At 74.6% G+C, this 57,671-nt stretch carries 46 protein-coding genes (2 of these 46 only partly in view); 20 read left to right on the top strand and 26 right to left on the bottom strand.

Features of this window, described 5'->3' with window-relative positions:
• The 7 genes from OG335_RS39200 to OG335_RS39170 form a co-directional block, all read left to right on the top strand.
• Positions 1 to 36, top strand: the end of a protein-coding gene (locus OG335_RS39200) for a glycosyltransferase family 4 protein (RefSeq protein WP_405009085.1). Its footprint begins 1,317 nt before the window's first position; 36 of the gene's 1,353 nt are visible here — the last part of the coding sequence; its start codon lies beyond the left edge, outside the window; the stop codon is at positions 34 to 36.
• On the top strand, positions 30 to 2,081 hold the full coding sequence (locus OG335_RS39195) for a dehydrogenase E1 component subunit alpha/beta (RefSeq protein ID WP_405009086.1): 2,052 nt from the start codon (positions 30 to 32) through the stop codon (positions 2,079 to 2,081). The genes OG335_RS39200 and OG335_RS39195 overlap by 7 nt, the downstream gene beginning before the upstream one ends.
• Positions 2,078 to 3,406: a 2-oxo acid dehydrogenase subunit E2 gene (locus tag OG335_RS39190; protein WP_405009087.1), complete on the top strand. Its 1,329-nt coding sequence runs from the start codon at positions 2,078 to 2,080 to the stop codon at positions 3,404 to 3,406. The genes OG335_RS39195 and OG335_RS39190 overlap by 4 nt, the downstream gene beginning before the upstream one ends.
• Positions 3,403 to 5,301, top strand: coding sequence for a condensation domain-containing protein (locus OG335_RS39185; protein ID WP_405009088.1), 1,899 nt, complete (start codon positions 3,403 to 3,405; stop codon positions 5,299 to 5,301). The genes OG335_RS39190 and OG335_RS39185 overlap by 4 nt, the downstream gene beginning before the upstream one ends.
• A complete protein-coding gene (locus tag OG335_RS39180; protein ID WP_405009089.1) occupies positions 5,294 to 8,644 on the top strand; it encodes an amino acid adenylation domain-containing protein in 3,351 nt (1,116 codons plus the stop codon). Before OG335_RS39185 ends, OG335_RS39180 begins: the two co-directional genes overlap by 8 nt.
• On the top strand, positions 8,641 to 14,295 hold the full coding sequence (locus OG335_RS39175; protein ID WP_405009090.1) for an amino acid adenylation domain-containing protein: 5,655 nt from the start codon (positions 8,641 to 8,643) through the stop codon (positions 14,293 to 14,295). The genes OG335_RS39180 and OG335_RS39175 overlap by 4 nt, the downstream gene beginning before the upstream one ends.
• Positions 14,296 to 14,451: 156 nt before the next feature.
• Complete coding sequence (locus OG335_RS39170) at positions 14,452 to 15,354, top strand: aminoglycoside phosphotransferase family protein (protein WP_405009091.1); 903 nt, start codon at positions 14,452 to 14,454, stop codon at positions 15,352 to 15,354.
• Between the two features lie 24 nt (positions 15,355 to 15,378).
• On the opposite strand, the gene fdhD is transcribed toward OG335_RS39170, so the two are convergent.
• The 8 genes from fdhD to OG335_RS39130 form a co-directional block, all read right to left on the bottom strand.
• Positions 15,379 to 16,203: a formate dehydrogenase accessory sulfurtransferase FdhD gene (gene fdhD, locus OG335_RS39165; RefSeq protein WP_405009092.1), complete on the bottom strand. Its 825-nt coding sequence runs from the start codon at positions 16,201 to 16,203 to the stop codon at positions 15,379 to 15,381.
• A gap of 48 nt (positions 16,204 to 16,251) precedes the next feature.
• Complete coding sequence (locus OG335_RS39160; protein ID WP_405009093.1) at positions 16,252 to 18,546, bottom strand: FdhF/YdeP family oxidoreductase; 2,295 nt, start codon at positions 18,544 to 18,546, stop codon at positions 16,252 to 16,254.
• A gap of 386 nt (positions 18,547 to 18,932) precedes the next feature.
• Positions 18,933 to 19,772 (bottom strand): siderophore-interacting protein, encoded by an 840-nt coding sequence (locus tag OG335_RS39155; protein ID WP_405009094.1) that lies wholly within the window; start codon positions 19,770 to 19,772, stop codon positions 18,933 to 18,935.
• 207 nt (positions 19,773 to 19,979) lie between these two features.
• Positions 19,980 to 21,065 (bottom strand): Ldh family oxidoreductase, encoded by a 1,086-nt coding sequence (locus OG335_RS39150; protein WP_405009095.1) that lies wholly within the window; start codon positions 21,063 to 21,065, stop codon positions 19,980 to 19,982.
• 20 nt (positions 21,066 to 21,085) lie between these two features.
• Positions 21,086 to 22,795 carry a thiamine pyrophosphate-dependent enzyme gene (locus OG335_RS39145; RefSeq protein ID WP_405009096.1) on the bottom strand — a complete coding sequence of 570 codons (1,710 nt, stop codon included), beginning with the start codon at positions 22,793 to 22,795 and terminating at the stop codon, positions 21,086 to 21,088.
• Positions 22,796 to 22,808: 13 nt separating this feature from the next.
• The gene (locus OG335_RS39140) at positions 22,809 to 23,669 is read right to left on the bottom strand and encodes an amidohydrolase family protein (protein WP_405009097.1); all 861 of its coding nucleotides are present in this window, start codon (positions 23,667 to 23,669) and stop codon (positions 22,809 to 22,811) included.
• A 131-nt stretch (positions 23,670 to 23,800) separates the two neighbouring features.
• Complete coding sequence (gene lhgO, locus OG335_RS39135; RefSeq protein WP_405009098.1) at positions 23,801 to 25,009, bottom strand: L-2-hydroxyglutarate oxidase; 1,209 nt, start codon at positions 25,007 to 25,009, stop codon at positions 23,801 to 23,803.
• A gap of 45 nt (positions 25,010 to 25,054) precedes the next feature.
• Positions 25,055 to 26,503, bottom strand: coding sequence for an aldehyde dehydrogenase family protein (locus OG335_RS39130; RefSeq protein WP_405009099.1), 1,449 nt, complete (start codon positions 26,501 to 26,503; stop codon positions 25,055 to 25,057).
• 176 nt (positions 26,504 to 26,679) lie between these two features.
• Here OG335_RS39130 and OG335_RS39125 point away from each other — a divergent pair, with 176 nt between their 5' ends.
• Positions 26,680 to 26,967, top strand: a complete 288-nt coding sequence (locus OG335_RS39125) for a putative quinol monooxygenase (protein WP_405009100.1) — start codon at positions 26,680 to 26,682, stop codon at positions 26,965 to 26,967.
• A gap of 60 nt (positions 26,968 to 27,027) precedes the next feature.
• Here OG335_RS39125 and OG335_RS39120 read toward each other — a convergent pair whose 3' ends face one another.
• The 12 genes from OG335_RS39120 to OG335_RS39065 all read right to left on the bottom strand — a co-directional run bounded on the left by OG335_RS39120 (position 27,028) and on the right by OG335_RS39065 (position 38,466).
• Entirely contained in the window at positions 27,028 to 28,071 is a 1,044-nt protein-coding gene (locus tag OG335_RS39120) for a methionine synthase II (cobalamin-independent)-like protein (RefSeq protein ID WP_405009101.1), read from the bottom strand.
• On the bottom strand, positions 28,064 to 28,537 hold the full coding sequence (locus OG335_RS39115) for a heme-binding protein (protein WP_405009102.1): 474 nt from the start codon (positions 28,535 to 28,537) through the stop codon (positions 28,064 to 28,066). Before OG335_RS39115 ends, OG335_RS39120 begins: the two co-directional genes overlap by 8 nt.
• A complete protein-coding gene (locus OG335_RS39110) occupies positions 28,534 to 29,322 on the bottom strand; it encodes an alpha/beta fold hydrolase (protein ID WP_405009103.1) in 789 nt (262 codons plus the stop codon). Before OG335_RS39110 ends, OG335_RS39115 begins: the two co-directional genes overlap by 4 nt.
• Positions 29,323 to 29,351: 29 nt before the next feature.
• A complete protein-coding gene (locus OG335_RS39105; RefSeq protein WP_405009104.1) occupies positions 29,352 to 29,723 on the bottom strand; it encodes a VOC family protein in 372 nt (123 codons plus the stop codon).
• A gap of 33 nt (positions 29,724 to 29,756) precedes the next feature.
• On the bottom strand, positions 29,757 to 30,566 hold the full coding sequence (locus OG335_RS39100; protein WP_405009105.1) for a fumarylacetoacetate hydrolase family protein: 810 nt from the start codon (positions 30,564 to 30,566) through the stop codon (positions 29,757 to 29,759).
• A 4-nt stretch (positions 30,567 to 30,570) separates the two neighbouring features.
• Positions 30,571 to 32,019 (bottom strand): NAD-dependent succinate-semialdehyde dehydrogenase, encoded by a 1,449-nt coding sequence (locus OG335_RS39095; protein WP_405009106.1) that lies wholly within the window; start codon positions 32,017 to 32,019, stop codon positions 30,571 to 30,573.
• Between the two features lie 36 nt (positions 32,020 to 32,055).
• Entirely contained in the window at positions 32,056 to 32,979 is a 924-nt protein-coding gene (locus tag OG335_RS39090) for a VOC family protein (RefSeq protein ID WP_405009107.1), read from the bottom strand.
• Positions 32,980 to 33,212: 233 nt separating this feature from the next.
• Complete coding sequence (locus tag OG335_RS39085) at positions 33,213 to 34,124, bottom strand: LysR substrate-binding domain-containing protein (RefSeq protein ID WP_405009108.1); 912 nt, start codon at positions 34,122 to 34,124, stop codon at positions 33,213 to 33,215.
• Positions 34,125 to 34,345: 221 nt separating this feature from the next.
• Complete coding sequence (locus OG335_RS39080) at positions 34,346 to 35,299, bottom strand: sugar ABC transporter substrate-binding protein (protein WP_405009109.1); 954 nt, start codon at positions 35,297 to 35,299, stop codon at positions 34,346 to 34,348.
• A 34-nt stretch (positions 35,300 to 35,333) separates the two neighbouring features.
• Positions 35,334 to 36,341, bottom strand: a complete 1,008-nt coding sequence (locus OG335_RS39075) for an ABC transporter permease (protein ID WP_405009110.1) — start codon at positions 36,339 to 36,341, stop codon at positions 35,334 to 35,336.
• Positions 36,338 to 37,864, bottom strand: a complete 1,527-nt coding sequence (locus OG335_RS39070; RefSeq protein ID WP_405009111.1) for a sugar ABC transporter ATP-binding protein — start codon at positions 37,862 to 37,864, stop codon at positions 36,338 to 36,340. The genes OG335_RS39075 and OG335_RS39070 overlap by 4 nt, the downstream gene beginning before the upstream one ends.
• A 38-nt stretch (positions 37,865 to 37,902) precedes the next feature.
• On the bottom strand, positions 37,903 to 38,466 hold the full coding sequence (locus OG335_RS39065) for a carboxymuconolactone decarboxylase family protein (protein WP_405009112.1): 564 nt from the start codon (positions 38,464 to 38,466) through the stop codon (positions 37,903 to 37,905).
• A gap of 217 nt (positions 38,467 to 38,683) precedes the next feature.
• Here OG335_RS39065 and OG335_RS39060 point away from each other — a divergent pair, with 217 nt between their 5' ends.
• Positions 38,684 to 39,088, top strand: coding sequence for a cupin domain-containing protein (locus OG335_RS39060; protein ID WP_405009113.1), 405 nt, complete (start codon positions 38,684 to 38,686; stop codon positions 39,086 to 39,088).
• A 171-nt stretch (positions 39,089 to 39,259) separates the two neighbouring features.
• Here the strand turns inward: OG335_RS39060 and OG335_RS39055 are convergent, their stop codons facing one another.
• Both OG335_RS39055 and OG335_RS39050 read right to left on the bottom strand, forming a co-directional pair.
• Complete coding sequence (locus OG335_RS39055) at positions 39,260 to 39,697, bottom strand: SRPBCC family protein (protein ID WP_405009114.1); 438 nt, start codon at positions 39,695 to 39,697, stop codon at positions 39,260 to 39,262.
• Positions 39,698 to 39,789: 92 nt separating this feature from the next.
• A complete protein-coding gene (locus OG335_RS39050; protein ID WP_405009115.1) occupies positions 39,790 to 40,803 on the bottom strand; it encodes a class I SAM-dependent methyltransferase in 1,014 nt (337 codons plus the stop codon).
• A 586-nt stretch (positions 40,804 to 41,389) separates the two neighbouring features.
• On the opposite strand from OG335_RS39050, the gene OG335_RS39045 reads away from it, so the two are divergent.
• The 5 genes from OG335_RS39045 to OG335_RS39025 all read left to right on the top strand — a co-directional run bounded on the left by OG335_RS39045 (position 41,390) and on the right by OG335_RS39025 (position 45,835).
• Positions 41,390 to 42,928, top strand: coding sequence for a sensor histidine kinase (locus OG335_RS39045; protein WP_405015278.1), 1,539 nt, complete (start codon positions 41,390 to 41,392; stop codon positions 42,926 to 42,928).
• Positions 42,925 to 43,332, top strand: coding sequence for a roadblock/LC7 domain-containing protein (locus tag OG335_RS39040; protein WP_405009116.1), 408 nt, complete (start codon positions 42,925 to 42,927; stop codon positions 43,330 to 43,332). Before OG335_RS39045 ends, OG335_RS39040 begins: the two co-directional genes overlap by 4 nt.
• Positions 43,329 to 43,688: a DUF742 domain-containing protein gene (locus OG335_RS39035; RefSeq protein ID WP_405009117.1), complete on the top strand. Its 360-nt coding sequence runs from the start codon at positions 43,329 to 43,331 to the stop codon at positions 43,686 to 43,688. The genes OG335_RS39040 and OG335_RS39035 overlap by 4 nt, the downstream gene beginning before the upstream one ends.
• Entirely contained in the window at positions 43,669 to 44,286 is a 618-nt protein-coding gene (locus OG335_RS39030; RefSeq protein ID WP_405009118.1) for a GTP-binding protein, read from the top strand. Before OG335_RS39035 ends, OG335_RS39030 begins: the two co-directional genes overlap by 20 nt.
• A gap of 67 nt (positions 44,287 to 44,353) precedes the next feature.
• Positions 44,354 to 45,835 carry a cytochrome P450 gene (locus OG335_RS39025; protein ID WP_405009119.1) on the top strand — a complete coding sequence of 494 codons (1,482 nt, stop codon included), beginning with the start codon at positions 44,354 to 44,356 and terminating at the stop codon, positions 45,833 to 45,835.
• 148 nt (positions 45,836 to 45,983) lie between these two features.
• Here OG335_RS39025 and OG335_RS39020 read toward each other — a convergent pair whose 3' ends face one another.
• Positions 45,984 to 46,349: a PRC-barrel domain-containing protein gene (locus OG335_RS39020; protein WP_405009120.1), complete on the bottom strand. Its 366-nt coding sequence runs from the start codon at positions 46,347 to 46,349 to the stop codon at positions 45,984 to 45,986.
• Positions 46,350 to 46,559: 210 nt separating this feature from the next.
• Between OG335_RS39020 and OG335_RS39015 the strand changes: the two genes are divergently transcribed.
• From OG335_RS39015 to OG335_RS39000, 4 genes are all read left to right on the top strand, one after another.
• Positions 46,560 to 47,039 (top strand): DUF5709 domain-containing protein, encoded by a 480-nt coding sequence (locus tag OG335_RS39015; protein WP_405009121.1) that lies wholly within the window; start codon positions 46,560 to 46,562, stop codon positions 47,037 to 47,039.
• A 62-nt stretch (positions 47,040 to 47,101) separates the two neighbouring features.
• Positions 47,102 to 47,365: a UBP-type zinc finger domain-containing protein gene (locus OG335_RS39010; RefSeq protein ID WP_405009122.1), complete on the top strand. Its 264-nt coding sequence runs from the start codon at positions 47,102 to 47,104 to the stop codon at positions 47,363 to 47,365.
• Positions 47,366 to 47,512: 147 nt separating this feature from the next.
• On the top strand, positions 47,513 to 49,282 hold the full coding sequence (locus OG335_RS39005) for a cation:proton antiporter (protein ID WP_405009123.1): 1,770 nt from the start codon (positions 47,513 to 47,515) through the stop codon (positions 49,280 to 49,282).
• Between the two features lie 114 nt (positions 49,283 to 49,396).
• Positions 49,397 to 50,698, top strand: coding sequence for a DUF2254 domain-containing protein (locus OG335_RS39000; protein WP_405009124.1), 1,302 nt, complete (start codon positions 49,397 to 49,399; stop codon positions 50,696 to 50,698).
• A gap of 24 nt (positions 50,699 to 50,722) precedes the next feature.
• Here the strand turns inward: OG335_RS39000 and OG335_RS38995 are convergent, their stop codons facing one another.
• From OG335_RS38995 to OG335_RS38985, 3 genes are all read right to left on the bottom strand, one after another.
• The gene (locus tag OG335_RS38995) at positions 50,723 to 51,715 is read right to left on the bottom strand and encodes a helix-turn-helix domain-containing protein (protein WP_405009125.1); all 993 of its coding nucleotides are present in this window, start codon (positions 51,713 to 51,715) and stop codon (positions 50,723 to 50,725) included.
• An 88-nt stretch (positions 51,716 to 51,803) separates the two neighbouring features.
• On the bottom strand, positions 51,804 to 55,502 hold the full coding sequence (locus OG335_RS38990) for a S8 family serine peptidase (RefSeq protein WP_405009126.1): 3,699 nt from the start codon (positions 55,500 to 55,502) through the stop codon (positions 51,804 to 51,806).
• 287 nt (positions 55,503 to 55,789) lie between these two features.
• Entirely contained in the window at positions 55,790 to 56,380 is a 591-nt protein-coding gene (locus tag OG335_RS38985) for a gluconokinase (RefSeq protein ID WP_405009127.1), read from the bottom strand.
• Positions 56,381 to 56,644: 264 nt separating this feature from the next.
• Between OG335_RS38985 and OG335_RS38980 the strand changes: the two genes are divergently transcribed.
• Positions 56,645 to 57,475: an SDR family oxidoreductase gene (locus OG335_RS38980; RefSeq protein WP_405009128.1), complete on the top strand. Its 831-nt coding sequence runs from the start codon at positions 56,645 to 56,647 to the stop codon at positions 57,473 to 57,475.
• A gap of 67 nt (positions 57,476 to 57,542) precedes the next feature.
• Positions 57,543 to 57,671, top strand: partial view of a cytochrome ubiquinol oxidase subunit I gene (locus tag OG335_RS38975; RefSeq protein ID WP_405015279.1) — the start only. Its footprint extends 1,287 nt past the window's final position; only the first 129 of its 1,416 coding nucleotides appear in the window; the start codon lies at positions 57,543 to 57,545; the stop codon falls past the right edge of the window.

The raw sequence follows: 57,671 nt of genomic DNA, 5'->3' as shown, positions 1-57,671 counted from the left end.
CCCACCCAGCGCACCGAGGAGCCGACCCCGTGCTGAACCCCCTGGCCCGCCCCGGGCCCGCCCCCGCCGACGCGGCGCCGGACGGCCCGGCCGACGACGACCTGGCCACGCTGCTGCTGATCCGCCACGTCGAGCTCGCGCTGCTGCGCCTGTTCGGCGAGGGACGGGTCAGCGGCACCACCCACACCTGCCTCGGCCAGGAGTACGTGCCGGTGGCACTGGCCCCTCTGCTCCGCGCCGACGACATGGTGTTCAGCAACCACCGCGGCCACGGCCACTACCTCGCCCTGACGGGCGACGCCGACGGCCTGCTCGCCGAGGTGATGGGCCGCCAGGGCGCCGTCTGCGGCGGCGTCGGCGGCAGCCAGCACCTCTACACCGACGGCTTCCTCTCCACCGGCGTGCAGGGCGAGAGCCTGCCCGTCGCGGTCGGCGCGGCCCTGCGGCGCAGCCGGACGGGCGACGGCGCCCTCGCGCTCGCCTTCGTCGGTGACGGCACCTGGGGCGAGGGCGCAGTCTACGAGGCGCTGAACATGGCCGCGCTGTGGCACCTGCCGCTCGTCGTCGTGGTCGAGCACAACGGCATCGCGCAGTCGACGCCGACCCGGCTGCAGATGGCGGGCACCGTGCGGGCCCGCGCGGAGGCGTTCGGCGCGGCCCACCACCACTCGGCGGAGACCCGCCCCGGCGCGCTGCGCGCCGAGCTGCAGCCGCTGCTCGCGCGGGTACGGGCGGGCGGCGGCCCGCTGGTCGTCGAGCTGGACGTGCCGCGGCTCGGCCCGCACAGCAAGGGCGACGACACCCGCGGCGCCGAGGAGTTGGCGGCGCTGCACGACCGCGACTGGTACGCCGCCCGCGCGGGCGCGTCGCCCGGGCGGTTCGCCGCATGGGACGCGCGGCAGGCCGCGCTGGTCGACCGGCTGGTCGCCGAGGTGTCGGCGCGGCCCCCGTCCGACGGGCGGGCCCGCGCGAGCCGTACGGGCAGCGCGCCGGCGGTCGTCCCCGCGCCGGCGGTCGTCGACGCGGCGGCGGTCGTCGACGGCACGCCGCCGCGACGCGAGCGGGTCGCCGAGAACCTCAACCGGGCCCTGCACGGCCTGATGGAGTCCGACCCCTCCGTGCACCTGCTCGGCGAGGACGTGTCGGACCCGTACGGCGGCGCCTTCAAGGTCACCCGCGGCCTGTCGACCCGGTTCGGCGACCGGGTGCGGTCCACCCCGCTCAGCGAGGGCGCCATCACGGGCGTCGGCGCCGGTCTGGCGCTCGCCGGCGACCGGGCCGTGGTCGAGATGATGTTCGGCGACTTCGTCACCCTGGCCTTCGACCAGCTGGTCAACTTCGCCGCGAAGTCCGTCTCGATGTACGGCCGGAGAGTGCCCGTGCCGCTGCTGGTGCGCTGCCCGGTCGGGGGGCGCCGCGGCTACGGCCCCACGCACAGCCAGAGCCCGCAGAAGCACCTGCTGGGCGTGCCGGACCTCGACCTGTACGAGCTGAGCCCGTTCCACGACGCGGTGCCGCTGGTGCGGCACGCCCTCACCACGGGCACCCCGTCGGTGCTCTTCGAGGACAAGGTGCTCTACACCGAGCGGCGGTACGCCGACGGCGTCGTCGACGACGTGCTGGGCTACCGGCTCGACGGCGGCCCGCTGGGCACGGCGGTGGTCGGCCCGGCCGGCGTGGAGGAGGTCGACGCGGTGCTGATCGCGCCCGGCGGGCTCGCCCGCCGCGCGGTCGACGCCGCGCGCCTGCTCCTGCTGGAGGACGAGCTCTGCTGCCGCCTGCTGGTGCCCGTGCAGCTCCACCCGCTCGACGCCGACCGGCTCGCCGAGCTGTGCGCCGGCGCGGGCAGCGTCGTCGTGGTGGAGGACGGCACCCCCGGGGCCGGCTGGGGCACCGAGGTGGCGCACGCGCTGCACACGCGGCTCTGGTCGGAGCTGCGCGCCCCGGTGCGGGTGCTGAGCGCGGCGGACGCGGTCGTGCCGGCCGCACCGCACCTGGAGGACGAGGTGTTCCTGCAGGCCGAGGACATCCGGCGGGCGGTCCGCGCGTCGGTACAGCACGGAGAGGAACGGTCGCGGTGACGGAGTACCGGATGCCGAAGGTCAACAACAACGACGCGGCCTACACCCTGCTGGCCTGGCTGGTGCCGGACGGCGGGAAGGCGGCCGAGGGCGAGCCGCTGCTGGAGGTGGAGACGTCGAAGGCGATCGAGGAGCTGGCCGCCCCGGCCGACGGCCTGCTGGAGCAGCTGGGCCGGCCCGGGCAGGAGTACGCCCCGGGCGACCTGATCGCCCGGCTGCACGCGGACGCCGGGTCGCTGGAGGCCGCCCGGCGGCCGGTGCCGGCCGCGGCGGAGGCCGCCGTGGCAGAAGCCGCCGCACCGACGGCCGCGGCACCCGCGGACGCACCGGGCCGCAGTGAGGGCCCGGTGCTGACCGCGCCCGCCCGGGCGCTGCTCGCCGAGCTGGGCATCCCCGAGGCGGAGGCGCTCGCGCTCGGCGTGCCGCTGGTGCGGCGGGCCGAGGTGGAGCGGCTGGCGGCGGCCCGTACGGCGGCCGTGCCCGTGGGCACCGCACCCGGGGACACCGCACCCGGGGACACCGCACCCGTGGGCACCGCGCCCGGGGACACCGGCCTTCGGGCGGCAGACGTACGGGTCACCGCGCAGGCCCTGGACGCGCCGGCCGTACAGGCCGCGCAGGACCCGCCCGGCACCACGGTGACGCCGCTGCCGCGGATCCAGCGGGCGGTGGCCGCCACGGTCACCGCCGCCCACCGCGACATCCCCGCGGCGTTCACCGCCGTGGAGGTCGACGTGACGGAGGCCCTGGGCGCCGGACCCGCCCTCCGTGCGGCCGCCGGCACGCTCGTCGGGCTCCCCGAACTGACGCTCGCCGCGCTCGCCGCGCGACGCGGCACCGACCCGGCCTGCTTCGCCGCGCTGACGGCGGACGGCACGGCCACCCGGCTGGTACCCGGCGCGCACGTCGGGGTGACCTTCGACCTCGGCGGCGGACTGTTCGTGCCCGTGGTGCACGACGCCGACCGGGCCCCGCTCGGCGACCTGGCCCGCACGCTGATGCAGTACCGCATGGCGGCGCTGCGCGGTGCCTTCCGCGACCGGGAGCTGCAGGGCGCGAACATCACCCTGACCCTGCACACCGACCCCGGGGTGGCCTTCGCGCTGCCGGTGGTCTTCCCCGGGCAGGCGTGCGCCCTGTCCCTGGCGGCGCCCCGCACGGTCGTCCTGCCCGGACCCGACGGCGGGTTCCGGGCCCGCAGCCTCGTGCACCTCGGCGCCGCCTTCGACCACCGGCTGCTGAACGGCCGCCAGGTGGTGGCCCTGCTCACCGGCGTGAAGGACCTGTTGGAGGCGCCGCTGCGCCTCGCCGGGGAGGACGAGTGACCACGCCCCGCACCACCCCTCGCACCACGGACGTCCCGGACGGCCCGGACGCCGACGGCGCGCCCGGCACGGGCCCTGCGCGGCCGGACGACCGCCGCGGCCTCGCCCTGCGCCTGCTGGCGGCCCGGCGGCAGGCGGCCTCCGGCAGCCGCGGCATCCCCCGGGTGCCGCGCGGCGGCGGCCCGCTGATCTGCTCCGCGGAGCAGCGCCGGCTCTGGCTGGCCGACCGGATCGGCGGGCCGTCCGCCTCGCCGCCGGTCACCGCGGGCCTCGCGCTGGAGGGTGTGCTCGACCTCGACCGGCTGGCCGCGGCGCTGGCCGCCGTGGTCGACCGGCACCCCGTCCTGCGCACCCGCTACGCGGAGCACGACGGCGAGCCGGTGCAGTTGCTGCCCGAGCACCCGCTGACGCCCGACGAGGCCCGCACGCTGCTGGAGACGGTGGATCTGACGCCCGTCCCCGCGGAGGAGCGCGAGGCGCTCGCGCAGGCCGTCGCCGTGGAGGCGGGGAGCCACCGCTTCGACCTGGCGACCGGGCCGATGCTGCGGCTGACGGTGCTGCGGCTGGCACCCGACCGTCACCGGCTGCTGCTGGTCTGCCACCACATCGCGGCCGACGCCCGGTCGGCGGCCCTGCTGACGGGCCGACTGGCCGACGCCTACCGGGCGCTCGCCGCCACCGACACGGCCGCTCCCACCGACACGACCGACGCAACCGACGCGGCCGACGCGGCGGAGCCGGAAGGGCCGGACTACGCGGACTACGCGGTGTGGTCGCGGCACCGCCTGGACCAGGTGCTGCCCGAGCGGCTCGCCTACTGGCGGCACCGGCTGCAGGGTGCCGCGCCCGTACTCGAGCTCGGCCTGGCCGCCCCGCGGGAGGCCCGGGCGGCGACGGGGCGCAGCACGGCCTCGGTGACCGTGCGGCTGACCGCCGGGACGGTGGAGCGGCTGCGCGCGGTCGGGGCGGGCGCGCGGCTGACGGCGCACACCGTGCTGCTCGCCGGGTTCCTGGTGGTGGTGGCGCGCTGCGCGGACCGGCGGGACGTCACGGTGGGTGTGGTCTCGGGCGGCCGGCCGCACCGTGACCTCGACCCCGTGGTGGGCTGTTTCACCGATCTGCTGCCGCTGCGGGTCTCGCTCGCGGACGATCCGGCGTTCCGGGTGCTCGCGCTGCGCGTGCGGGACGCGCTCGCGGCGGGCCTGGCGCAGGCCGCGCCGTTCGACCGGATCGTGGCGGCCGCGGCCCCGCGCCGGGCGCCGGGCGTGCACCCGCTGTTCCAGGTGCTGTTCGTGGAAAGGGACGAGGGCACCGCGGTCGCCGGGGCGCCGGACACGGGCTGGGGCCCGGGGGTGGACGCGCACCCCTGGGGCCAGGAGGTCGACGGCACCGCCTACGACCTCACGCTGGCGGCGGGCGCCGGACCGGACGGCGCGGAGCTGGTGCTGACGTATCCGTGCGCGCGGTACACGCGGAAGTCCGTCACGGGCCTGGCCGAGGCGCTCGCCGAGCTGCTGGCGGAGCTGGCGGAGCGGCCGGACGCCCCGGTGAGCACGCTGCGGACGGCCGAGCCCTGGCGGGCGCCCGTGCGGGCCGCCGCGCCGACCGGCCGGGCGGCCGTCGCCACGACCGGCGCGGCAGCCGCACCGGCGGGCGGCGGCCCGGTCGGGGAGTTGCGAGCCCTCTGGTGCGAGGTCCTGGGCCGGGCCGGGGTCGGCGACCACGACGACCTCTTCGCCCTCGGCGGCGACTCGCTGGCCGTCGTGCGGATCGCCGCGCGCATCGAGGAGCGGTACGGCGTGGCCGTCCCGGCCTCGGCCTTCTTCGAATCCCCCACCCCTGCCGGATTCGGCGCGGTACTCGCCCGTCTCACCGAGGAGCACCAGCATGTCTGACCGCGAGTACCCGCTGACGCCGGGGCAGGAACGGATGTGGTTCCTGCAGCGCGTCGACCCGGACGACGTGTCGGAGAACCTCGTCACCGTGCGCCGTCTGACCGGCCCGCTCGATCCGGCGGCGTTCCAGCGGGCGGTGGACACCGTGGTCGGCCGGCACGAGCCGCTGCGCGCCTCGTTCGCCGAGGTCGACGGTGCGCCCGTGCAGCGGATCGACGGCGGGGCGCGGGTCGGGGTGGCGGTGCACGACCTGCGGGCGGCCGCCGACCCGGAGGCGGCCGCGGTGAGCCGTGCGGGGCGGCGCGGCCTGGAGCCGTACGCACCGGACCGCGGCCCGCTGCTGCGGGTGGAGCTGTACCGCACCGGGGAGCGGACGCACGTGCTGCTGGTCGCGGCGCACCACCTGGTCTCCGACGGCTGGTCGATCCGGCTGCTGCTCGACGAGCTCGTCACCGCGCACGACGCGGCGGTGGCCGGCCAGGTGCCCCGACTGCCGTCCGTGGAGGGCGGTTTCGGCGATCACGTGATGTGGCAGCGGTCCCGGGCGGCGGGACCGGCGGCGGACCGGGCGCTGGCCCACTGGTCGGCCGAGCTGGCGGCGCCGCCGGCTCGCGGGCTGCCCCCGGCGGCGGCTCCGGCCCGCCCGGCACCCGACCGCGACCGGGCGACCTCCTGGGTGCGGGCCGGGGTCGACGGCGCCCTCGCGGCAGCCGTGGAGGGGTGCGCCCGCAGCCGCGGGTGCACGCCGTTCATGGCCTGGCTGGCGCTCTACCAGCTGCTGGTGGCCCGGCACACCGGGCAGGACGACCTGGTGGTGGGTGCGCCGACGGCCGGGCGCGAGCGCAGCGCCGACGAGCACCTGATCGGGTGCTTCACCGCGGTGCTGCCGCTGCGCGCCGACCTCGGCGGCGACGTCACCTTCGAGGGCCTGCTCGACCGCACCCGGTCGGCCGTCACCGGGGCGCTCTCCCACCCGCAGGTGCCGTACGAGCGGCTGCTCGGCGCCCTGGGCACGGCCCGCGAGGAGGGGCAGCGGCAGTTGTTCCGGCACTGGTTCAACCTGCACACGGAGGCGGCACCGGCGCCTGCGCGGGCTGCCGCCGCGTCCGGCGCCACGGCGCCCGGGGTGCTGCGGGTCGAGGCGCTGCCGGGCGAGCCCGCGCCGACGCCGTTCGACACCGCGCTGGACGCCTGGCCGCACGCCGACGGCCTCCACCTGGTGCTGGGTCACGACCCGGCGGTGCTGGACGGCGCGGCCGCGCAGGCCCTGCTGGACAGACTGCCGCTGCTGGCCCGGGCCGCCGTGGCGCAGCCCGGCGTGCCGGTGGCCGAGCTGTCGCTCCTGGCGCCCGGCGAACACGGCTCGCTGCTGCACGGTCCGGCCGACACCGCGGCGGCGGGTGACGAGGACGAGACGGTGGTCTCGCTGCTGCTCCGCCAGGCCGCCCGTACGCCCGACGCGCCGGCCGTACGCGACGGCGAACGGGTGCTCAGCTACCGGGAGTTGCTGGCCGAGGCGCAGCGGGCGGCAGTCGCCGTGCGCGCGATGGGAGCGCTCCCAGGGACGCCGGTGGGGCTCCACGGCGAGCGGTCGGCCGCGTCGGTCGCCGGGATCTGGGGCATCCTCCTCGCCGGCTGTGGCTACCTGCCGCTCGACCCCGGCCTGCCGCCCGAACGGGCCCGGGCCATGCTCAACCGGGCCGGCGCCACCGCCGTCCTGACCACCACCGCCACGACCACCACCGCCACAACCGCCTCCGGCACGACGGATGCCGGCCTCGGGCTGCCGACCGCGGCGCTCTCCCCCCACATCGCCGACCCCGGCACGCCCGCCCACCCCACCGATCCCGCCCACCCCGCCGATCCCGCCACGTTCGCCGACCCGGCCGGGCCCGCGCCCGGCGACCTCGCCTACGTCCTGCACACCTCCGGCTCCACCGGCGAGCCCAAGGCGGTGGCCGTCCCCCATCGCGCCCTCACCGCGCGGGTGCGCTGGATGGGCGAGGCCTACGGCCTCGGCCCCGGCGAGCGCGTGCTGCAGTTCGCCGCGCTGGGCTTCGACACCCACGTGGAGGAGATCTTCCCCGCCCTCACCCACGGTGCGGAGGTCGTGCTGCTGCCCGTGCCCGCCGCCGAACTCCCCGACTGGCTGGGCGGCCCCGACGGCGGCGCCCTGACCGTCCTCGACCTGCCCACCGCCTACTGGCAGGAGCTCGTGGCCGCCGGTCCCTCCGTGCCGTGGCCACCCGCGCTGCGCACCGTGGTGCTCGGCGGCGACCAGGTCGCGGCGGCCTCGGTGGCGGCCTGGCGCGAACGGTTCGGCGACCGGGTCGAGCTGTGGAACACGTACGGCCCCACCGAGGCCGCCGTGATCGCCACCGCGACCCGGCTCGGCGCCGCCGACACCCACGGGCGGCCCGGCATCGGCCGCCCGATCGCCGCCACCGGCGCGTACGTGCTGGACGACGGCCGGCGCCCGGTGCCGGCCGGCGTGCCCGGCGAGCTGTGGCTGGCCGGGGCCGGGATCGCCGACGGCTACCTCGGCCGCGCCGACCTCACCGCGGACCGCTTCACCGACGACCCGTACGGACCGCCCGGCCCGGGGGCGCCCCCGGCGGCGGCGGGCCGCGGGCGGATGTACCGGACGGGCGACCTCGCCCGGCTGCGGCCCGACGGCACGCTGGAGTTCCTCGGCCGCCGCGACCGGCAGCTCAAGGTGCGCGGCCACCGGGTCGAACCGGCCGAGGTGGAGGCCGCCCTGCTGCGCCACCCCGGCGTCGCCCGGGCCGTCGTGGACCTGCACGACGATGCGGGCCGGCAGACGCTGGCCGCCTGGGTGGTCGCCGCCCCCGGCACCGACGCGCCGCAGCCCGACGCCCTGCGGCGGCATCTGCGCGGGCTCCTGCCCGCCCACCTCGTCCCGGACGCCTACGCGGTGCTGGACCGGCTGCCGTTGACCGTCCGCGGCAAGGTCGACCGCGCCGCCCTCCCCGCGCCCGGTGGCGCCGCGGACGGTGCGACCGGCCCCGCCACCGTCCGCACCCCGCCGCGGACCGACGCCGAACACCTGGTCGCCGAGGTGTGGGCCGAGGTGCTCGGCCTCGAACAGGTCGGCGTGCACGACGACTTCTTCACCCTGGGCGGCCACTCACTGCTCGCCGTCCGGGTGCTGGCCCGGCTGCGGGCCGCCCTCGGGCTCGACCTCCCGGTGCGCACCCTGTTCACCGCACCGACCGTGGCCGGCACGGCCGCGGCCGTGGAGGACCTCCTGCTCGCCGAGATCGACGCCCTCAGCGACGACGAGGTGCACGCACTGATCCAGGAAGGGGGCCCGGCGAGATGACCACCGGCGCCGACACCGCACGACCGCACGACGCACGGGCCGAACTCCTCGCCCGACGGCTGCGCACGGCCCGCACCGCAGGCCCGGTCACGACCGTGCCCCGGCGGCCGGAGGGCAGCGAACCGCCGCTGTCCTTCGCCCAGGAGCGGCTCTGGTTCATGGACCGGTTCGTGCCCGACAGCACCGCCTACACCGTGCCCCTGGTCGTCCGGCTGCGCGGTCCGCTCGACACCGCACGGCTGGTCCGGGCGGTGGAACGCGTCGTCGCCCGGCACGAGAGCCTGCGGATGCGCTTCCCCACCGCCGAGGACGGCACCCCGCGGGTCGTCGTCGACCCGCCCGGCCGTTTCCGGCCGACCGTCCGCACGGCCGATCCGGACCTCGGGCCGGAGGCCCGCGAGGAGCAGCTGAGCCGCTGGGTGCAGGAGGAGACCGGCAGGCCCTTCGACCTCGCCGACGGCCCCGTCGTCCGCGCGTGTCTGCTGCGGGCCGACCCGGAGGACCACCGGCTGGTCGTGGTGCAGCACCACATCGTCTCCGACGGGTGGTCGAGCGAGCTGTTCCTGCGCGAGCTGCTCGACGACTACCGCGCCGGTCACCCGGCCGACACCGCTCCGGTCGCCGAACCCGCCGTCCGCTACGGCGACTTCGCGGCCTGGCAGCGCGAGCGCTACCAGGGCGCCGTACGCCGGGCCGACCTCGCGCACTGGCGCGCCCGGCTCGACGGCGTGCCCCCGCTCGACCTGCCCACCGACCGGCCCCGCCCCGCCGTGCCCAGCCTGCGCGGCGCCGGGCACGGCATCGCGCTCGACCCCGACCTGAGCCGGGCCGTCCTGGCGCTCGGCGCCGCCCACGGCGCCACGCCCTACATGACGCTCCTCGCCGCCTACCAGGCGCTGCTGGCTCGCTGGTGCGGGCAGGAGGACTTCGCGGTGGGCTCCACCGTCGCCGGCCGCACGCTGCCCGAACTGGAGCCGCTGGTCGGCCTGTTCGCCAACGTGCTGGCGCTGCGCGCCGATCTCTCCGGCGACCCGTCCTTCGCCGCGCTGCTGGCCGGGGTCCGCGACCGGTTCGTGGCCGACCTGGCCCACCAGGACATGCCGTTCGAGCAGCTCGTCGAGGAGCTCGCGCTGCCCCGCGACCCGGGCCGGCCGCCGGTGTTCCAGACCTCCTTCACCCTGCTCAACTACGAGCGTGCCGAGGCGTCCGCCGCCGGCCGCGGCGACGGCCCGACGGTGGAGCACCACCCGTTCACCACCGGCTCCACCCGGTTCGACCTGGAGCTGTACCTGCGGCACACCGACGAGGGGCTGCACGGCTTCTTCACGTACAGTTCCGACCTGTTCGACCCGGCCACCCTCGCGCGGCTGGCCGAGCTCTTCCGGCGGATGCTGCAGCAGGTCGCGCTCCACCCCGAACTCCCGCTCTCCCGGCTCGACCTGACGGACGAGGCCGAACACCGCACCGCGCTCGCGGAGTGGAACGGCGCCGTCGTCGACCTCGCCCCCGGCACCCTGCACGGGCGCTTCGAGCAGCAGGCGGCCCGCACGCCGGACCGCACCTGCCTCACCGTCGACGCCACCGGCGATGTCCTGACATACCGTCAACTCGACTCCATGGCCGAGGCGCTGGCCGTCCGACTGCGCGGCCACGGCGTCGGACCGGAGAAGATCGTCGCCGTGTGCGCGGAGCGCTCCGCCGAGCTCGTCGCCGGCCTGCTGGGCGTGCTCAAGGCCGGCGGCGCCTACCTGCCCCTCGACCCGGACCACCCGGCGGACCGCCTGGCCGGCATGCTCGGCGACGCAGCACCCCCGGTGCTGCTCGTACAGGACGCCGTCCGCGACCGCCTCCCCGCCGAACTCCCCGCCGGCACGCTCGTGATCGGCCTCGACGACCCCGCCCTGTGGCACCAGCCGGCCGACGGCGCCGACCGGCCCGCGGGCCGCCCCGCCGGGCCCGACGACGCGGCGTACGTCATCTTCACCTCCGGCTCCACCGGCCGGCCCAAGGGGGTCGTCTGCACCCACCGTGGCATCGACAACCGGCTCGACTGGATGCAGCGCGCCTACCCGCTGGGCCCCGACGACGCCGTGCTCCAGAAGACCCCGGCCGCCTTCGACGTCTCCGTCTGGGAGCTGTTCTGGCCGCTCCGCGAAGGCGCCCGCCTCGTGATGGCCCGCCCCGGCGGCCACCGCGACGGCGCCTACCTGCGCGACGCCGTCATCCGCCACTCCGTCACCACCGTGCACTTCGTGCCGTCCATGCTCGCCGTCCTCCTCGCCGAGGACGGCGTCGAACGGTGCACCACCCTGCGCACCATGGTCTGCAGCGGCGAGGAACTGCCCGCCGACCTCGCCCGCCGCGCCCTCGCCCGCCTCCCCGGCTGCGCCCTCCACAACCTCTACGGGCCCACCGAGGCGTCCGTCGACTGCACCGCCTGGACGTGCACACCGGAGGCCCTGGAGGGGCTGCGCCGCACGCCCATCGGCCGGCCGATCCAGAACATGCGCGTCCACCTCCTCGACCGGCACGGCCGCCCGGTGCCCACCGGACTGCCCGGCGAACTCCACATCGCCGGGCCCGGCGTGGCCCGCGGCTACCTCGGCAGGCCCGAGCTCACCGCCGAACGCTTCCGCGACGACCCGTGGGGCCCGCCCGGCGCGCGCATGTACGCCAGTGGCGACCTCGCCCGCCATCTGCCCGACGGCACCATCGACTACCTCGGCCGCACCGACCAGCAGGTCAAACTGCACGGCCTGCGCATCGAACCCGGCGAGATCGAGGCCGCCCTGCGGGCCCTGCCCGGCGTCCGGGACGCCGCCGTGACCGTCCGCGAGGACCGGCCGGGCGACCGCCGGCTCGTCGCGTACACCGTGCCCGACGGCTCCGGCGCCGACACCGGCGCCGCCGCCCTCCGCGCCGGGCTGCGCCGTACCCTGCCCGACTCCATGCTGCCCTCCGCGCACGTCACCCTGGACGCGCTGCCCGTCGGCCCGACCGGCAAGCTCGACCGTGCCGCGCTGCCCGCCCCGGTGCTCGCCCCCGCCACCGGCGAGCGGGCCGAGCCGACCACCGACGCGGAACTCGCCGTCGCCGCGGTCTGGGCCGAAGCGCTCGGAATCCCCACCCCGGGGCTCGACGACGACTTCTTCGCCCTCGGCGGGCACTCCCTCCTCGGCATCCGCGTCGTGGCCAGGCTGCGGGCCACCCTCCCGGGCGGCGCGGCGCTCTCCCTGATGGACCTCTTCAAGCACCCCACCGTCCGCGCCCTGGCGGCGCTGGCCGACACCCCGGCAGCCGACCGCGGACCCGCCCGCGTCCTGCACGAACTGACACCCCGGCAGACCTGCGAGCCGGCCCTCACCCTGGTCTGCATCCCGTACGGCGGCGGCAGCGCCGCCGTCTACCAGCCGCTCGCCGAGGCCCTGCCGCCGGGCCACGCCCTGCTGGCGCTGGCCGGCACCGGCGAGGAGATGGGACTGGCCGAGCGCCGCGCCGCGTTCCCCGAGCTGGTCGCCGCGGCCGTCGCCGAGATCCGTTCGCAGGTGCGCGGCCCCGTCGCGCTGTACGGGCACTGCGGGGTCGGCGGCGCCCTGGCCGTCGCCCTCGCGCTGGCCCTGGAGGAGAGCGGGCGGGCGGTCGACGCCGTCTACGTCGGCGGCATCTTCCCCTTCGCCCGGCCCCGCGGACCGCTCGTCCGGCTGCTCGCCCGGCTGGAGCGCCTGGGCAGCGACCGGCGCTACCGCGACTGGCTCACCTCCCTGGGCCTCGGCCTGGACGAGGTCGACCCGGAGCAGGCCCGCCGCATGGTGCACGACCTGCGCACCGACAACATCGAGGCCGAGGAGTACTTCACCGCGCTGCTGCGACGCCGGGTGACGCCGCTGGCGGCGCCGGTGATCTCCGTCGTCGGCGAGCGGGACGACATCACCTCCTACCACGAGGAGCGGTTCAGGGAGTGGCACTTCGTCACCGGCACCACCGCCCTGGTGGTCCTGGACGAGGCCGGGCACTACTTCCTCAAGTACCGCGCCGAGGAGGTCGCCGCGATCGTCACCGGGGTCCACCCGGCGCTGGCCGCCGACCGCACCCCCACGGCCCCCGAACCGAGCTCCGAACCGAGCTCCGAACCGAGCTCCGGGACGGTCGGCGGGCGGCCCGGTACCGCACCGCCGCGGGCCTGGCGCCTCGCCGACGTGTCGAGCCGCTCCCCCGACGCCGCCCCCGCCCCCACCGGGCCCGACGCCACCCCGGCGACCGACGCCACCCCGGCGACCGGCCCGGCCCCGCGCGGCGTCCGGCGCAGGCCCCCGGCACCGGGCATGCCGCGCTTCCTCGCCGTGGCGGCGGGCCAACTGGTCTCCATGGCGGGTACGGCGACCACCGAGTTCGCCCTGCCGCTCTGGCTCTACCTCAGCAGCAACTCGCTGCTGCAGCTCGCCCTGCTCTCGTCGCTCGCACTGGTGCCCGGCCTGCTGGCGGCCCCGGTCGCGGGCACCGTCGCCGACCGGTACAGCCGCCGGGCCGTCATGATCACGGCCGACGCGGCCGCCGGTCTCACCCAGGCCGCGATGCTCGGGCTGCTGCTCGCCGACGCCCTCGCCAGGCCGGCGGTCTACGCCCTGATGACGGTGCTGTCGGTCGCCCTGACGTTCCAGCGGATCGCCTACTCCTCCGCCGTGCCCCAACTGGTGCCCAAGCGGTACCTGGGCCACGCCAACGGTCTCGTCCAGGCAGCCGGCGGCATCGTGCAGTTCGCCGTGCCGCTGGCGGCCACCGCGGCCCTGGCCACGGTCGGGCTGCGCGGCATCCTGATCGCCGACGTCTGCACCTACGTGGTGGCGGTGGCGGTGACCGCCTCGCTGCGCTTCCCGCGGAGCCTGGGGTGGCGCCGCCGGGAGAGCGTGGGCGAGGAGATCCGGGCCGGGTTCCGGCTGGCCACGGGCACGCCGGGATTCCGCGCGATGCTGTTCTTCTTCGCCGGGACGAACCTGCTCGTCGGGCCGCTCTTCATCTTCTTCCAGCCGCTCGTGCTGGGCTTCGGCACCCTGGCGGACGTCGCCCGGGTGTCGCTCGCGGGCGGTCTCGGCATCATGGCCGGCGGCACCCTCATGGCGGTCTGGGGCGGCCCGTCGCAGCGCAGGATGCACGGCGTGCTGACCTCCTTCCTGCTCCTCGCCGCGGGCTGCCTGGTCACCGGGCTGCGGCCGTCGACGACGGTGGTCGCGGCCGGTGTGTTCGGGATGTTCCTCGGGCTCACCGTCATGAACACCATCTACGCGACGATCGTGCAGGTGAAGATCCCGGCCCGGTTCCACGGCCGCGCGTTCGCCGTCAACACGGTGTTCGCGTGGTGCACCATGCCGATCGGCTTCGTCGTGCTGGGGCCGGGCACGGCCGCTCTGCTCCAGCCCGCCCTGGACCCGGGCGGCGCGCTGGCCGGCACCGTCGGCCTGGTGGTCGGCACCGGGCCCGGTCGCGGCCTCGGCCTCACCTACGTGCTGTTCGCGCTGGTGCTGGCCGCGGTGGGCCTGCTCGCCCGGCGGATCACCGTCCTCGCCCGCTTCGACCGGGACGTGCCCGACGCCCGCGCCGACGACCTCGTCGGCCTGGACGCGCTGCAGGAGCGGGCCGCCGCCGGGCGGCCCTGACCACCCGTCGGCAGCCACCCGGCCACCCGTCGGCGGTGGCCGGGCCCGGCGCGCCGGAGGACGGCGGAACGGCCCGGGAGCATCAAAGCGGTTGACGGGCGGAGGGCCCGGCCGATTGCATCGACCCCGGCCGCTCCCCCGCCCGGAAGGTCCCGCATGAGCGCTCCCCGGCTGCACGCCGACGAGATCACCGTCGACCACGCCCTGGTACGGGCGCTGGTCGCCGCGCAGTTCCCGCAGTGGGCGGGGCTCCCCCTCGCCCGGGTCGAACCGGGCGGCACCACCAACGCGATGTACCGGCTCGGCGACGGCCTGGCCGTCCGCCTCCCCCGCACCGCGGGGGCGGTCGGCGACGTGGAGCGGGAGCACCGGTGGCTGCCACGGCTGGCGCCGCACCTGCCGGCCGCGGTACCGGTGCCGCTGGGCCGGGGCGTGCCGGGCGAGGGCTACCCGCTGCCGTGGTCGGTCTACCGCTGGCTCGACGGGGAGACCGTGGCGGCCGGCCGGGTCGCCGAACCCGCCCTGCTCGCCGCGGACCTGGCGGCCTTCCTCACCGCCCTGCACCGGATCGACCCCGGCGGTGCGCCGGTCTCGTTCCGGGGCGGCGCGCTCGCCGACCGGGACGCCGGCACGCGGGCCGCGATCGGACGCCTCCGCGGAAGGGTCGACACCGCGGCCGTGACCACCGCCTGGGAGGAGGCGCTACGGGCGCCCGCGTGGGCCGGCCCGCCCGTCTGGATCCACGCCGACCTGCAGCCGGGCAACGTGCTGGTCGCGCACGGGCGCCTCGGCGCCGTCATCGACTTCGGCTGCCTGGGGCTGGGCGATCCCGCCGTCGACCTCATCGCGGCCTGGTACCTGCTGCCGGCCGGCGCGCGCGACGTCCTGCGGACCGGTACGCGGGCCGACGGGGCGAGCTGGGCCCGGGGCCGCGGCTGGGCGCTGTCGATCGCGCTCGACGAGCTCTGGTACTACGCGGAGACCGACCCGGGCATGGCGGGGACCGCGCGCCGTGTCGTCGGGCGGATCCTCGCCGACCGGGCGCACGGCGGCCGATGACACCGCCGGTCGGCCGGTGGGGGTTCAGGCCTCCAGGCGGTGGGCCCCGGTGTAGACGTTCATCGAGGTGCCGCGGAGGAAGCCGACCAGGGTCAGCCCGCACTCGGCGGCCAGGTCGACCGCCAGCGACGACGGCGCGGAGACCGCCGCCAGCACCGGGATCCCGGCCGTCACGGCCTTCTGCACCAGCTCGAAGGAGGCCCGGCCGCTCACCATGAGCACGGTGTCGCGCAGCGGCAGCAGTCCGCCGCGCAGGGCGTGCCCGACGACCTTGTCGACGGCGTTGTGCCGGCCCACGTCCTCGCGCAGGCAGAGCAGCTCGCCGTCGGCGGTGAAGAGCCCGGCGGCGTGCAGGCCGCCCGTGCTGTCGAAGACCCGCTGCGCCGCGCGCAGCCGCGCGGGGAGTGCGGCCAGCAGCTGCGGTGCGAGGTCCCGCGGCCCCGGTCCGAGCGCCCGGGCCGTGGTGGTCCGTACGGCGTCGAGGCTCGCCTTGCCGCACACGCCGCACGAGGAGGTGGTGTAGAAGCGGCGTTCCAGCGAGGCGTCCGGCGGTTTCGTGCCCGGGGCGAGGACGACGTCGACGACGTTGTAGGTGTTGGCGTCGCCGTCGGTGGCCCCGGCGCAGTAGCGCATGCCCGCGATCTCGTCGGCGCGGTGCACCGCGCCTTCGCCGGCGAGGAAGCCGGCCGCGAGGTCGAAGTCGTGGCCGGGGGTGCGCATGGTCACCGCGAGCGGGCGGCCGCCCACCCGGATCTCCATCGGTTCCTCGGCGGCGAGGGTGTCCGGCCGGAGGGTGCGGACGCCGTCCCGGATGCGCAGCACGCTCCGTCGCGCGGTCGATCGGGCCATGGGTGTCCTCTCCTGTGCGGCCGGGCCCCCGGGCGGGGCGCGGTGCCGTCAGCCTCCGGCGGCCGCCGGCTCCAGCCGGACGACGATGCCTTTGGAGGTGGGGGTGTTGCTGATGTCGGCGACGCTGTCCAGCGGTACGAGGACGTTGGTCTCCGGGTAGTAGGCGGCGGCGGAGCCGGGCGGCGTGGGGTAGGCGACCACGCGGAAGCCCCGGGCGCGCCGTTCGACGCCGTCGTGCCAGACGCCGACGAGGTCGACCTCGGCGCGGTCGGCGAGGTTCAGCGCCTCCAGGTCGGCGGGGTTGACGAGCACGACGCGGCGGGCGTGGTGGATGCCGCGGTAGCGGTCGTCCATGGCGTACGGCACGGTGTTCCACTGGTCGTGGGAGCGCAGGGTCTGCAGCACGAGGTGTCCGGCGGGTGCCCGGAGCATGGTGAACTCGTTGCGGGTGAAGACGGCCCGGCCGCTCGGGGTGCGGAAGACGCGCGCGTCGACGGGGTTGGGGAGGCGGAAGCCGCCGGGGGCGGCGACGCGGGTGTTGAAGTCCTCGAACCCCGGGACGACGCGGGCGATCCGGTCGCGGACGGTGCCGTAGTCGGCCTCGAACTCCTCCCACGGGATGCGGGGGGTGTCGCCGAGGGTGCGGCGGGCCAGCCGGGCGATGATCGCGACCTCGCTGAGGAGGTGGTCGGAGGCCGGTGCGAGGCGGCCGCGGGAGACGTGCACCTCGCTCATGGAGTCCTCGACGGTGACGAACTGCTCGCCGGCGGACTGCACGTCGCGGTCGCTGCGGCCGAGGGTGGGCAGGATCAGTGCGGTGTCGCCGCAGACGGTGTGCGAGCGGTTGAGCTTGGTCGAGATGTGGGCGGTGAGGCGGCAGCGCCGCATCGCGCGTTCGGTGGCGTCGCTGTCCGGGCTGGCCCGGACGAAGTTGCCGGCGACACCGAGGAAGACGGTGGCGCGTCCGTCGAGCATGGCCCTGATGCCGTCGACCGAGTCGAGGCCGTGGGCGGTCGGCGGGGTGAAGCCGAACTCCCGGCCCAGAGCGTCGAGGAACGGCTGCGGCATGCGTTCCCAGATGCCCATCGTCCGGTCGCCCTGGACGTTGCTGTGGCCGCGCACCGGGCAGACGCCCGCGCCGGGGCGGCCGATGTTGCCGCGCAGCAGGAGGAAGTTGACGACCTCGCGGATGGTGGGCACGCCGTGCTTGTGCTGGGTCAGCCCCATCGCCCAGCAGACGATGACGCTGCGGCTGGCGAGGACCTGCCGGTGCACGTCCTCGATCTCCTCGCGGCGGAGTCCGGTGGCGGCGAGGACGTCGTCCCAGCCGATGGTGCGGGCGTGGGCCGCGAACGCGTCGAAGCCGGTGCTGTGCTCCTCCACGAACGCGTGGTCGAGCACGGTGCCGGGGGCGGCGTCCTCGGCTTCGAGGAGGAGGCGGTTGAGTGCCTGGAAGAGGGCGAGGTCGCCGCCGGGCCGGATCTGGAGGAACCGGTCGGCGATGGCGGTGCCGCGGCCGAGGATGCCACGGGCCTTCTGCGGGTGCTTGAACCGCATGAGGCCGGCTTCGGGGAGTGGGTTCACGGCGATGACCCGGCCGCCGTTGCGCTTGGTCTCCTCCAGGGCGGAGAGCATCCGCGGGTGGTTGGTGCCGGGGTTCTGCCCGACGACGAACACGAGGTCGCTGTGGTGGATGTCGTCGAGGGTGACACTGCCCTTGCCGACGCCCAGGGTCTCGTTGAGGGCGGAGCCGCTCGACTCGTGGCACAGGTTGGAGCAGTCGGGCAGGTTGTTGGTGCCGTAGGCGCGGGCGAGGAGCTGGAGGAGGAACGCGGCCTCGTTGTTGAGGCGCCCGGAGGTGTAGAAGAGGGCCTGGTCGGGCGAGTCGAGGGCGTTGAGCTCGGTGGCGAGGAGCCCGAGGGCCTCGTCCCAGCCGATCGGCTCGTAGTGCTCGGCGCCGGACCGCTTGACCATGGGTTCGGTGAGCCGGCCCTGCTGGTTGAGCCACAGGTCGGACTTCGCGCCGAGCTCGGCGACGGAGTGGCGGCGGAAGAACTCGCGGGTGACGCGGCGGGAGGTGGCCTCGTCGGCGATGTGCTTGGCGCCGTTCTCGCAGTACTCGTTGCGGTGGCGGTCGGCGGGTCCCGGGTCCGGCCAGGCGCAGCCGGGACAGTCGGTGCCGCCGGTCTGGTTGACCGTCAGCAGGGTGAGGGCGGTACGGCGGACGGTGGTCTGTCCGAGGGCGTAGCCGAGGGCGTGGGTGACGGCGGGCAGGCCGGTGGCCCAGGTCTTCGGCGGGGTGACCGTCAGGTCGTCCGTCGGGTCGTCGTCGGTGGCGCTCATGGCCCCGTTCCTTCCGTTCTGCTGCTGCCGGGTGCCGTCCGGCGGTGCGGCGGCGAGGGGAGGCCGGGTGGGGCGCCCTGGTGCCCGGCGGGATCGGAACGGGCACCAGGGCGGTCTGCGGCGCCTGCGCGGCGGGGTGTTGCCCGCCGGTCCCGTGGCTGTCCGGGCGCGGGACCGGCGGGCGGTGAGGGTGCGGCAGGTGGTCGAGGGGGGTGTGCGGGGCTGTGCGGGGGGCGTACGGGCCCGGTACGGGGGGCCCCGTACGAGGGCCCGGTACGGGGGGCGTACGGGCCCGGTACGGGGGCCGGTCCCGCACCGCCGGTGCCGCGAGGGCCGGCGGTGCGGGCGGGCGGGCGGCTGCGGGGGTGCGTCCCGGTGGCCGCCCCTCAGGACGTGGCGGTCTCCTGCTCCGCCTCGACCTGAGCGTTCCACTGCCGCTTGGAGGCCTGCCAGCCGTCCTCGTTGTGGCCGAGGCGCCAGTATCCGGAGATGGACAGGTCTTCGAGCGGGATCCGGCGTTCGGTCCGCAGGTGGCGGCGCAGCTCCTTCACGAAGCCGGCCTCGCCGTGGACGAAGGCGTGCACCCGGCCCTGGGGGAAGTCGAGGCCGCGGACGGCTTCGACGAGGGCCTCGCCGACCGGCCGGTCGCCGCGGTGGAGCCAGACGACGTGTGCCCGGGAGTCGGTCTTCTGCTCCTCGTCGGGCCCGTCGACCTCGACGAAGGCGTGGACGGCTGCGCCGTCGGGCAGCGCTTCGAGGGCTGCGGCGATGGCGGGCAGGGCGCTCTCGTCGCCGGCCAGCAGGTGCCAGTCGGCGGCGGGGTCGGGGGTGTATCCGCCGCCGGGGCCGTTGAAGCGGATGGTGTCGCCGGGGCGGGCGCGCAGTGCCCAGGGACCGGCGAGGCCCTCGTCGCCGTGGAGGACGAAGTCGACGACGAGTTCGCGCTGTTCGGCGTTCCAGGCGCGCACCGTGTAGGTGCGGGTGGTGGGCCACTGCTCGCGCGGGAACTCGGCGCGGATCTGCTCCATGTCGAAGGGCTCGGGGTAGGTCACCCCTTCGGCCGGGAACAGCAGTTTGATGTAGTGGTCGGTGGAGGTGCCCGCCGTGAAGGCGGCGAGCCCTTCGCCGCCGAGGACCACGCGCTGCATGTGCGGGGTCAGTCGTTCGGTGCGGATGACCTGTGCGGTGTGCGGCTTGCGGGGCCTGCGGTCCGGTCGCTCTGCCATGGCTCTCCCTCGCATCAATTACTTAGGCTCACTAACTTACCACTTGCGGCCGTCGATGCGTCGGGCCGCCGGGGGCGGCGGGGACGGCGGGCGGCGAGGACGGCGCCGCCCGGGCGCGCCGGGGCGGCCGACCCGGCCCGGCCGGCAGGGGAGCACCTGCCGGCCGGCGGGGGCCGGGCCCCGGGAGCGGCGCCGACCGCTCCCCCGCTAGCGGCCGGCGGGGATACCGGCCGCGGGCGGGGTGATGCCGAACTCCTCGGCCTTGGCCAGGAGTTCGCTCCACACCTTCGGTGCCACCGGCACCCCGGCGCGGTCGCGCTCCGCGGCCACCGCGGCACTGCGCTCGCCGGGGTAGAAGACGCCCGCCGCACCGTCCGCCGGGGTCAGGTTCTTCACCGCGGCGAGCGTCGCGTCGACGTCCGCCGTGAAGATGCCCGTGTCGCCGAACGCCGCCGGGTCCAGCGCGATCAGCAGGGCGTTCTGCCGGTGCTTGCGCCCCTGCGGGTCGTCCGAGTGGAAGGACGAGAAGATGGGCGCGCCGACGAGCACACTGGTCAGCAGCTCGAAGGCGAGCGACATGCCCGACCCCTTGGCGCCGCCCAGCGGCAGCGGCATGACCGCCTTCTCCGGGTCGGTGGTGGGGGTGCCGTCCTCGGTGGCCGCGGCGCCCTCGGGCAGCGCCGTGCCGCTGGCCCTGGCCTGCCGGATCCTGCCGAGCGCGACGGTCGCGGTGGCCATGTCCAGCAGCAGCGGGGCGTGGTCGGCGGCCGGCACGGCGATGGCGAGCGGGCTGGTGGCCACGGCCGCGCCCCTGGCGCCGGTGTAGCCCATGTTCGGCATTCCGGCGACGTAGCCGATGCCGACGAGGCCCTGCTCGGCGATCCGGGACACGTAGTAGCCGATGGCGCCGGTGTGCACGGTGCGGCGCACACCGACGGCGGCGATGCCGTTCGTCCGGGCGCGGGTCACCGCCTCGTCGGCGGCGGCGGTCAGCGCCACCGGGCCGGGCGCGCGGTCCGCGTCCAGCACGGCGGCGGCCGGTGTGGACGACTCGACCGTGATCTGCGCGGCGGCGTTGGCGACGCCCTTGGCGAGGAGGTCGAGGTAGGCCGGCACGCGGGCGATGCCGTGCGACTCGACGCCCCGCCGGGCGGCCCAGACGAACACGTCGGCGGTGGTGCGGGCGTCGTCCGCGCTCAGCCCTCCCTTCTCGAGGAGGGCGGCGGAGAAGGTGCGGAGGTCCTCGGCGGGGACGACGACCTTCCCCGGCTTGGGGGTGGGGGTGTCGGACATGGTGGCGGAAGCCTCCTGGGTCAGCGGGTGACGAGGACGTCGACGACGGCGGTGGTACCCTCGGCGACCGCCTTGAGCGCGCGCTCCAGCGCGGGCACGAGCGCGTCGGTCGTGTCGACCGTCTCGGTGTGCATGCCGAACGGCTCGGCGAACGCCGCGAGCCGGGGCAGGCGGTGCAGGTCGGTGCCGAGCCATTCGCCGGTCTCGGCCGCCGCGCCGTCGGGGTAGAACCTGCGGTGGTTGAGGTTCATCGACTTGTAGACACGGTTGTTGAACACCACGATCAGCACCGGCAGTCCGTACGCCTTGGCGGCGTCGTACGACTGGATGACCGGGTTGTAGGCGAACGCGCCGTCGCCGATGGTGAGCACCACCGGGCGCTCCCCCGAGGCGAGCTTGACGCCGAGCGCCACGGCGATGCCCTGGCCGAGTCCGCCCTGCACGTAGAAGTACGAGTCGGGGGTGGACGTCTGCACGTGGCGCTTGACGACCCGGCTGTGCGTGATCGTCTCGTCGACCACGATGCCGTCCCTGCCGTCGAGCAGCCGGCGCAGTGTCGCGGCGACGAGCACCGGGTCGACGCCCTCGCTCTCCGCGGCCTTCGCCTCGGCGCGGACGATGGCGGCCTGCTCCGCCGCGTACCGCTCGTCCTGCGCCGTGCGGCGCACGGCGACGGCGGCCGTGTCGAGGTTCGCCGCCCGCCGGGCGAGCTGGCGCAGCGTGTTGGTGACGTTCCCCTCCAGGTACCTGTCCGCGAACAGCACCTGGTAGACGACGTGCGGGCGCTGCGGCACCTCGTCGATGACGACGATCCGGGCCTTCGAGGGCTTGCGGCTCGGCGGGTAGAACGGGACGCGGCAGTTGACCAGCAGGATGAGGTCGGCCTCGTCCATCCAGGGCCCGATGTCGCTGCCGGCGTGCAGCGGGTGGTTCCGCGGGAAGTTGCCGCACACCGCCGAGTCGGGTTCGACGACCGGGATGTTCCACGCCTCGGCGAAGGCCACGAGCGCCTCGAAGCCGCCGGCCTCGCGGCCGGCCGTCTCCGTGACGATCACGGGGTTCCTCGCCTCGCGGATCATCTCCGCGACGGGGTCGACCTCCTCGGGCGAGCTGTGCGTGGAGCCCGGGCGGACGATCGGCTTGGCCTCGCGCCCGTCCCAGTCCTCCAGGAGGATCTCCAGCGGGATGTTCAGGTACGCGGGGCCCGCGGGTGCCCGCCAGGCCAGCTCCGCCGACCGGGTGATCATGGTCGGCAGGGTGTGGACGCTGGCGGCCTCGGTGGCCCACTTGGTGAACGGCCGGGCGATGCCCTGCGGCCCGCCCACGATCGACAGGTTCCGGTACCACTGGCCGCCCGGGTCCTGCCCGGGGCCGTCGCCGTAGGTGCTCGACTCCGAGGAGGTGACCACCATCGGGACGCCGGCGAGCAGGGCGCCGTGCACGGCCATCGAGCCCTGCAGCAGCCCGGGGGCGGCGTGCAGGAGCACGCCCTGCGGGCGCCGGGTGACGAGGCCGTACCCGGTGGCCATGCCGACCGCCACGGTCTCGTGGGTGAGGTCGAGGTAGTCCGGCGCCGGGTCACCGTCGCGGTGACGCCGGGCCAGGGACTCCCACACCGGGGCCCATTCGGACCCGGAGGAACAGAAGAGGTAGTCGGCGCCGACGGCGTTGAAGGCGGAGACGACGGCGTCACCGCCGTCGGCGCCTGGCGTGTTGCTGGTGTCCGTCATCTCGGTGCCTGCCTCAGCCCTGGGCCGGCCAGTCGAGGACCTCGCAGATGCCGCGGCCCATCATCCACTCCAGCTCTTCGGGGGTGAAGTCCCAGTGCTTGGTGAACTGCTCGATCGTGTCGGTGTAGGTGATGCCGTGACCCAGCAGGCGGGTGATGTCGGTGCCGTAGAAGCAGCGCTCCGGGCCCATCTTGTCGACCATCGCCCGCACGTACTTCTCGATGTTCTTGTTCGGGAAGGGCTCGGTGGAGTAGCCGGGCAGCGCCGACACCTTGACGTAGATGTTCGGGTGCTTGTGCAGGTCGGCGGTCTCCTCCGCCCAGTAGCCGATCGCGTCGTCGACGCAGCGGGCCATGATGCCCATGTGGTCGATGATGATCTTCAGGTCGGGGTGCTTCGCGGCGATCCGGCCGAGCTCGGCCTTCCACACCGGGGCGTGCACCATGGTGGGCACCCGCAGTTCCTCGGCGACCGGCCAGTACCAGTCGTTGGTGCCGTCGATCATCCAGTTGCGGTCCTGCGGGCGGTGGAAGGTCAGCCGGGTGCCCTTGACGTGCGGGTTCTGGGCGAAGTCCCGCAGCATGGCCGTGCCCTCCTCGGGCTTGTTCTGCGGGATGCGCGCCATGATGCCGAAGCGGTCCGGGTGGGCCTCGCACGCCTCCAGGGCGTAGTCGATGCGGTCGCCCTCCCAGGACGGCGGGAGGATCAGCGCCCGGTTGACGCCGGCCTCGTCCATCAGCTCCAGCGCCTCCTCGTAGGAGAAGGGGTCCTCGCGGTGGCCGTTGAGGCGGATCCGCTCACGTGCGCCGGGAACCCAGGGGCGGTCGGCGGACTCTTCCTTCCAGATGTGGATCTGGGTGTCGACCACGAACATGGTGGGCCTCTTTCGTTCGGGTGGTGCGGTGGTGGGGTGTGGAATAGACGTTAGGGCTGGTCGGGGGTCTTGCGGAGATCCCGGCGTGCAAGCATCTGTTGCACGTCAGGGCGTCTTCCGCCCGCCCGGCGTCAGGACGCGTCGCGCTCGCCGAGCACGACGTCGGAGACGTACTCGGCGATCGCCATGCTGGACGTCGCCGCGGGTGAGGGCGCGTTCCGGACGGTCGTGACGGCGCCCAGCCGGTGGATGCGGAAGTCGTCGACGAGGCTGCCGTCGCGGTCCAGGGCCTGCGCACGGACCCCGTTCTTCGTCCGCGCGACGTCCTTCGGCCCGATGTCCGGCACGTAGTCGGCCGCGGCCCTCATGTAGACGGACGTGAAGAACGAGCCGCGCATCTCCCGCACACCGGTGCGCCAGTGCTGTCGCGCCATGTGCCAGCTGCCCGGCCAGGCGGCCATCCGCAGGAGTTCGCGCGGGTCGACGCGGGAGCGCGTGTAGCCCTCCCTGGCGTACGCCAGGACGGCGTTGGGCCCCACTTCCACCTCCCCCGTGACGCGCCGGGTGAAGTGCACGCCGAGGAAGGGGTACCGCGGGTCGGGCACCGGGTAGACGAGGCTCCGCACCATGTGCGCCTTCTCGTCCGACACGCGCATGTACTCGCCGCGGAACGGGATGATGCGCGGCTCCGCACGGTCCTCCGCGAGCCGCGACACCGTGTCGGCGTGCAGGCCGGCGCAGACGACGAGCCGGTCGACGCGGACGGTCCGCTCCCCCGAGGCGACCTCCAGGCCGCCGGTGACCCGGCCGACCCGGGTCACCGGGAAGCCCAGCCTCACCTCGCCGCCGGAGTCGGCGATGTCCTGCGCGAAGGACCTGGCGATCCGCCCGTAGTCGGTGATCGCCGTCCGCGGGGAGTGCAGGGCGGCGAGTCCGGTGGCGAACGGCTCGATCTCGCGGATCTCGGCGGCGGAGACCCGCCGCAGGCCGGGCACGGCGTTCTCGGCGGCCGTCACCTCCAGCCTGTCGAGCCGGGCCACGTCGTCGGCGTTCACCGCCACGACGAGCTTGCCGCTCTCCTCGTACGGCAGCGCGCGGTCCGCGCAGTACGCGCGCAGCAGGTCCCTGCCCCGGGTGCACAGCTGCGCCTTGAGGCTGCCGGGCTTGTAGTAGATGCCGGCGTGCACGACGCCGGAGTTGTGGCCGGTCTGGTGGAGGGCCACGTCGGGCTCCTTCTCCAGGACCACGATGCGGGTGCCCGGTCGCCGGTGCGCGAGTTCGCGGCCGACGGCGAGGCCGACGATACCGGCACCGATGATGCCGATCGTCTCGTCAGCCATGGTGGTGCTCCGTTCCTGGGGTGCGGTGGGCGGTGGTGCGGCCGGTCACGGACCGAAGTGGAAGGCGACGGTCTTGACGCGGGTGTAGAAGCGCAGGGCCTCGCCGCCCTGCTCCTTGAAGGCGGATCCGGAGGCGCGGAAACCGCCGAAGGGGTGGTGGACGTCCCAGCCGGAGGTGGTGGTGTTCACCGCGACCTGGCCGCAGTCGGCCGCCTCGGCGAACCGGTGCGCGGCCCCCAGGTCGCGGGTGAAGAGCGCGGCGGCGAGCCCGTAGTCGGAGTCGTTGACCTCCGCGAGGGCCTCGTCGAGGCCGTCGACCGGCCGCACGACGACGACCGGGCCGAAGACCTCCTCCCGCCAGATCGCCATCTCCCGGGTCACGTCGCCCAGGACGGTGGGCACGACGTAGCAGCCGTGCGCGTGCGCCTCGCCCTCGGGCACGCCGCCGCCGGCCAGCACGGTCGCCCCCTCCTTCACCGCACGGGCGATGTCCGCGAGGACGCCGTCCCGGTGGCCGCTGCTCGACAGCGGGCCGACGACGGTCGTGTCCTCGCCGCCCGGACCGATCCGCAGCGCGGCGACGGCGGCGAGCAGCAGGTCGGTGAACTCCCGGTACACCGACCGCTCGACGAGCACCCGGCTGGTAGCGGTGCAGCGCTGGCCGGTCTGGCCGAACGACGCCACGAGGAGCGCGCCGACGGCCTTGTCCAGGTCGGCGTCGGCGAGCACGACGGTGGCGTTCTTGCCGCCCAGCTCGCCCTGGAAGCGGACGTTGCGGTCGGCGAGCGAGCGGCGCAGCCCCTCCCCCACCGCGTTGCTGCCGGTGAAGGTGACGGCGGCGATCCGGGGGTCGCCGGTCAGGGCGTCCGAGATCCGGCCCACCCGGCCGGTCACCACGCCGAGCACACCGGCGGGCAGGCCCGCGTCGTGCAGGGCCCGGGCCAGCAGGAGGCCCGACAGCGGGGTCTCGGAGGCCGGCTTCAGGACGACCGCGTTGCCGGCCGCCAGGGCGGGCGCCAGCTTGCGGGCCGGCGTGAGCAGCGGGTCGTTCCACGGGGTGATGGCGAGGACGACGCCGATCGGCTCGCCGTGGAAGCTCGTGCGGGTGTCGGGCCGGGCGTCGTGGACGAGGGTGCCGTAGCCGTCCCGGGCGATCCCGGCGTAGTACTCGAAGAAGTCGGCGGCCTTCTGCACCTCGCCGCTCGCCTCCTTGAAGGTCTTGCCGTTCTCGGCGACGACGTCGGCGGCGATGCCGTCGGCCCGCTCCCGCAGCAGCCGCGCGGTCTCGAAGAGGACGCGGGCCCGGTCGAAGGGGCTGGTGCGCCGCCAGACGTCGAAGCCGGCCGCCGCGTGGTCGTGGATCCGGGTGACGTCCGCGGCGCCCAGCGCCGGGACCCGGGCGACCGGGGTGCGGAGGTCGGCCGGGTCGTGGACCGGCAGCCACTCGCCGGTCGTCACCCACTGCCCGCCTGACAGCGTCTCCAAGCTGCGCATCGGAATCGTTTCTCCCGTCGGTGGTGTGTGTGGTGACGACGACACCGCATCCGCGGCGAGCGGGCCAGACCTGCGGCGGCAGACATAGCTTGCGCACCGCGCACGGCCGGACGTGCCCGATCCGTGCTGGAATCGGCACCGCCCCGAGCCGTCACCGACCAAGGAGGAAGAACACCGTGGCATTCGCCGTCATCGCCCGTTACCGCTGCGAGCCCGCGGACGGGCCGGCCGTCCGCTCGGCCCTGCTGGACATGCGCAAGCACACGCTCGCGGAGCCCGGCAACCTCGCGTACGTCGTGCACGAGGACACCGCGCAGCCGGGCGCGTTCGTGCTGTACGAGCAGTACGCCGACCGTGCCGCGTTCGACGCGCACGCGGCCGCCGACCACTTCGCCGAGCTGATCCTGGGCCGGGTGCGGCCGGTGCTCGTGGAGCGCACCGTCACCTTCGCCGAGGTGCTCTGACCCGGCCTCAGGACGGTCCTGCGGCACCGGGAAGGGCCTCGTGCCCTTCCCGGTGCTCCGTCACAGCTCGTTGCCCCAGCACATGCGGGCGACGGTCTCCACGTGGATGAGCTTGCGCCGCTGCTGGTCGGCGGTGAGGGCCGCCACCCCGGCGACGGACGAGAAGCTGCGGTCCGGGCTCACCGCGACGTCCTCGATGTCCTTGAGGTCGGCGACGACGTCCATCCGCGCCATGATCGCGTCGATGTCCTCCAGCCCGGGGAGGGTCGCGTCCACGATGCCGAGGCAGACGTCCCGTTCGACGGGCACGCCGGCCAGCAGTGCCGTCTCGCCCGCCGATCCGGTGGTGTACGGCAGGATCCACCGGTCGACCGGCACGGCGGCGTACAGCCGCTCGGCGGCGGCGCGGTCGACCTCGGCCGGGGCCGTCCAGACCGGGCAGAGCCCGATGCGGACGTCGTCCGGCTTCGAGGCCAGGCCGACGGCCAGCGCGTCGACGGCGAGCGCGTCCTCGAAGGACAGCGCGGTGCGGCCGGCGTCGGCGGCGGCGTCGAGGTCCCGGGCGTAGTCCGGGTTGGTGAGCTGGACGTAGCGGATGCCACGCGCGACGAGCTGCTCGATCTCCTCGCGGACGATCGCGGCGAGGGCCTCGCCGAGCTCGCGGGCGCTCGCCGGGCCGGTGCCCGCCTCGAAGCACTGCGCGGCGAGGTAGGACGGCGCGGGCAGGGTCGCCTTCGCGGCGATGACGGTCAGCCCGGCGAGCTCCACGGCGTCGTCGGCGACCAGTGGCCGCACCGCCTTCGGGTCGCCGTCGGCGATCCAGCGGTCCATCCCGTCGACCGTCCCGCCGGTGCGGCGGAAGCCCGACACGGCGTCGAGGACGGCGCTGCGGAAGTCGGCCCGGCGGTACTCGCCGTCGGTGACGACGGACAGCCGCAGCTTGCGCTGCAGCGCCACCGCGTCGACCACGGCCAGGCGTTCGACCTCGCGGAGCTCCGCGGCGCCGAGCCCGCCCGCGGCGTGCTTCTCACGGGCCGCCAGCACCTCCGGCGGGCGGACGAGCCCGCCGTGGTGGTCGATGCGGAACTTGTACGTGTCAGCCATTCTTCTCCGCCTTCTTCGCGTCCGCCTGCTTCGCGCCGGCCCAGGCGGCGAACTCCAGCTCGTAGCCGAGCGCCGCCAGCACGTCGTCGCAGACCTGCTGGTCCTCGTCGCCGGTGCCGCCGGAGACGCCCAGGCCGCCGAGGATCTCGCCGTCGCGCTTGATGGTGACGCCGCCCTCGGTGGCGACGATGGGGTACGTCGTCATCTGGGAGAGCTGCGAGAAGAACACCGGGTTGCTCTCGGCCCAGCCGTGGAGCATCTTCGTCGGGCGCTGCATGACCGCGGCGCTGAACGCCTTGGCGCGGGCGATGTCCGGGGTGAGCGGGCGGGCGCCGTCCGAGCGGCGCACGCTCAGCACGAAGCCGCCGGCGTCGACGACGGCGATGCTGAACGCCTTGCCGATCTCCTGGCCGCGTGCGAGACACGCGGTGATGATCTCTTCGGCTGCTGCGGAGGAGAGGGTCATGCGGTGGCTGCCTTCCGGGCGGTGAGTTCGTTGCGCAGCACGGTGACGGCCGCGTTGAAGAGCGCCGGGGTCTCCCAGTACATCGAGTGCGGCGCGTTCGGGATGACCTTCAGGACGGAGCCCTCGACCATCTCGTGGGCCCGCTCGACGGTCCTGACGCTGATGACCGCGTCCTTCTCGCCGGCGAGGAACGCGACCTGCACGGGGGAGGCCGCGATCTCGGCGATGGTCGGGCCGTTGGCGCTGAGGTTGCGCAGGTCCTGCATGGTGGCGACGTTGAAGGTGCCCATCTGCCGGAACAGGAAGGTCTTCTCCGGCTGCTCCCGCTGGAACCTCCTGCTGAGCAGGCGGTCGATCACCGGCAGCTTGACGGCCTCGGCGCGGTCGGCGTCCACCAGCGGGGTCAGTTCCGGGTCGGAGATGCCGCCGAGGGAGTGCGCGAGGACGGCCATGCTGATGCGGTCGGGGCGGCTGAGGCCGGCGCGCAGCGCGGCGACGGCGCCGATGGACTGTCCGACGACCATCACGTCGGTCAGGTCCTCCTGGTCGAGGACGGCGATGAGGTCGCCGGGGAAGTCCTGGCCGTCGAACTCGGGCATGGAGGAGTCGGAGTTGCCGAAGCCCCTCAGGTCGACCGTCACGACCGTGAAGTCCCGGCTGAGCGTGGCGACCTGGTGCCACCAGGCGGCGTGGTGCCCGCCCGAGCCGTGCACGAACATGATCGCCGGGCCGCTGCCGTGGCGCTCGTAGTAGATGGAGGTACCGCCGGAGTCGGCGCGGGCCATGGGTGCTCCTTGCGTGGTGCGGGTGGGGGTCAGGAGGGGCGCTTGCCGTGGAACACCAGCTCGATCATGGTGTGGTCCGGGTCGTGGATGTAGCAGAACTTCGACTGGTTCTCGGGCCGCTCGATCGGGCGGGTGTGCCGGATCCCCAGCTCCTTGAGGTGCGCGAGGAAGTCGTCCCAGTCGTCGACCTCGACGGCGAAGTGGTACGGCGCCATGCGGTCCATCTCCTCGACCGGCGTGAAGTGCAGGTCGAAGTTGCCGCGGGTCATCAGCAGCACGCGGGTGTTGCTCTTGGCCTGGATGTGCCGCATCCCGAAGACCTTGGTGTACCACTCCCTGGTCCGCTCGGGGTCGGTGGTGGGGAAGTTGACGTGGTGGATGTAGCGGGGTTCCTTGCTCACGGCTGTCGCCTTTCGCTTCGTCGCGGGGTTGTCTCAGGGCCGGGCGGAGCCGGACCGCAGGGGCGCCGGCTCCGCCAGGACGGGGTTGGAGAGGACGCCGATGCCGCTGATCCCGACCTCGACGGTGTCGCCCGGCTCGATCTGGCAGGCCGACTCGGCCCCCATCCACAGCACGTCGCCGGGGTGCATCGTGTTGTGGCGGGTGATCTCGACGATGTAGTCGTACGGGTCGAAGACCATGTCGCCGGTGGCGAACTCCGCCCGGACCTCGCCGTTGACCCGCAGGGTGGTCGTCTGGGCCAGCGCGTCGACGTCGGTCTCGATCCACGGGCCCATGGGCTTGAACGTGTCGCTGTTCTTGCTCCGCCAGAACGTGCGGTCCCGGTGCTGCCAGGTGCGCGCGCTGACGTCGTTGCCGATCGTCCAGCCGAGGACGGCCGCGCGGGCCTCCTCGTACGTGGCGTTCCGCAGGGTGCGGCCGATGACGGCGACGAGTTCGGGCTCGGCCTCGAACCGGCCCTCGACGCCGGCCGGCTTCACGATGGGCGCGGTGTGGCCGGTGAGCGCGTTGTTGGCGCGGTAGCCGACCTCGGGGCGGGTGGGCACCACGCCGTTGGGGTCGCCGAGGGCGCGCGCGTGCTCGATGTGCCGCCGGTAGTTCATCCCGACGGCGTAGAAGACCGGCGGGACGACGACCGGCAGCCAGACCGCCGTGGCGGCCGGCACGCTGCCGGTGACGGACGGGTCGCCGTCGAGGGGCGATCCGGAGAGCAGGTGCACGTCGTCGCCCTCGACACGGCCCCAGACGGGCGCCCCGTCGACCGAGACACGGGTGTATCGCACCGGCTCAGTCCGTCAGCAGGTGGGAGACGCGCTTGGTGACCAGGTAGGCGTCCAGCCCCTCCGGCCCGCCCTCGCGGCCGTAGCCGCTGGACTTCACGCCGCCGGACGGCGCCTCGTGCACCGAGCCGCCGCAGTGGTTGATGGAGAGGATGCCCGCCTCCAGCTCGCGGGTGAGGCGCTCGGCCGTCGCCGTGGAGCGGGTGAAGCCGTACGCGGCCAGGCCGTAGGGCAGCGCGTTGGCGATGCGCAGCGCCTCGTCGAGGTCGGTGAACGGCACGATCGGGGCGATCGGGCCGAACGGCTCGTCCGTCATCAGCGCGGCGTCGTCCGGCACGTCGGTGAGGACGGTCGGCGGGTAGTAGTAGCCGGGCCGGTCGAGGCGGCTGCCGCCGGTGAGGACCTTGGCGCCGCGGGCGACGGCGTCGGCGACCAGGGCCTCGATCGCGGTGAGGCGCCGCTCGTTGGCGAGCGGGCCCATGGTGACGCCCTCGTCGAGGCCGTCGCCGACGACGGCTGCCTCCGCGGCCCGCACGAACTCCTCGGTGAAGGCCTCGACGAGGCTCTCGTGGACGAGGAAGCGGCTGGGCGAGGTGCAGACCTGGCCGGCGTTGGCGAACTTCGCGGCGGCGGCGCGGCGGGCCGCGGTCACCGGGTCGGCGTCGGCGCAGACGATGACCGGGGCGTGGCCGCCGAGCTCCATGATGGAGGGCTTCATCTGCGCGCCGGACGCGGCGGCGAGGAGCTTGCCGACGGGCACGGAGCCGGTGAACGCGACGAGGCGGGTCGCCGGGTGGGCGATGAGGTGGGCGGAGACCTCGGCGGGCTCGCCGAAGACGAGGTTGAGCACCCCGGCGGGCAGGCCCGCGTCCGCGAAGCAGCGGACGAGCTCGCAGGCGGTGCCCGGGGTCTCCTCGGAGGCCTTGATGACGATGGAGCAGCCCGCCGAGAGCGCGGCGGCGATCTTGCGCATCGGCGAGCCGGCCGGGAAGTTCCACGGGGTGAAGGCGGCGACCGGCCCGATGGGGTGGCGGCGCACGGAGAGCAGGGTGCCGTCCTCGGAGGGGATCACCCGGCCGTAGGCGCGGCGGGCGTCGTCGGCGTCCCAGCGCAGCGCTCCGGCGACGCGCCGGGCCTCGTTGGCGGCCTCGGCCAGCGGCTTGCCCTGTTCCAGGGTCATGATCCGGCCGACCTCGGCGGCGCGGGAGACCAGCAGGTCGGCGGCGCGGTGCAGGATGGCGGTGCGCTGCGCGATCGGGGTGCTGCGCCAGGTCTCGAACCCGGCGGCGGCCGCGGCGGCGGCCCGGTCGAGGTCGGCGGTGGTGGCCAGCGGCACGTGGCCGATCACCTGTTCGGTGGCCGGGTTGACCACCTCGGTGGTGCGTCCGGTCTCGCCCTCGCACCACTCGCCGGCGATGTACAGGCGGAGTGCGGGGTAACCGTGGTCGGTCGTCATGGGGGTGTGTGGCCTCTCACGCTCGGCGGGTGGGTGTCAGGAGTGGGAGTCGTCCGGCGTGTCGCGGGAGCTGCGCAGGGTCCAGATGTGGTGCGGGGGCGTCGTCTCGTGCACCCGGGTCCCGTACGAGTCGTCGACGCGGTCCATGTCGGCCGCGTACTCGACCCGGCCGCCGCACGGCGCGTGGACGAAGCGGAAGACGTTGGAGCCGACGGTGTGGCGGCCGAGCCTGCGGGCTTCCTGCCAGCCCTGGGCGATCATGTGGTTGCCGCCCTCGATCACGTCGTCGAAGCCGGGGACCTCGAACGAGACGTGGTTGTGCCCGGCGCGGTCGGGCCGGTGGCACAGCAGGAAGTTGTGCTGGTCGTCGTCGCCCTCGCACTGCATGAAGGTGCCCATCGGCTTGACGATGTCGGTGGCCCGGAAGCCGAGGCGGTCGAGGTAGAACGCCACCGCCTCCTCCCGGCCGGCCTTCGGGATGTTCAGGGCGACGTGGCACATGCGCAGCGGCCGGACCCGGCCGACGGAGCTCAGGGATTCGTTCCACCGTCGCACGCCGCCCGAGACGTTCGGGGTGCGGACGGCGGGCTCGGGCAGCGGGCGGGGCTTCGCCAGGGCGAGGCCGAGGCCGAAGCCGGTCTCGTCGGCGGTGTGCCGGGTGCCGTCGGCGTCGACGGTGACCTCGCGGTCGACGGCCACGAGAGCGGTCAGCGTCTCCAGTTCCTCCCGGGTGTCGACGCCCCAGACGACCTCGCGCAGGGTCGGCCCCGGCTCCAGGGCCGGCGGCAGCGACGGGTCCGGCTCGGTGTCGAGGTGGAGGGTCTGCCCGACGAGGGTCTCGAAGGTGGCGCGCCGGTCGTCCCGGCCGACGAGTGCCAGGCCGAAGTCCTCGAAGAAACGCACGCACCGATCGAGGTCGTCGACGCCGTACGTCACCGATTCGATTCTCTGGATTCCCATGGACTCCTCATTTCGCGGACCGGTCCGCCGCAGGTGTGCGGCCCGACGGCTGATGTGATCGTAATCTTCGGGCGCCCGGGTTTCGGCGGTCGCGCGGCACGCGTTCCGCAAGCATGTGTTGCAGGGCGGGTCGCGTTCCGCATCCGCGGGCGGGCGCCCGGCCGCGGCCGCCCCGGGGACGGCGAAGGGGCGGCCGGGGAGGCGGCGAGGGCGTGGCCGCGGCCGGGCGCGGGTCAGCGGGAGATCGCCGGGATCGGGTTCTCGGAGAACCAGCGCGTGAGGAAGTCCAGGAAGACGGTGATCTTGCGGGGGGTCTCCTGGCCGGGCCCGTAGATGGCGTAGAGCGGCCGGTCGGGCACGGCCAGCTCGGGCAGCAGCACCTGCAGGGCGCCGGAGACGAGGTCGTCGTAGGCCGGCCGCTGGGGCAGCAGCGCGATGCCGCGGCCGTGCACGGCGGCCTTCTGCAGGGCGAGGTACGAGTTGGACGAGAACGCGACGTTGCGGATCTTGTGCAGGGTGCTCGCGTGGCCGTGGCCGATCCGCCAGACCGGGTCGTTGACGTGGATCAGGCAGTCGTGGGACGCCAGGTCGTTGGGGTGCTCCAGGGTGCCGTGCTCCTCCAGGTAGCCGGCCGACGCGCAGAGCACGAACGGCAGGGAGGCGATCTTCTTCAGCCGGACGCTGGAATCCCGGAGGTCGCGGGTGTGGAATGCCACGTCGAATCCGCTGTCGAGGAAGTCGTAGGTGCGGTCCGACATTCCTCCCAGCTCGAATCTGATCTGGATTTTCGGATGGGCCGCGGAAAACGCCGCAATGGCCTCCCCGAGATCGAGACTGCCGATCCATTTCGGGCAGATGATATTGAGCGACCCCTCGGCCCGGTCGTGGAGGTGGGCGATCTCGGAGTCCTCCGCCTCGATCTCCTGGAGGATACGGCCGGCGAACTCGGCGTACCGCAGGCCGGGGCCGGTGAGGCTCACCGAGCGGGCGGTGCGGTTGACCAGCCGTACCCCGATCTGCCGCTCCAGCTCGGCCACGTGGCGCGACACGAGCGACCCGGAGGAACTCAGGAGCTTGGCCGCCCCGCTGAAACTGCCGACGTCGGCGACGGTGACGAAGCTGCGCATGAGAAGCAGACGGTCCATGGTTCCTCCTGGCCCCCCGGGGCGCCGGAGGGTGTCCGGGCCGCGGCGGGCGCGGTTGGTGCGGGTGCACGGGTGCGCGGTGCGCGCAGGGGTGCGGATCGGGGTAACGGCCGGGCGGCGGGGTGGGTTCCGGCCGGCGCGGGCGGTCGGGTTCCACCGGGTGCACGCGGTGCGCGCCGCACCGGTGGACCGGGCGGCGCGTATCCGGGAGCGGGTGGGTGTCAGGGGCAGTAGCGGGGGGCTTCGGCCAGGTTCTCCTTGGTGATGAGCGTGATCGGGGTCTTCGCGATCTTGTCGGCGCCGCCCTTGCGGAGCAGGTTCAGGCTGTTGTCGATCGCCAGTCGGCCGGTGGTCATGGCGGAGTTGGCGACGGTGGCCGAGAACCGTCCGTCCTTGACGGCCGCGAGGCCCTGCTCGGTGCCGTTGACCGTCACGATCTTGACGTTCTTGCCGGCGGCGGCGAAGGCCTTGCGCGCGCCGAAGGCCATCTCCTCGTTCGCCACGAACGCGTACGCCAGGTCGGGGTGCGCCTGGATCATGTTCTCGGCGACGTCCTGGGCCTTCGCGGCGTTGAACATGCCGGGCTGGTTCGCCACGACCCTGGCGTTCGACGGGAGCTGCTTGCTGAAGCCCGACGTGAGCAGGTCGGACGCGGCACCCGGTGCGCCGGCGATGATGCCGACCTCGGCCGCCTTGCCGGCGGCGTCCTCGGCCACCCAGTCGGCATCCAATTGTCCCACCTTGGTGAGATCGACGACGACCGCACCGAGGATCTCCGTGGGGTCGTCGGTGACGACCGAGGTGAGGAAGATCGGGATCTTCGCCGCCCTGGCCTTGGCTATGTCGCCCTTCAGGGCGTCGACGTTCACCGTCTGGACGATGAGCGCGTCGACGTTCCGCGAGATCATGTCCTCGATGTTGGACAGCTCGGTGCCGGGGTTCTGGTGGGAGTTCGCCGTGTAGAGCTTGACCTTGCTGCCGGTCGCCGTGGCCTCGACGGACTTCTGGAGGCAGGTGTGGAACTCGGTGTCGCCGCCGTTGACGAACCCGATCGTGACCGTGCCGTCCGCGGAGCTTCCGCTGCCCGACCCGGAGGTGCAGGCGGCCAGGGAGAGGGCGAGGCCGGTGATCGAGGCCGCCGCCGCGACTCTGCGGAGGTGGGGGAACTGAGGCATGGGTGAGTGCCTTTCCGAGCGTGTGAGGGAGGGGTCAGCGTCGGGAGGAGCGGTGGAGCTGGTTGGCGACGGCCGCCACGAGGAGGACACCGCCGACCGAGATCTGCTGGAAGTAGCTCGACACCTGGAGCAGGTTGAGCGCGTTGGCGACGACGCCGAGCAGGACGACGCCGAGCACGGTGCCGACCACGGTGCCGTGCCCGCCGGCCAGCGACGTGCCGCCGATGACCACCGCGGCGACGGCGGTGAGCTGGAGGGTGAGGCCACCCGTGCCGGGGCTGCTGGCCCCGAGCCGGGAGAGGAGCATCAGGCCGGCGAGTCCGGCGAGGGCGCCCGTCAGGCCGTAGAGCGCCATCTTGTGCCAGGCGACGTTGATGCCGCTGAGCCTGGCGACGTGCTCGTTGCCGCCGATGGCGAAGGCGTCGCGGCCGAAGACGGTGAACTTCATGGCCACGGCGGTCACCGCCATCACGAGGACGGCCGCGATCAGGAGGTTCGGCAGGCCGAGGGTCGACTCGTTGCCGAGCGTCGAGAGGTGCGTCCCGATGGAGACGCTGTGTCCGTCCAGCACCAGGAGGGCGACGCCGTCGAGCAGGGTGGCCGATGCGAGGGTCGCCACGAAGGGTGCCACGTTGGTGTAGGTCACCACGGCGCCGTTGATCAGGCCGATGGCGGTCGCCAGGAGCATCGACAGCACGACCGTGACCGTCGGGGACGTGCCGTCCGCCAGGAGCTGCGCCGCGACGGCCGTCACCACGGCGGCGGTGCCGCCCATCGAGAAGTCCATCCCGCCCGCGGTCATGAGCAGCGTGAGACCGGCGGCGATGACCGCGACCACGCTGACCTGCCGGAGGATGTTGACCAGGTTGGTGGAGCTCGCGAACGAGTCGGTCTCCAGGGTGGCGACCGTGACGACGACGATCAGCACGGCGAACAGGCCGGTGTGCGGGAGGCCGCGCAGCACCCGCAGCGGGCCGTGCGACGGGGAGTCTTGCGCGGGGCCCTTGGCGGCGGGCTTCTCCGGGGGCGCGGTGATGCTCATCGGGGTTGTCCTTTGAGGGCGGCGGCGACGAGTTCGTCGCGCGTGATGGCGGTGACGTCGTGCTCGGCGACCACGCGGCCGGCGCTGACGACGATCACCCGGTCGGCCAGCCGCATGACCTCCTCGGCGGAGGACGACGCGAGCAGGACGGCCACGCCGCGGGAGGCGAGGTCGTCGACCAGGGCGTGGATGTCGGCCATGGCCGCCACGTCCACGCCGTTGGTGGGGTCTTCGAGGAAGACGGCGACCGGTGAGGTCTCCAGCCACTTGGCGAGCAGCACCTTCTGCTGGTTGCCGCCCGACAGTCCGCCGACCGCGGGGTCGCGGGTCAGCGTCCTCACCCGGTACGCCTCGCGGAGCGGGCTCGCCCGCCTCGCCAGGTCCGACCAGCGCTGCAGGCGGCGCCGCGACAGCCGGTCGGTGGCCAGCATGAGGTTCTCGTCCACGGAGAGGTCCGGGATGAGGCCGAGGGCCCGGCGGTCGCCCGTCACGCAGCGCAAGCCGCTGGCGAGCGAGCGGGAGATCCGGCCGAACGGCACCACGGCGCCGTCGACCAGCATCGTCCCGGTGTCGGGGCGGCGGCGGCCGGAGAGCACGTCGAACAGCCTCGACTGCGCGTCGCCGGCGGGGCCGAGCACCCCCACGATCTCGCCCTTGCGGACCTCGACGGAGAAGTCCGCGACGGCCCGGCCCTGCCGCACGCCGCGCAGGGTCAGGGCGACGTCGTCCTTGGGCCGCGGGCGCTCCGGCCGGTGCGAGACGACGTCGCGGCCGACCATGGTGCGCACCAGCTTCGCCGGGTCGGTCTCCGAGGCGGGGCCGCTGTCGACCACGGCGCCGTCACGCATGACGGTGACGTGGTCGGCGATCGACAGCACCTCGTCGATGTAGTGCGAGATGTAGACGACGGCCATGCCGTCGTCGCGCAGGGTGCGGACGAGGCGCCGGATCTGCTCGGCCGCGTCCGCCCCCAGGCACGCGGTCGGCTCGTCCAGGATGAGCACCCTGCCGCCGCGCCGGACCTCCCGGGCGACCTCGACCATCGTCTGCTCGGCCACGGTGAGCCCGCCCGCGGGGCGGCGCACGTCGATGTCCAGGCCCAGGTCGGTGAGGGCCCGGCGGGCCTTCTCCTCCACGGACTTCCAGGACACGAACGCGTGGGGCGCGGGCAGGTCGCCGAGGAGGATGTTCTCCGCGACCGTCAGTTCCTTCACGAGCTCGCGGCGCTGGGGCACCGTCGAGATGCCGAGCCGGCGGGCCCGCCGGGCGGACAGCCCCGGCTGGGGCCGTCCGTCGATCTCGATGGTGCCGCTGTCGGCCTGGTACACGCCGGCCAGCACCTGGACGAGGGTGGACTTGCCGGCGCCGTTCATGCCCATCAGGGCGTGGACCTCGCCGGGGCGGATGTCGAGGGAGACCCCCTTGAGGGCCGCGGCGCCGCCGAAGCTCTTGCCGAGGTCGCGGATCCGGACCACGGGCGCCGTCGCGGTCGCCGCCCGGTTCGTCGCGGGCCCGGCGTGCACCGGGGACCCTCCGCCGGACGGCCGGTGGGTACGGGCCGTCACGGCTTGGACCTGTCCCCGCCGTCGGAGACGCGCTCGAACCCGCGGATGTCGGGGAACGGGGGCCGGCGGTCGGCCTGGAGGTCCACCTGGAAGGTGTTCAGACACATCCCGAGCATGGTGAAGTTGCCGAGGGCGCCGATCGCGTCGACCAGGCCCTGCGAGCCGAAGTAGCCGTGGGCCCGGGCGAAGGTCTCGTCCGACACGAAGTGGTCGACGAGCACCTCCCTGCAGAACTGGTAGAACGCCTGGTCCCCGTCGTTCTCGAAGACCGCCTCGCGGCGCTCCGCGATGGCCTCGACCACGGCCTCCGGCACGCCCGCCTCGACGGCCGAGGCCACGTGGGCGTTCCACGAGTACTGCGCGTCCCAGTTGCGGGCCGCCATCAGGAGCGTGAGTTCGCGCAGGTGCTCGGGGAGGCTGCAGTCGAAACGGGCGAACGCACCGAGCGACTCGACCCGCTCGCACAGCGCGGGGCTCTGGAGCCAGACCCGGAACGGGCCACGGACGCCACCCCGCCGCGCGACGATCCGCGCGGCGAGTTCCTTCTGGTGATCGCTCATCTCTTCGTCTGCCAGAACGGGAAGCCTCATGGTCGGGTCCTGTCTCTCATCCGTTAACACGGGTGGAACATCTGTCTGCTGGCTGCTGACCGTACCTCCGGACCGGGAGCGATCCACCCCTCCAGGAATGCAAGGTAAAACTGCACGCCAGGGCCCCCTCGTTCACCCGGACGGCACCTACCGTCGGACGGGACACCGACCTCGAAAGGGATTCACCATGAGCGTCATCATCAAGGCCGCCGTCGTCCGCCGGCTCGACCGCGGCGGGGCGATCGTCACGACCCCGCTGGTCACCACCGCGGCCGCGGACGGCGAGAACCTGATCACCAGCGGCATGAGCGTGTACCCGGTGGGATCCGGCGCCCCCATGCACTCGCACAACTGCGACGAGCACGTGACGATCCTGGAGGGCGAGGCGGAAGTGCTGGTGGAGGGGCAGGTGACCCGCCTGGAGCAGTTCGACACCACCTACATCCCGTCGCCGGTCCCGCACCTCTTCCGCAACGTCGGCACCACCCCGCTGCGGATCCTCTGGGTGTACACCTCGGGCACCGTGACCCGGACGTTCAGCGACACCGGCGTGACCGTCGAGCACCTGTCGGCGCAGGACCAGATGGCGTGAGACCCCGGTGGGCGTGAGCGGCCCGCCCCGGCCCGGCAACGGACGGCGGTGGACCGTCCGGCTTCCTCTCCGCGACCGTGAACAGCGGAGACGGCCCCACAGGATCCCGATCGTGGAAGTCGAGGGTTTCCTCATGACCGGGCCGCGCACGCGCGCCCGGGCGCCGCGGCGTCAGCCGCGGTCGAGCAGGTGCCGCATGACGCGCCGGAAGACCAGTCGCCCGCACCAGGCGGTCGGGCGGTCGAGGAGGCGCGGCAGCGCTGCCACCCGGAGATCCTCGCGCCACTGCACGACCGACCCTCCCCGGTACGGGCGCACCTCGATCTCGGCCCAGCCGGTCACCACGCGCCCGCGCTTCTCCAGCCGGCACAGCCCCGGCCGGTCGGCCTCCGGCGGCTGCCAGGCCGTCACGGTCATCGGGTCGTCGAAGCCGAACGGCCCGAGGGCGGTCCGCGCCGTGAAGCCGGCTCCCTCGCCCTGCGGGGACGCGCCGGTCAGCCGGATCACCGTGAACGGCACAGGGGCGGCGTGGCGCTCCCAGTCCGTCATCCGGCGCCAGGCCTCGGTGCCGGACAGCGCGGAACGACGGGTGATCCTCAGGAGCGCCATGCCGCGATCCTAGGCCGTGCCGGCCCGGCCGCCGGGGACCGACAGCCGGGGACCGACAGCCGGCGGCCGGGCAGCCCGTGAACCGGTCGGGCTCAGGATCCGTCCGCGGGGCGGCGGGCCGCCCACAGCGTGCGCGTGGACCGCACCACGAGGTCGTCGCGGTGGCGGACGTCCTGCGGGCCGCCGTCGAGGAGGGCCCCGAGGGCGTCCAGGTCGGCCGGGCCGACCCGGTCGCGGACGGCGCCGCGGATCCGGTCGAGCACCTGGTGCGCGTAGAGACCGGCACCGGCCGGCAGCGGGGCGCGCACCTCCAACTGCTCGGTGCGCTCGGCCTCGACCGTAAGACCTGCCGCCACCAGCAGTGCACCCCAGTCCGCGCCCAGGTGCGGCACCTGCTCGGCGTGGACCACCGACAGCACCTCGCGGCAGCGTGCCTCCAGGCCCGGGCCGCTCGTCCCGGGCCCGTCGCCCGGCTCCCCGGGCGCGTCGGGCGCGTCCTCCGGCAGGAAGCGCGGCAGCCCGTCCATCTCGACGACGGCCAGCAGGCCGCCGGGGCGCAGCGCGGCCCGGATCCCGGCGAGTCCCGCGGCGGGGTCGTCCAGGTGGTGCAGGGAGGCCGACGCCCAGACGAGGTCGGCGTCGGTGATGCCGGGCAGGCCGGCCGCGGCGTCGGCCTCCAGGGTGCGGACGCGGTCGCCGAGGCCCCTCGCGCGGGCGGCCGCGGTGAGGCGGTCGAGCATCGCGGGCGAGGTGTCGACCGCCGTCACCCGGGCCGCGGGAAAGCGTTCGAGCAGCGCGAACGTGCCGGTGCCGGTACCCGCGCCGAGGTCGACGACGTGGGTGACGGCGTCACCGGCCAGGTCGGCGAGCCGGCCGGTCACGGCGGCGAGGTACGGGGCGAACACCACGGCGTCGAGGTCGAGCATCTCGGCGAGGCCGTCCTCGTGACCGGGGCCGTGGTCGTGGTCGTGGTCATGGCCGGGGCCGTGGTCGTGGCCGGGACCGTGGTGGTGGCCCTGGCCGTGGTGGTGGCCGTCGGCGTGGGCGGGCGCGCCGGGGCGGTGCGACTCGGGCGTGTGCGGGTCGTGTGGTGCGGGGTGTGCCATGCGGCCGACCCTACAGAACCTTGCAGCAGAGGCATGCACTCTTGCCGATGACGCAAGAAGGCGGCGGATTCGACGGCGCCATGCGCAAGGCGCCGCCGATGCTCCCGTACCGCACGGCACCCCGACCGCGGTCGACCGCGCCCGGACGCCCGGACGCCCGGCCGCCCGGCCGCAGCGCGAGCGCACTGCTCGGCGGGCCCGGTACCACGGGCCGGACGGGCCGCGCGGCACATTCCGGCAGAGTCCGTCCTCATGGGCGAACCACGGGCTGACACCGGTACGTCAACCCCCTTCCGGGGCAAGCCTGGTGCACCACCGGCCCGGCACGCGCCCCCTTCCCACTGGTGTGCGAGTCACCTGAACATCCACCCGAAAGGAACGAAATCATCTATACAGAAGCATTGTTGAGGTTTCGTCAGATACCCGCCGCAACCGGCTATGCTGCTTCCCGCCCGGCGCACCGCTCCCCCGCCGCACCCGGGTGGCGTGGGGTGGCGCGCGCCCCCGGCCACGGGTGGCGCGCAGCCTCCGGCGCCGCCACCCCCCGCCCGTCCACCCCTGCTCTCCCGATCGTTTGAGGATGCTGATGCTTCGTGCTGGATCGTCACCCGGAGGTCAGGGCCACGCTCACGTCCTCGTGTGGCTGCTGCCCACGGCCCTGACGGCCGTCGCCGCCGTCGTCGCCGTCGCGGCGTCCTCCGCCGGCGCCCGTGCGGGTGTCGTCTGGTGCGGCGTCGTGGGTACGGCGGCGGTGGCCGTGGTGGCGGCCGAGGCTGCGCGCCGCGGGCGCGTGCTGGAGGCCCTGCGCGTGCAGTACGCCCGGCACGACGCCGAGTTGCGCCGACGGCTGGCCCGGCAGGAGACCGAAACGGTCCTGCTGGCCACGGTCGCCCTGCCCGAGGCCGTGTCGCGCCTCCAGCGCGGCGAGTTCACCGAGGACGTGCTGAAGGCGTACGAGTCGCACGAGACCGTCACCGGACCGGAGTTCCAGGCCGCGCGCCAGGCCGTGCTGCGCACCGTGCTGGAGGCCGTCGACAACGAGGAGGGCATGCGCGAGTCCGCGCAGCGGGCCTTCGTCAACATCGCCCGCCGGGTCCAGGCCATCGTCCACCGGCAGGCACAGGACCTCCGCGAGATGGAGGACCGGCACGGCAACAACCCGGCCGTCTTCGACGACCTGCTGCGCCTCGACCACGGCAACGCGCTGGTCGGGCGCCTCGCGGACAGCATCGCCGTGCTCGGCGGCGCCCGCCCCGGCCGGCAGTGGAGCAAGGCGGTGCCGCTCTACAGCGTGCTGCGCGGCGGCATCTCCCGGATCCTCGACTACCAGCGGGTCGAGCTCCACCCGGTGTCCGAGGTCGCCGTGGTCGGCCCCGCCGTCGAACCGCTCATCCACGCGCTCGCCGAACTCCTCGACAACGCCACCCGCTACTCGCCGCCCCACACGCACGTCCATCTGACCGCCGTCGAGGTGCAGACCGGCATAGCGATCGAGATCGAGGACGGCGGCCTCAGCCTGAGCGAGGAGGGCCGGGCCCGCGCCGAGCGGATGCTCAAGGAGGCCCAGGCGGGCATCGACCTCAACGACCTCGGCGAGACCCCCCGGCTCGGTCTGGCCGTCGTCGGCCGGCTCGCGCAGGCGTACGGCTTCCAGGTCTCGCTGCGCCCCTCCGCGTACGGCGGCGTCCGCGCCGTGCTGATCGTGCCGCAGGACCTCCTGACCACGGCGCCCGCCCCCGGGCGGGCCCACGGCATCGGCGCCGGCCCCGGCCTCTCGCCGTCGGGCGCGGGACGGGTGCGGGGCACCTGGACGGTGCCCGCGCCGTCCACGGAGCAGTCCTTCGGGTCGGCCCAGGGGGCCTTCTCCGGGCCGGTCACGGCCGACGGCGACATCGCCGTGGTGAGCCGCCGGACCCCGAACGGCCTGCCGCAGCGCCGCCGCCATGCCGCGCCCTCCCGCGCCGCGGGCACCCCGGCGGCGCCCGCGGTCCCCGAGCCGGCGCAGGCGCCGGTGCAGCCGGGAATGTGGCTGGCGGCGTTCAACGACGGGGTGAACGGCCACGCATCGCCTGCGGAAGGCGGCGGCCGCACCAGTGACGAGTCTGCAGGGAAGGGCGAGCAGTGATTCAGCAGCGGACCAACATGGACTGGATGCTCAAGGAACTGGCGGACGGCGTCCCGCACGCCCGGCACGTCGTCGTGCTCTCCGCCGACGGCCTGCGGATGGCGCAGTACGGCACCGATGCCGACACCGCGGACCGCCTGGCCGCGGCCTGCGCCGGCCTGCAGAGCCTGGCCGCCGCCGTGGGCCACGAATTCCCGCACGGCGACGGGCGGATGCGGCTGGTCGTGATCGAGATGGGCGGCGGCTTCTTCTACCTGATGGCCGCCGGCGCCCGGGCGTACCTCGCGGTGCTGGCCGACGCGGGCGTCGACGCGGGGCTGATGGGCCAGCGGATGCGCGACCTCGTCGCCCGGATCGGCGAACACCTCAGTACGCCTCCGCGCAGCGGCGAGCAGGTCGCGTGAGTGCAGCCGACCAGGACTGGGACGAGGGCCACCCCGAACGTCTCTACGTGATCACGCGCGGCCGCAGCGGTATGGCCGCACGGACCACGTTCGACCTGGTCACCCTGGTCGTCTCCCGTTCGGAGCCGACGCCCACCCTGCCGCCGGAGCACGCGGCGATCCTGCGGATCTGCGGCTCGCCGCTCTCCGTGGCGGAGATCTCCGCCCACCTGCGGCTGCCCGTGAGCGTGATCACCGTGCTCCTGACGGACCTCCTCGCCGAGGAGCGGATCGAGGCCCGCGCCTCCGTCCCGCCCGCGGCCCTTCCCGACCGTGCCCTGCTGGAGGCGGTGATCCATGGACTTCAGAAGCTCTGACACGGTGGTGGGGCCGCAGCACGCGGACCTGCTCCCGGCCACGGCCGCCACGGCGGTCAAGGTGGTGATCGTGGGCGGTTTCGGCGTCGGCAAGACGACCCTGGTCGGCTCCGTGAGCGAGATCCGTCCGCTCACCACCGAGGAGACGATGACGCAGGCCGGGGCGGGCATCGACGACACCGCCGGGGTGGAGCGCAAGACCTCCACCACCGTCGCGATGGACTTCGGCCGCATCAGCATCAGCGACGAACTGGTGCTGTACGTGTTCGGCACGCCCGGGCAGGAACGGTTCTGGTTCCTCTGGAACGGCCTGTTCGAGGGGGCCCTCGGCGCGGTCGTCCTCGTCGACACCCGCCGCCTCGAAGTCAGTTTCGACGTGATCGGGCGGCTGGAGGACCGCGGCGTGCCCTTCGTGGTCGCGGCCAACACCTTCCCCGAGTCGCCGGCCTACCCGACCGAGGAGCTCCGCGCCGCGCTCGACCTGCCCCCCGAGGTGCCGATCGTCGCGTGCGACGCCCGGACCCGGGAGTCCAGCCGCGACGTCCTGATGGCGCTGATGCGCTACCTGTACCACCTCTCGGCCCCGGCCGTGCACTGACCGTGCTCCGCCCCCACCGCCCGATCGCCCGATACGCCGACCGCCTCACGCCGACCCCGGAGATGCCGTGACCACCGCGTTCCCTGACGATGCCTCCCTCACCCCGCCGCCCGGCTGCCCCGCCCACGGGCTCGGGCTCGGGGCCGACGGCCTCCGGCGGCTCTACGGGCCGGAGGCCGAGGCCGACCCGGCGGGACTCTACGAGAAGCTGCGCGCCGAGCACGGCGAGGTGGCGCCCGTCCTGCTGCACGGCGACCTCCCGGCCTGGCTGATCCTCGGCCACGCCGCGAACCTCACGGCCATGCGCACGCCGTCCAGGTTCTCCCGGGACTCCCGTCGCTGGACGGCCTTCCAGGAGGGCCGGGTGACCCCGGACAACCCGCTGATGCCGGTGATCGCCTGGCAGCCCCTGTGCGTGTTCGCCGACGGCGAGGAGCACAAGCGCCTGCGCGGGGCGGTCACCGACAGCCTGAACCGCTTCGACCGCCGCGGCATCCGCCGCTACGTCACCCGCTTCGCGGACCAGCTGATCGGGGAGTTCGGACCCGACGGCCGGACCGACCTGATCGCCCGGTTCGCCGAGCACCTGCCGATGCTCGTGATGACGCAGGTCGTCGGCATGCCCGAGGAGTACGGCCCCAGGCTGGTCGACGCCGCGCGGGACCTGATGAAGGGCACCGAGACGGCCATCGCGAGCAACGACTACGTCGTCGCCACGCTGCGCCGGATGATGGAGCGCAAGCGGGAGGAGCCCGGCTCCGACCTGGTGTCCTGGCTCATGCGGCACGATGCGGAACTGACCGACGACGAGGTGCTGGAGCACCTGCGGGTGGTGCTGCTCGCCGCGAACGAGACGACCGTCAACCTGATCGCCGACACCCTCAAACTCGTCCTGACCGACCGGCGGTTCCGCGCCCACCTCTCCGGCGGGCACATGACCCTGCCCGACGCCCTGGACCAGGTGCTCTGGGACTCCGCCCCGATGTCGCTGGTCGCGGGGCGCTGGGCCACCGGCGACACCGAGCTCGGCGGCCAGGAGATCAGGGCCGGCGACATGCTGCTGCTCGGTCTCGCCGCAGGCAACGTCGACCCGGCCATCCGCCCCGACCTCACGGCGCCGCTCCACGGCAACCGTTCGCACCTCGCGTTCGGTGGCGGCCCGCACGAGTGCCCCGGCCAGGACATCGGCCGGGCCATCGCGGAGACCGGCATCGACATCCTGCTGACCCGCCTCCCCGACCTGGAACTCGCCGTGCACGAGAGCGAGTTGACCTGGACATCGGCCTGGATCTCCCGTCACCTGGTCGAGCTCCCGGTCCGCTTCACCCCGCGGACGGCGACCGCCGGGGAGCCCCCGGCCGCCGGCGGCACGGTGCCCGCCACCCCGACGACGGTACCGACCGCACCGACCGCACCGACGACGGCACCGCCGCCCGCGGCCGCGCGGCCCGTGGACCCGCCCGCACCGGCCCCGCACCCCGCCGCCACGGCCGCCGTCCCCCGGCAGCGGCGCTGGTGGAGCGCACTCACCGCGCGGTTCCGGCGCTGACGGCTCCCGGACTTCGACCGGGCTTCGACCGGGGCTCGACCGGGACTCCACCCGGGCCGGCACGACCGGTCCGACCGGTCCGACCGACACGCGCCTGCGGGCCGCCACCCCGGGGTGGCGGCCCGCAGGCGCGTGGAGGAACGGGCGGTCAGAGGAACGGGCCGCTGTAGAACGGGCCGTAGTAGCCCGTGTAGGCGTCCTGGAGAGCGCTGTCCGGGCCGTGCCGGTCCGGCTCGAACTCGGGTCCGCCCTTGATCTCGTCCCTGCTGCGGTCCACGTGGACCTTCCGGCCCTCCCGGTCGACCTGGACGACGGTGCCGGCGGGCAGCAGCACACGCCTGCCGAAGATCCACGGGCCGGTGTCCACGACGAGGTACGCCGAGCCGACCTCCTCCGACAGCCGGTCGATCCTGCCGATGTGGCCGTCGGTCGCCTCGACGTGGTACCCCACCAGGTCCGTGCCGGAGACATGGCCGGCCGTCGTACGGAACTCCCAGATCTCGGTGCCGCTCATGGCGCCTCCCTTGCGTCCTCGTGCCGCACCGGCTGTACCCGGCGCGGTCGGTCGTGCAGGGCTCCGCCTGCCCCGCACCCGGCGGCCCACACGGGTGGGCCCTGCGCTCCCCCCGGCCCGGGGCCGGGGAGCGCCGCCGAGTGGGCGGCCGCCGGGCAGGCGCCGTACGGTGGGCGTGGCGGCTGCGGCGCACCGCGCCCGGAGGTGATCATGAGCAGCAACGGCGGCACGGAGAACGACGGCCCGCCCACCGGGGGCGGCGACGACCAGCAGGACACCGGTCCCCTGGATCCCGAGAACACACTGGACGACCGCGGGTACGACGACGTCCTGGACGAGGGCTACTCGCCACCGGAGCGCCCGTACGGCGTCGACCGGCCGGGCACCACCGTGGCGGAGCAGCGCGACGGGGAGAGCCTCGACCTGCGGCTGGCCCGCGAGCTGCCCGACGTCGCGCCGGACGACGGCGACGGCATCGGCGACCTGGCGGGCGGCGACGGGGAACCGGTGGACCGCGAGGTCGGCGACGACCGGGCGGGACGGCTGGTGGCCCCCGACGAGGGCACCCACGGGACGGTCGACCGGGAGCTCCTCGCCTCCGACGTCGGGATCGACGGCGGGGCGGCCTGCGCCGAGGAGGCCGCCATGCACATCGTGCCGCCGGAGGAGCCCGGCACCGAAGCCCCGTAGGACGGCGGGCGGCCCGCCCCCGGGCAGGCCGCCCCGACCCGGCGACCCGCCCGGAGGCTGCCATGACGACCCCGCCCGACCCGCACCTGGCCATGGTCCGCGACGTCGCGCCGCGCACGCCGGAGGGCTGCGAGGACTGCCTGCGCCTCGGATCGTCCTGGGTGCACCTGCGGCTCTGCCTCACCTGCGGCCACGTGGGCTGCTGCGACTCCTCGCCGCTGCGCCATGCGAGCGCCCACGCGGCGACCGCCGACCACCCGGTCGTCCGCTCGTTCGAGCCGGGCGAGGACTGGCGCTGGTGCTACGTCCACGAAGCCGTGGTCTGAGCCCGGCCCGCCATCCCGGGCCCGCCGCGGGGCCGCCCGGGGCCGATCGGGTGGCGCGTGCCGTGTCCCGGTGCGGGCGGCACGCGGCGCCGTGGGGAGTGCGATTCAATCCCACGGTGCGCCGGGCGCTCGACAAGGAAGGCGGCCGTGACCGACGAAGACATCCTCCTGGGCATCGCCCTCACCGTCGCCCTCGCCACGGGTTCGCAGGTCCTGGCGAACAGGCTGCGCGTCCCCGCCCTGATCGTGCTGCTGCCGGTCGGCTTCGCGGCGGGCGCGCTGACCGACGTCATCCATCCCGCACGGCTCGTCGGACCGGACTTCCCCGCGCTGGTCTCGCTGTCCGTCGCCGTGATCCTCTACGACGCCGGCCTCGGGCTCAACCTGCGCAACCTCACCGGGCGCACCCGGGGGATCGTCGGGCGGCTGCTGCTCATCGGCATCCTGGTCACCTTCTTCGCCGTCTCGGCCATCGGACCGGCGCTGTTCGGGATCCCCCTGCGGGTGGCCGCGATGATCGGCGTGATTCTCGTCGTGTCCGGCCCCACCGTCGTCGGCCCCCTGCTCGAGTACGTGCGGCCGACGGACAAGGTACGGCGCATCCTGATCTGGGAGGGCACGCTGACCGACCCGATCGGCGGCATCCTCGGCGCCATCGTCTTCCACGCCGTCGCGACGACCGGCCAGATCGACATCGGCCGGGGCTACCAGATCGGGCAGTTCCTCATCAGCATGGGCGTCGGCCTGGTGGGCGGCGCCGTGGGCACCGGCCTCCTCTGGCTGGCACTGCGCAAACTGCGGCTCGGCGAGACGCTCGGCACGCTGGCGCAGCTGGCGACGGTCGTCGTCGTCTCCGCGGGCTGCGACATCGCCCGCGACGACACGGGCCTCATCGCGGCGATCGTCACCGGACTCGCCGTCACCAACCTGCCGGGCCTGGACATGCCGGCCCGCAGGCCCTTCCTCGAAACGCTCGTCCAGCTGATCATCGGTCTGCTGTTCATCTCGATCTCCTCCGCCGTCACCCCCGCGTCCGTGACGCCCGTGCTCGTCCCGTCCCTGATCATGATCGTGGTCCTGGTGTTCGTGCTGCGTCCGCTCATCGCGTACGCGGCGGCCCGCGGTTCGGGGCTCACCCGGGGGGAGTGGGGCTTCATCGGGTGGATGGCGCCCCGCGGCATCGTCGCCGCGTCCACCGCGTCCGCCTTCGCCGCCACCCTGGTGCAGAAGGGGCTGCCGGGTGCCGCCAAGATCCTCCCGATCACCTTCCTCGTGATCGTGGGGACGGTCCTGCTCTACGCCCTGACCGCCGCCCCGGTGGCCCGGCGCCTCGGCGTCGTGCGGCCGAGCCGGACCCGGCCGCTGCTCGTCGGCGGCGACCCGTGGGTGATCGGCCTGGGCACGGCACTGGAGACGGCGGGGCTCGACGTGCTGATGTGGGCGGGGCTCGACGAGGAACGCGAGCGGATCAGGGCGGCCGGCATCGAACTCGCGCACGGCGAGATGCTGGCGACCGCGACCAACCCGCGGGCGCGCCTGGAGGGCGTCACCGCGGTGTTCCTGCTCACCGACGACGACGACTTCAACGCGCTCGCCTCGGTCGTCGTCAAGGACAACGTGGAGGGGCCGGTCTACCGGGTGGGGCCCCCGCGGGACAGCCACGGCGTGGTCGCCCCGTACACCGGGGGCGACATCCTCTTCGGCCGTACGCTCGTCCGGCACGTCCTGGCGGAGCGCTACCGGCAGGGCGCGCGCTTCCTGGTGCAGTCCGGCGGCGCGCCGGTCCCGCCGGGTCACGACACGCTGTTCACCCTCCGCCCCGACGGCAGGCTCGACCCGGTCACCGCGTCACGGCCCGCCGCGCCGCAGGAGGGCGGCACCGCCGTGCTGCTGGGCCCCGCAGCGGGCGCGGGGTGACCGGACGGCGGCGAGCGCCGCGACCCCGTCCCGAAGCCGAATCCGGAAGGTGCCCCCTGTGAGGTCCTCCTCCCCGCCGGCCCGTCGAGGACGCTCCCCGCTCGGGCGGGCCCGATGACGTCGTGGGCCGCCCGCTTCCGGCTGCGGCAGTACGCCAAGGCCAGCCTGTGGATCGTGCCGCTGTTCGGGCTCCTGCTCGGGGTCGTCCTGGCCGAGTGCGCGGCCGCCGTGGACGGGGCCTCCTGGCTGCCGAACACCTGGGCCTACTCCGCGTCGACCGCGAGCAGCGTCCTCAGCTCCGTCGTCGGCTCGATGATCGCGCTGCTCGGGTTCGTCGTGACGATCGGCGTCCTCGTGATCCAGCAGGCCACCGGCACGCTGTCGCCGCGCTACATGCGGCTCTGGTACCGCGACCGGCTGCAGAAGGCCGTGCTGGCCACGTTCACCGGCACGTTCTCGTTCGCCTACACCCTGCTGCGGAGCATCGAGTCCGACTCCGTCCCCAACCTCGGGGTCACGCTGGCCGGCGTCGCCGTCTCCGTGAGCCTGCTGCTCCTGCTGATCTACCTCAACCGCTTCACCCACAACCTGCGGCCGGTGGCGATCGCCGACCTGGTGGCCCGCATGGGCGAGAAGGTGCTGCACAGCACCGCGGCGCAGGTCCGGGACGCTGCCGTACCCGGTGCCGGCCCCGCCCTGCCGGCCGGGCCGGTGACCCGTGTCCGTGCCGGGCGCGGCGGGGTGGTCCAGGCGTTCGACGCGGCCGGGATGGTGCGGCTGGCGGCCCGGCACGACTGCGTCCTCGTCATGGCCCGCGTGGTGGGTGACTTCGTGTCGCCCGGCGGCATCGTCGTCGAGGTCCACGGCGGCGCCTCGGCGCCCGACCGGCGGGAGGTGGCCGGGCTCCTGGCCCTCGGTGCGGAGCGGACCATCGAGCAGGATCCGGCCTTCGCGCTGCGCATCCTCGTCGACGTCGCGATCCGGGCGCTCTCCCCCGCGGTCAACGACCCCACCACGGCGGTGCAGGTGCTCAACCACGTCGAGGCGTTCCTGCACGCCGTCGGCCGGGTCGGGCTCCGCGGCCGTTACGTGCTCGGCGACGGCGGCGGCCGGCCCCGGCTCGTGGTGCCGGGCCGGGCCTGGGAGGACTACCTCCAGCTCGCCGTCACGGAGATCCGCGACTACGGCGCGGGCTCCGTCCAGGTCTGCCGGCGGCTCCGGGCGATGCTGGAGGGGCTCCTGGAGTCCCTGCCCGCCGCGTGCCGGCCGGCCCTCCTCGCGGAGCTCGCCCTGCTCGCCGACGCGGTCGGGCGGGAGTTCGCCGATGCGCCGCGCCGCGCCGCGGCGCGGACGGCGGACCCGCAGGGCATCGGCGGCGGACGGCACCCGGACGGGGGCGGCACAGCGGTCCCCTGACCGCCCGGCAGGCGGGAGGACGGGTCACGCCCAGCCACGGCGGGCCGCCTGCCAGCCGAGCTGGATGCGGGTCTCGACGCCGGCCCGCGCCATGAGGTCGGTGAGCCGGCGCTGGACGGTGCGGCGGGAGATGCCGAGCTGGCCGGCGGCCGCCTGGTCGGTCAGCCCGGCCAGTACCAGGGCGAGGATGCGGGAGTCGAGCTCGTCGATCTCGCCGGGCCGGCTCTCCGTCAGGCCGTCGCCGACGGTGTTCGCCGAGATGGGGAAGGACGCCTGCCAGGACGTCTCGAAGTACGCGATCAGCGCGTCGAGCAGGCCGCCGGCGTGCACGAGGACGGACGCGGCGGCCGTGTTCTGGGCCGAGCGGAGCGGCACCATGGCGACCCGGCTGTCGGCGATCACCAGCTTGACCGGCACGTGGTCGGCGACGTGGAGCTGCTGGCCCTCGGCGAGGCTGGCGAGGACGCCCGCGACCATGCCCGGTTCGACGAGTGCCGAGCGCTGGAGGATCGCGCGGTAGAGCACGCCACGGCGCACACCGGCCTGCCCGGCCTCGTTCTGCGTGTGGGGGACGACGGTGAGGTTCGGCACCATCATCGACCGCACGTGGTGGTGGGCGGACTGCTGGAGCTGGGCGAAGCGGTGGCGCACCGCGGCGACGTCGGTGATGACCTCGACGACGCCCGAGGCGCGGTCGCGGGCCGCCCGGTGGTGCTGTTCCGCGAGGTCGGCGAGGGCGGCCTCGACGGCGTGCAGGTCGTCGCGCCGCTGGCGGAGCACCGCACCGAGGGCGACGTCGGGGGGCGCGGCGGTGTAGACGGTGTCGGCGTCCGGGCCGCCGGGGCCCGGGGTGCCCGTGGCCAGTCCGCGGGCGGTGAGTGCGGCGAGCAGGCCGCGGACGTCGTCCGTCGTCCGCCCGGTGTCGGCGGCGAGTCCGGCGACACTTCGGTCGACCCGGGTCGCCAGGAGGCGGTAGACCTCCTCCTCGGCGGGGTCGAGCCCGAGCGCAGCGAACATGAGCGGTCCTCACTTCCCGGTGGTGGCGAGTGAGGATACGGGGCACGGCCCCGGGCGGAGCGCCCGGGGCCGTGCCGACCGCGGCGGGTTACGGCTCGGCGTGACCGCGACGGGGCGGGCCGGACAGCCCGTACGCCCTGATCACGTCCTGGGTGACGCGGTTGCCGGCGCTGTCCCGGGCCGTCGCCCGGAGGGAGACGAAGCCGTGGGAGGGTGCGTCGAACCGGGCCGTCCAGCTCCCGGTGCCGGTGCGCTCCAGGCCGACGGGATGCCAGGTGACGCCGTCGTCGTAGGAGACCGCGAGGGTGCCGTCGGTGACCCTGCCGGTGCCCGCGGCGCCGGGCAGGTGGCTCGCGGACAGGCCGACCGTCTGCCGCCCGCCGGGCCGGTCGCCCGCGAGGTCGGTGGAGACCTGGTAGTCCAGCTGCAGGAGCGCCATCAGGTCGACCGCGTAGGGATCGGTCACCGGGGCGGACCGGACCGTCCACACCGAGTGGGTGCGGGGCGTGAGGCGGTACAGCGCCGGGTCGCGCTCGGCCCTCATGTCGAAGGTGTAGGTCACCGGCCGGTCCGGCACCGAGTCGAGGTAGAGCGAGGGCCAGGCCGAGGTCTTCACGAGCCGGCCGTCCTCGTAGGCCTTCAGCTCGACGGTGTTGTGGTCGTCGAGCATGTAGCCGCCGTGGTCGGTGCCGCTGTCCGTCCAGGGCTGGACGTTGACCTCCGCGTAGCCCAGCTGCCGGGACGACCACCAGAAGCCGCTGCCGTTGCGGGGGTGCGCGACCGGCGCGTACCAGTCCCGGGTCGTGTCGGTGTGCGGCCGGTAGGTCACCATGCCGGACCGGGACTCGACGGCCAGGTCGGGCCCGGTGAGGGCGTCCTCCGACCACGTGGTGCCGGCCTGGGCGGAGACGAGGTCGGTGCGGGTGCCGGGCATGTCGACCCGCTGCATGATGCCCACCGAGTAGGCCCGGTAGGGACGGTAGTCCCAGCGGTACTCGGCGCTCGCGTAGGTGGTGTCGCCGTGGAAGCGCATCCGCACGGTGGCGAGCTCCGCCGCCTTCGGCCGGTACGCCAGGTCCGCCGGGATCCGGCCGGGCTTCGGGTCCACCAGGTCGTAGACGTACGGCGAGTTGCGCACGCCCCGGAGCGCCAGCTCGGCGCCGCGGTCGGCGGCGGCCAGCAGCGCCGCGCCCTCCCGCGCGGTGACCGAGACGACGGGCACGGGACTCTCGGTGCCCTCGTCGGTGCCCACCCACTCGTAGAGCTTGCCGGGGCCGTCGGCGACCACGATCAGCAGGGCGGCGCCCGCGTCCGCGGCGGCCCGGGCCCGCTGACTGCCGGTCAGCGCGTCGGAGGCCGTGACGACCGCGATCCTGCCCCTGGCACTGCGGTGCGCGTAGTCGGCGGGCGTGCCCGTACCGGCGCGGACGGCCTTCAGGCGGGCCGTGCCGTCGTACACCGACGACCCGGCCTGGTGCTGGATCGTGACGGGCCGGCCGTCCCGGCTGACGGTCAGCTGCGGCATGGCCTTGCGCCAGCGGGTCTCGTACTCGAACGCGCCGCGGGTCACCGCGCGGGTGGGCAGCACGAACAGGCTGTCGTCGGTCGAGGAGAGGATGTACTGCCCGGCGATGGTGCTGCCGGCGCCGTCGGAGCGGTACCAGTCGGCGGAGACCAGCCGATCCTCGCTCTCCAGCGGCACCTGCGCGGTCGCCTCGACCGCCCGGGACGCGTCGAGGTCGACGCTGCGGTCCCGGTCGAGGACGATCTCCGGGTCGCCCAGCAGCGCCAGGCCGGCCGAGTCGGGGCCGTGGCTGCCGGCCACCGGGAGGTAGCTCACCGCGCTGTAGGTGCCCCGGGGCAGCCGCACGTCGGCACGGCCGGTGGCGTCGACCGCGATGTACGACGGGTCGGGCACGCCGAACGTCTGCAGCTCGACGGTGCCCGCGGCGGGCCTGCCCGCGCGGTCCTTCAGCGAGACGTGCAGGGTGTACCGCTGGTCCTCCTTGTAGAGGCCCAACTGCGTCCGGACCCGCACCGCACCGGTGGTGTCGGTGGCGGTGACCCGGCCGAGGTAGCGGCGGCCGTTCGCGCCCATGCGCGGCTCGGCGGTCGCGGTGACGCTCGCACTGCCGTGCGCGGGCACGGTGACCGTGTCGGCGGAGAGCGTGAACATCCCCGCGGGCGCGGCGGCACCGGCGTCGGCGCCCGGGTCCACGTCGTACGCGCCGCCGGCCACCTCGACGCTCTCGGCGAGCCGCAGCACGAGGTCCGTGTCGCCGTCGTTCCGGTAGACGACGGTGCGGGCGACGGCCGGCTCGTCGGTGTGCGGCCACGCGTCGAAGCCGAACCAGACCGAACCGGTGCCGGTCACCGCGGAGGCGACCGAGGACGTGAGGTCGACCCGACCCGCCCCGACCTGGTACGCGGTCGTCCCGGCCAGCGGCACGGAGGTGCTCATCAGCGCGTCCTTGAGCCGGGTGCCGGTCCAGTCCGGGTGCTCCTGCGCCAGGATCGCCGCCGCGCCGGCGACGTGCGGGGTCGCCATCGAGGTGCCGCTCATCGCCTGGTAGAAACCGCTCTCCGCGGTACCGCCGGCCTTCGCCGCCAGGACGTCGACGCCGGGGGCGGCGATGTCCGGCTTGAGGGCGTAGTCGCCGTAGCGCGGGCCCGTCGTGGAGAAGGAGGCGAGGCGGTCCTCGTCGTCGACGGCGGCCACCGTCAGGGCCGCGTCGGCGACGCCCGGCGCGCCCATCACGGCCTCCTGCCCCGCGTTGCCCGCGGCGACCACGAACAGGGCGCCGCTCTCCGCGCTGAGCCGGTCAAGCGCCCGGCTCATCGGGTCGGTGCCGTCGCTGGGGTCGGAGCCGCCGAGGCTCATGCTGACCACCCTGGCGTGCTGGGCGACGGCCCACTCCATGCCCGCGATGACCCAGGAGTCGTCGCCGGAGCCGTCGTCGGCGAGCACCTTGCCGATCAGCAGGTCGGCACCGGGTGCGACGCCCTTCTCCCGCCCGTCGGAGGCGGCGCCGCTGCCGCCCACGGTGGAGGCGGTGTGGGTGCCGTGGCCGTGGCCGTCGCCGGCGCTCTCCCCCGGCACGAAGCTCTCGGCCTGCGAGACGCGGCCGGCCAGGTCCGGGTGGTTGCGGTCGGCACCGGTGTCGAGCACCGCGACCTTGACGCCCTTGCCGTCGAGGCCCGCGGCCCAGGCGCCCGGGGCGCCGATGCGGGCGGTGCTCGTCGCCAGCGAGGCGTGGACCTTCCCGTCCAGCCAGATCCGGTTCACACCGCCCGACAGCCGGGCGGCGGCCGGCTCCGCCGAGGCCGTCACGGCCGTGGGGACGGGCGCGGCCACCGTGTTCCAGGTGTCCCGGGTGTGCTTCTTGGCGACCCTGAGGGCGGCGCCGTCGATGCTGGGCAGCGTCCGCACCGTGGCCGAGCCCTTCGGCGCCCGGCCCGCGGCGGGGCCGGCACCGGGAGCGGCGGACGTGCGGGGAGCGGCCTCCGTACCGGGGGCGGCCGTGTCGTAGCCGACGATCAGCGGGATGCCGTCGCTGTGCGCGTCGTCGTACCCCTGGGCGATCAGTGACGAGACGTCGAACAGCCGCCGGTCCAGCGCGCCCGCGGCGAGGTACGGCATGACCTCGTCGGGGAGGACGTACAGGTCCTTGCCGACGCTCTCGGTCCGCACGCCGCCGGGGGCACCGGCCGGCCGGCTCACGTCGACGGCCTGCCGGCCCTGTCCGAGGTCCGTGACGCGGACCACGTCGCCGGTGATCAGGGTCACGCTGTGGGTGGTGCTGCCCGGCCGGGCCGGGGACGCCGTCGGAAGCGCGCCGCGCGCCGTCGCACCGTCGGCCGGTCCGGCCACGAGGACGACCACCGAGGTACAGGCCACCGCTGCGGTCAGGATCCTCCGACCGGGGCGGCGACGGGGTATGGGGGGAGTCATGTGACGGTCTTACAGGTGCGTGCCGGAGCTCCGGAACGCCCTGACCTGGCACAAAGGAGCCAGGTCTCACATGCGCCACCGCCACCGGCCGCCGCGGACCGGGCCCCGCCCCCGGCCGGGGCTCACCCGGCGGAACCCCCGGAGCCCTCGGAGCCCTCGGAGCCCTCGGAGCCCTCGGAGCCCTCGGAGCCCTCGAAGTCCGCGATGGCCGCCTCCGCCGCCTCCAGGACCGCCTCGCGGCCGGCGGCGGCGTCCACGGTCAGCCCCGGCTCACCGGCCCGCAGCGGCTCCAGCGTGTCGTACTGGGAGTCGAGGAGCGCGGGCGGCATGAAGTGCCCGGGCCGGTGGGTGATCCGGGCCCGCGCGACCTCGGGGTCCAGGTCCAGGTGGAGGAACCACACGCCGGCCCCGGCCGCACGGAAGAGCCGCCGGTACTCGTACTTGAGGGCGGAACACGAGATCACGGCTCCCTCCCCGTTCCGCGTAGCCACGCGGATCCGGTCGGCGAGGGTGAGGAGCCAGGGTCTGCGGGCCTCGTCGTCGAGCGGCTCCCCGGCCGACATCCGCGCGATGTTCTCCGCCGGGTGCAGGTCGTCACCCTCCACGAACGGCACACCGCGGCGGCGGGCGAGCAGCCGGCCCAGGGTCGTCTTGCCCGAGCCGGAGACGCCCATCACCACGACGACCGTCGGTTCCGCTGCCGGTCTCCCCATGCTGCTCCTCGCGTCGTCCCCGAAACGGCTCCCGGGGAGAGCTTCCCGCACAAGCTGCCCGACCGGCCCGGCCGCCATCGCCGCGCCCGGCGCGGTGCACCCGGACGGCCGCACGGCCGGGACGCCGGCCGCACCGCGGTACCCCGTCCGGGCGCATCACCGCACCCGATCGGCCGAGCGCACCGCGAGCCTCACCCCGGGCGCGCGGCGCAGCCGGGCAGGGTGCCTGCGACAGCGAACGGGAACCCACGACGGGAGACGACCATGGCCTCGGACGGACGGCGGCTCGACCTGCCACCCCTGCTGCGCGGGCAGAAGGCGCTGGTCACCGGCGCGAACTCGGGCATCGGCAAGGCCACCGCGATCGGCCTGGGCAGGGCCGGTGCCGACGTGGTCGTGAACTACGTCTTCGGCCGCGAGGCGGCGGACGAAGTGGTCGAGGAGATCAGGTCGTTCGGCGTGCAGGCGTACGCGCACGAGGCGGACGTCTCGCAGGAGGACCAGGTCGTCGCCATGGTCGCGCGGATGGTCGAGGAGTTCGGCACGATCGACGTCCTGGTGGCCAACGCCGGTCTGCAGCGCGACGCCGCCAGCACCGAGATGACGCTCGACCAGTGGAACAAGGTCCTGGAGGTCAACCTCACGGGGCAGTTCCTGTGCGCGCGCGAGGCCGCCAAGGAGTTCGTGCGCCGGGGCGTCGTCCCCGAGGTGTCCCGCTCGGCCGGGAAGATCGTCTGCATGAGCTCCGTCCACCAGATCATCCCGTGGTCGGGGCACGTCAACTACGCGGCGTCCAAGGGCGGCATCCTGATGATGATGCAGACCCTGGCGCAGGAGTTCGCCCCGAAGGGCATCAGGGTCAACGCGGTCGCACCCGGTGCCATCCGCACCCCCATCAACCGGAGCGCCTGGGAGACCCCCGAGGCCGAGGCCGACCTGCTCAGGCTGATCCCCTACCGCCGGGTCGGTGACCCCGACGACATCGCCCACGCCGTGACCGTGCTCGCCTCCGACCTCATGGACTACGTGGTCGGCGCCACGATCTACGTCGACGGCGGCATGACGCTCTTCCCCGGCTTCGCGACCGGAGGCTGACCCGCAGGTGGACACCGTGACCCGGCTCCTCGCCGACGCCCCTGCGCAACTCCTGCCCGCCCGCGAGATGATGGCGTTCACCCTGGCCACCCACATCATGCTGGTGCCGTTCGGGGTGGCCCTGCCGTTCATCACCCTGGTGATGCACTACCGGGGGCTGCGCAAGAACGACCCCGTCGCCCTGCTGCTGGCCCGG

The organism is Kitasatospora sp. NBC_01539 (assembly GCF_045040525.1).
Lineage (GTDB): Bacteria > Actinomycetota > Actinomycetes > Streptomycetales > Streptomycetaceae > Kitasatospora.
Note: the sequence above shows the minus strand (reverse complement) of the source record. Positions and strands in the feature narration are given on the sequence as shown.

What these genes read in the sequence shown, in the direction of transcription:
- OG335_RS38995 (WP_405009125.1), bottom strand. Translation starts at nt 51,715, where the DNA reads ATGTTCGCTGCGCTCGGGCTCGACCCCGCCGAGGAGGAGGTCTACCGC.
- OG335_RS38980 (WP_405009128.1), top strand. Translation starts at nt 56,645, where the DNA reads ATGGCCTCGGACGGACGGCGGCTCGACCTGCCACCCCTGCTGCGCGGG.
- OG335_RS39085 (WP_405009108.1), bottom strand. Translation starts at nt 34,124, where the DNA reads ATGGACCGTCTGCTTCTCATGCGCAGCTTCGTCACCGTCGCCGACGTC.
- OG335_RS39180 (WP_405009089.1), top strand. Translation starts at nt 5,294, where the DNA reads ATGTCTGACCGCGAGTACCCGCTGACGCCGGGGCAGGAACGGATGTGG.
- OG335_RS39020 (WP_405009120.1), bottom strand. Translation starts at nt 46,349, where the DNA reads ATGAGCGGCACCGAGATCTGGGAGTTCCGTACGACGGCCGGCCATGTC.
- OG335_RS39145 (WP_405009096.1), bottom strand. Translation starts at nt 22,795, where the DNA reads ATGACGGACACCAGCAACACGCCAGGCGCCGACGGCGGTGACGCCGTC.
- OG335_RS39055 (WP_405009114.1), bottom strand. Translation starts at nt 39,697, where the DNA reads ATGGCGCTCCTGAGGATCACCCGTCGTTCCGCGCTGTCCGGCACCGAG.
- OG335_RS39150 (WP_405009095.1), bottom strand. Translation starts at nt 21,065, where the DNA reads ATGTCCGACACCCCCACCCCCAAGCCGGGGAAGGTCGTCGTCCCCGCC.
- OG335_RS39065 (WP_405009112.1), bottom strand. Translation starts at nt 38,466, where the DNA reads ATGAGCGATCACCAGAAGGAACTCGCCGCGCGGATCGTCGCGCGGCGG.
- OG335_RS39080 (WP_405009109.1), bottom strand. Translation starts at nt 35,299, where the DNA reads ATGCCTCAGTTCCCCCACCTCCGCAGAGTCGCGGCGGCGGCCTCGATC.
- OG335_RS39130 (WP_405009099.1), bottom strand. Translation starts at nt 26,503, where the DNA reads ATGCGCAGCTTGGAGACGCTGTCAGGCGGGCAGTGGGTGACGACCGGC.
- OG335_RS39175 (WP_405009090.1), top strand. Translation starts at nt 8,641, where the DNA reads ATGACCACCGGCGCCGACACCGCACGACCGCACGACGCACGGGCCGAA.
- OG335_RS39120 (WP_405009101.1), bottom strand. Translation starts at nt 28,071, where the DNA reads ATGGCTGACACGTACAAGTTCCGCATCGACCACCACGGCGGGCTCGTC.
- OG335_RS39170 (WP_405009091.1), top strand. Translation starts at nt 14,452, where the DNA reads ATGAGCGCTCCCCGGCTGCACGCCGACGAGATCACCGTCGACCACGCC.
- OG335_RS39015 (WP_405009121.1), top strand. Translation starts at nt 46,560, where the DNA reads ATGAGCAGCAACGGCGGCACGGAGAACGACGGCCCGCCCACCGGGGGC.
- OG335_RS38985 (WP_405009127.1), bottom strand. Translation starts at nt 56,380, where the DNA reads ATGGGGAGACCGGCAGCGGAACCGACGGTCGTCGTGGTGATGGGCGTC.
- OG335_RS39060 (WP_405009113.1), top strand. Translation starts at nt 38,684, where the DNA reads ATGAGCGTCATCATCAAGGCCGCCGTCGTCCGCCGGCTCGACCGCGGC.
- lhgO (WP_405009098.1), bottom strand. Translation starts at nt 25,009, where the DNA reads ATGGCTGACGAGACGATCGGCATCATCGGTGCCGGTATCGTCGGCCTC.
- OG335_RS39095 (WP_405009106.1), bottom strand. Translation starts at nt 32,019, where the DNA reads ATGACGACCGACCACGGTTACCCCGCACTCCGCCTGTACATCGCCGGC.
- OG335_RS39000 (WP_405009124.1), top strand. Translation starts at nt 49,397, where the DNA reads ATGACGTCGTGGGCCGCCCGCTTCCGGCTGCGGCAGTACGCCAAGGCC.
- OG335_RS39075 (WP_405009110.1), bottom strand. Translation starts at nt 36,341, where the DNA reads ATGAGCATCACCGCGCCCCCGGAGAAGCCCGCCGCCAAGGGCCCCGCG.
- OG335_RS39140 (WP_405009097.1), bottom strand. Translation starts at nt 23,669, where the DNA reads ATGTTCGTGGTCGACACCCAGATCCACATCTGGAAGGAAGAGTCCGCC.
- OG335_RS39010 (WP_405009122.1), top strand. Translation starts at nt 47,102, where the DNA reads ATGACGACCCCGCCCGACCCGCACCTGGCCATGGTCCGCGACGTCGCG.
- OG335_RS39045 (WP_405015278.1), top strand. Translation starts at nt 41,390, where the DNA reads ATGCTTCGTGCTGGATCGTCACCCGGAGGTCAGGGCCACGCTCACGTC.
- OG335_RS39155 (WP_405009094.1), bottom strand. Translation starts at nt 19,772, where the DNA reads ATGGCAGAGCGACCGGACCGCAGGCCCCGCAAGCCGCACACCGCACAG.
- OG335_RS39115 (WP_405009102.1), bottom strand. Translation starts at nt 28,537, where the DNA reads ATGACCCTCTCCTCCGCAGCAGCCGAAGAGATCATCACCGCGTGTCTC.
- OG335_RS39050 (WP_405009115.1), bottom strand. Translation starts at nt 40,803, where the DNA reads ATGGCACACCCCGCACCACACGACCCGCACACGCCCGAGTCGCACCGC.
- OG335_RS39160 (WP_405009093.1), bottom strand. Translation starts at nt 18,546, where the DNA reads ATGAGCGCCACCGACGACGACCCGACGGACGACCTGACGGTCACCCCG.
- OG335_RS39090 (WP_405009107.1), bottom strand. Translation starts at nt 32,979, where the DNA reads ATGGGAATCCAGAGAATCGAATCGGTGACGTACGGCGTCGACGACCTC.
- OG335_RS39030 (WP_405009118.1), top strand. Translation starts at nt 43,669, where the DNA reads ATGGACTTCAGAAGCTCTGACACGGTGGTGGGGCCGCAGCACGCGGAC.
- fdhD (WP_405009092.1), bottom strand. Translation starts at nt 16,203, where the DNA reads ATGGCCCGATCGACCGCGCGACGGAGCGTGCTGCGCATCCGGGACGGC.
- OG335_RS39110 (WP_405009103.1), bottom strand. Translation starts at nt 29,322, where the DNA reads ATGGCCCGCGCCGACTCCGGCGGTACCTCCATCTACTACGAGCGCCAC.